The following is a 55,558-nucleotide window of genomic DNA, read 5'->3' as shown; positions in this document are numbered from 1 at the left end:
GCGCGAGGTGCGCTCCAGGCGGACGAAGTCCTGGGAGTGGATGCGCCGATGGGCCGGCACGAGCATGTGCACCTGGTGCCGCGGTGCGACGCGGATGCCGTGCGCGCGCAGCGAGTCGATACCGCTCACCAGCGCGCCCGCACCCGCGTAGAACGCGGCGGCGCGCAGTTGCTGGCGCCGCGACGGCTCCCCCTCGTCGAGCAGGACGACACCGGGCAGCAGCCGCCGCCAGGGACCGCCCGCGCGGCAACGCGAGGCGATGGCGTGCGGACTCACGCCCTGGGCGTGCAGGCGGGCGATCGTGGTGACGTCGTCCGTTTCCGCCGCGCCCAGAGCCGAGAGCTCCGCTGAAGTCATTCGGGCCATGCCACCAGCGTGACGGCACGGCGACTGTCAGGGAACCCGAATCCGGGAATTGTGGACAACTCCCCGGAGCGAATGGTCGCTTTCGTTCGAAAACGCGGCGCCTGTGGACAACTGGTTCAGTCCGCGAACCCCGGTTGCCACCGTTCCACAATCCCGCGGGCCGGTATTTCGGCGTCGAGTTGACAAAGGATGCCCGTCGAACCCGCGGTGACGCGGTGAATCATGAGGTATTCCGGCGGCAGGTTCAGCGAGCGGCCGACGCGGAAGTCCTGACCGCGGGAATCGCCGAGGCGCAGCGCCTGCCGCTGCATCCACCGGCGGGTGAAATGAAATCGTTCGTTCGCTAATGGCTCGGTGAACGGCGCCAAATAAGCGAGCACGTCCTCGGCCCGTAAATCCGTGCCCGGCCGCACGAAGCCCGCTTCCCGCAGCAGCTTCATCAACTCCTGGGAACGGCCTTCGAGCGCCAGTCGCGTCATTTCGCCGAGCTGGCGCGGAATTCCGTGTGGCAACCGCGCCACCGCGCCGAAATCGATCACCCCGAGCCGCCCGTCGTCGAGCAGGAGGAAATTGCCGGGGTGTGGATCGGAGTGCAGCAGCCCCGCCCGCGCGGGAGAGGAGTAGTGGAACTCGGCAAGCACGGTCCCCACCGAGTTCCGCGTCGCGGTGTCGCCGCCGGCGATGATCTTGGCCAGCGGGGTGCCTGTGAGCCACTCTGTGACCAGCGTCTTCGGCGCGCTCGCCACGACCCGCGGGATGCGGACCTCGTCGTCGCCCTCGAACGCCTTCGCGAACGCGCGCTGGTTGTCGGCCTCGCCGCGGTAGTCCAGTTCCTCGTCCATCCGCGCCGCGAGCTCCGCCAGCAGGGGCTTGACGTCGGTTCCGGGCACGAACGCCTGGAACAGCCTGCTGAACCGCTGCAGCTGCCGGAGATCGCTGCGCAGCGCCTCGTCGGCGCCGGGGTACTGCACCTTGACGGCGACCTCGCGGCCGTCGTGCCAGACCGCACGGTGCACCTGCCCGATGCTCGCCGAGGCCGTCGGCTCGTCGTCGAACTCCTGGAACCGGCCGCGCCACGAACGGCCCAGCTGCTCCGCCAGCACCCGGTGGGTCTGCCTGCTCGACATCGGGGGCGCGGCGGCCTGCAGCCTGGTCAGGGCGTCGCGGTAGGGCGCCGCCATCTCGTCGGGCACCGCGGCTTCGAACACGCTCAGCGCCTGGCCGAACTTCATCGCGCCGCCCTTGAGCGCGCCCAGCACCTCGAACAGCTGCTCGGCGGCCTTGGCGGACAGCGTCGCGTTGACCTCCTCGGCGCTCTGGCCGGTCAGCCTGCGTCCCCAGCCGCCCACGGCGCGCCCGGCGATGCCGAGCGGAAGGCTGGCCAGTTTCGCTGTTCTCGCGGCGGTCCGGCGGGGGATGCCGGTGCCGTCCTGGTCGGCGCTGTCGTCGAAGTCCGTCACCGCACGATTGTGCCCCGTGATCGAACCTCCTCGCAGCCGTCGGGCGGGCTACCCGCTCGGTCTCGCTCCGCAGGCGCAGTCCGGGTTCGGCGGCCACGGGCGGTGCTGGACCGTGCCCTCGTACGTGTCGATCTCGATCGTGGCGTTCCAGACGGGTGGCGGACCGTCCTCCTGCCCGAGGACGCGGAGGATCTGGCTCACGGCGACGCCCGCGGTGGCCTGCACGCTGCACAGGTCGGCGCTCTGGCTCCGGCCCGCGAGCTGCCCCGCGACCATCGGCCACCGGGAGTCCATCGACTTGCGGTGCAGGTCGGCGCAGCTCATGCACGTGCTGCGGCCCGGGTAGACGAGCGGGCCCACGATGCCGAGGCCCTCGCGGACGCGGACCGGCAGGTGCGGAACACCCTCGTGGACCAGCAGCTGGATGACCTCCGGGGCAGGCACGATCGAGTCGGCGAGGACGACCAGCTCCGGCTGGCGGTCGCGGCGCAGGCGCGCGTGCCTGCCCGCCGGGTTGGCTCGCCGGACGGCGTCCACCGCGGCCGCCCGGCGCTGCCTGCCGATGTCGGACTCCAGGTAGCCGCTCCCCGTGTCCTGCTCCGTCACCACGCCGTCGGCCTCGACCCCGACGTGCCCGACGCCGGAGGCGGCGAGGAGCGTGGCCATCGCGATGGTGAGCCGCCCGTTGCCGCGCAGGACGACCGCGCTGTGGGCGCGGCGGGTGAACGCGTCGTGGCCCGGCTGGCGGCCCCGCAGCGACCACAGGCCGACTTCACCCGCTGTCCGCTGCTGGCCCGCCGGGTTCCACGCCTCCTCGACGAGCCCGAGCTTGGTCAGCGAGGTGAGCAGCTGACGCAGGTCGTCGCCGTGTTCGCTGTCGGCGAGTGCGAACAGCTCGTCGGTGCGGTGCCGCCCGTCGAGGCGGTGCAGGATCCGCACCAGGTCGGGCGGCAGGCCGCTCGCCACCATCGCGTGGCGGGGGTCCAGCCCGATCTGCACCTCGCCGGGCCTGCGGTCGAATACCTCCAGGCCAGGCCGCAGGCGGGGACGGCGTGGCAGCCGTGTCGCTTGGTCGGTCATGGCACACACAGTGAGGGGTCGGCTACGCGATCGCCAGCTGAACACAGGAGTTATCCACAGGAAGAATTCATTGTGGACAACCCCGGTTGTCTGGGCCCGAACACTCCCGAGTTGTCGGTGGGTGCCTCTACCTTGGTTCTCGTGGCGAACGCACGGGTGCCCTCGCTGAGGGGACGGGACAACACCGAGCAGGTGAGAAACCCGCAGCAGAAGGTCGAAGTCAGGCGGAGTGCGCGGCGGCGGAGCACGGTCTCCGCGTACCGCGACGGGGACACGTTGGTGGTGCTCATCCCGGCCAGGATGAGCCGAGCGGAGGAGAGGCACTGGGTCGCGGAGATGGAGCGCAAGCTGCAGCGCGCGGAGTCGAGACGGGCGTCGCCGGCGCGCGAGGGCGACGCGGCGCTGCTGGCGCGGTGCGCACAGTTGTCGGCGCGGTACCTGGACCGGGACGCGCTGCCGAAGAGCGTGCGCTGGGTGCCGCCGATGCGCACGCGGTGGGCGTCGTGCACGCCGGCGGACGCGACCATCCGGGTGAGTGAACGCCTGCGGGACGTGCCGTCGTGGGTGCTGGACTACGTGCTCGTGCACGAGCTGGCCCACCTGCGCGTCCCGGGGCACGACGCGGAGTTCTGGGCGCTGGTCCGCCGGTACCCCAAGACGGAACGGGCGATGGGCTACCTGGAGGGGCTGTCGGCGGCCGCGGGCTGGGGGATCAGCGAGACAGACGGGGAGGAGTGATGGGTAGGGGGTGAGCGCTGGGATGGCTCTGGTTCGCGCCCGGTCAGGGGGGTGGGGGCTGGAGCTGGCGGTTGGGGCCGGGTGATCGGTGCGGTGATTGGAGGCTCGGGCCGGGACGAGGGGTGGGTGCCTGGCTGGCGCCGGGTGAGGGTGGTTCATGGCCGGAGGTTTGGGGCGGCTTTGGTTGTCCGGGTGAGGGTGGCGGGCAGCTGGTGCTGGTGGCTGGGAAGGCGCGGGGGAGGAGCGGGTCCTGGTGGCCGGGACGGGGTGTGGGAGGAGCGGGCGCGCGGTAGCGGCGGGCGCGCCGTAGCGGCGGACGCGTCGTGGGAGGAGCGGGGCCGGGTGGCCGGGGGCGCGGGGGAGGAGCAGGGCCCGGTGGCTGGGACGGGTAGGCGGGAGGAGCGGACGTGGCTGCGGCGTGACCTTGGCGCGACCGCCGCGGGTGGCTTTGGTTGGGGCGGGGCCGGAAGTCCCGCTGGCAGGAGATCAGGCGGTCGTATGCCGGATGCCTCGCGTGGGCTCGGGGTTCCGCGAGAAGCGTGATCAGGTGCCGGATCTCCGGGCGCGAGGAGTCGATCGAGCGCCAGTGGGGTCCGGGGCGGGTTGTGCGATGGAGTGATGCGTGCGGGCTGAGCAGCTGCGGCAGGGGGAGACGCTTGGTCGCGCTAGGCAGCCGTGAGCTGAGTACCCGTCTGGTGTCGGTCGCCGGTCTGGCGGCGGGTGCCGGCCGCCGGGGTGGTTGGCCGCTGGGGTGGTTGGCCGCTGGGACCTGGATGGCTCCCTCACGTGGCGGGTCGGCCACGTGAGGGAGGCTCAGGTCAGTGGGACTTGCCGTCCTCGTCCTGGTCGGAGTCCTGCTCCGAGTCGGGAGCCGAGCCGGTGTCGGAAGCCGTGTCCGACCCCGAAGCCGAGCCTGCGGCCTCAGCGGACTTCTCGTCCTGCTCCGTGCGCTCCAGCTCGGCGATCGGGTCCAAGTCGTCGATCTCGGAGCGGCCGCCCAGGCGCTCGCTGAACTCCAGCGGGTCGTCCAAGTCCTCGGCCGTCGGCATGAGGTCCGGGTGCGACCAGAGGCCGTCGCGCTTTTCGGTGCCGTGCTGGTCGCCCACGAGCTTCCACAGCGAGGACGCCGCGCGCATCCGGCGGGGCCTCAGCTCCAGCCCGACGAGCGTCGCGAAGGTCTGCTCCGCCGGGCCGCCCGTCGCGCGCCTGCGGCGCAGCGTCTCGCGCAGTGCGCCCGCGCCCGGCAGCCTGTCACCGACCGCCTCGGCGACCACCACGTCCACCCAGCCCTCGACCAGCGCGAGCAGCGTCTCCAACCTGCTCAGCGCCGCCTGCTGCTCGGGCGTCGTCTTCGGCTCCAGCAGACCCGAGGACATCGCCTCTTCGATGCTGGCCGGGTTGCTCGGGTCCACCTGGCCCGCCAGCTGCTCCAGCGCCGAGGTGTCCACCTTGATGCCGTGCGCGAACTCCTCGACCGTCGCCAGCAACCGCTGCCGCAGCCACGGCACGTGCGTGAACAGCCGCTGGTGCGCGGCCTCCCGCGCGGCGAGGAACACCAGCACTTCGCTGTTGGGCAGCTCCAGGCCCTCGGTGAACTTCTCGATGTTCGCGGGCAGCAACGCCGACGTCGCGTCCGGGCCGAGCGGCAGCCCCACCTCGGTGGACGTCAGCACCTCCGACGCCAGCTGCGCGAGCGCGTTGCCCAGCTGCGAGCCGAACGCCATGCCACCCATCTGCCCGACCATCGACAGCAGCGGCCCCGCCGCCTGCTTCGCCTCCGCGGGCAGCGCCTCCACCCATGCGCCGGACACCTGCTGCGCCACCGGGTCGCACAACCGCTGCCACGTGGGCAACGTCTTCTGCACCCAGTCCCGCGGCGCCCAGGCCACCGTGGTGTTCGCGCCCGCGGGCAGGATGGTCGCCGCGTCGAGCCACAGCTCCGCCAGGTGCGCGGCGTCGCGCACCGCGGTGTCGGCGTCCCCACCCGACGTGAAACCGATCTGGCCACCGCCGGACGAGCCCAGCTTCTGCAGCGCGATCTGCTTCGCCAGGTCGTAGTTCACCGGCCCGCTGGAGTTGCCGGCCTGGCTGAGCATCTGACCCAGCTGGCTGAGCATCTGTCCCAGCTGGTTGAAGGCGTCGGCCCCGGACTGGCCGCCACCCCCGGGCTCGTTTTCACCACGCTTGTCCGGATCGGGGAGTCCGAAGCCGAAGGGGAGGTTGCTCATAACACCACCGTACGCGGCCGACCCCCGGTGCACGCCACTACCGCACACGCCCGGCGAGGGCTGGTGATCCGCGGCCGGTGCCCGTCACCGTACGCTGTCCCGCGTGAGCGAGTCCCGCGAGGAAACCACAGGTCGAGGTGCGACCCCGGCGAGCGCGGCCGGCCCGGCCACAGCCGAGGACGACAGCGCGAAGCGGACGCGGCGGACACCCGCCACCACCGGGAACAAACGCCTCACCCGCCGCGGCTGGACAGTGCTGCTGAGCGCGCTCCTCGTCGTCGCCTTCGGGCTCACCGGCGCGTTCGTCCGCGTGCCCTACGTCGCGATCGGCCCCGGCCCCACCTACGACACCCTCGGTGACGTCAACGGCGCCCCCGTCATCCAGATCAGTGGCCAGCAGACCTACCCCACGGGCGGCGAGCTGCGCATGACCACGGTCTCGCTCAACGACCAGATCACCCTGTTCGGCGCGCTCGGCCTCTGGGCCAGCGGCCGCTACGCGCTCGCGCCCCGGGAGGAGTACTTCAAGCCGGGGGAGAGCGACGAGCAGGTCCAGCAGGAGAACGTCAAGGAGTTCCAGGACTCCCAGAGCAACGCCGAGGTCGCGGCCCTGCGCCACCTCGGCTACCCGATCAAGGTGCTCGCCCAGGACGTCGTCGCGGGCAGCCCCGCCGACAAGGTGCTCGCCGCGGGCGACCGGCTGCTGACGGTCAACGGCAAGCAGGTCACCCAGGAGGACGATGTGCGCGCCGCGCTCGTCGGCACCAAGCCCGGGCAGACGGTCTCGATCACCTTCCAGCACGGCACCGACGCGCCCCGCACGAGCACCCTCGCGCTCGCCCCGAACCCCGACCCGAACACGCCGCAGGGCTTCATGGGACTGCAGCCGGTCGACCGGGCGGACGTGCCGTTCGACGTGAAGGTGTCACTGCAGGACGTCGGCGGCCCGTCGGCAGGGCTGATGTTCGCGCTCGCCATCGTCGACCGGCTCACCCCCGGCGAACTGGTCCCCGGCGAGCACGTCGCGGGCACCGGGGAGATCGACGAGAAGGGCAACGTCGGCGCGATCGGCGGCATCTCCTTCAAGGTCGTCGGAGCCCGCGAGGCCGGGGCGACCGTGTTCCTCACGCCGGCGCAGAACTGCGCCGAGGCCGCCGCCGCCGTGCCCGACGGGCTCAAGCTCGTGAAGGTCACCACCCTCGACTCGGCCCTCACCGCGCTCGACGACCTCAAGGCCGGCCGCCCGGCGCCGTCCTGCTGACCGGCGCTACGGCACCAGCGTCGCCCGTAGGGCTTCCAGGAGGTTCGGCGCCAGGTCGGGGTGCTCGATGACCTCGTCGACCGCTTCGCCCGAGTCGTCCGGCGAGACCGCGTAACCGCGCAGGCGCATCACGCACGCCGCGGGCCCGTCGCGGAGCACCGCCGCCACCAGCCGCGCCTCGGTGCGGTCCGGGTGGTCGGCCGCGGCCTGGCGCAGCCGCTCGACGTCCGTCGTCTCGCCGCCCGGCAGCTCGGCCTCCGCGCTCGGCGGCAACACGATGATCTCCTGCGCGACGGCGCAGCCCACCACGGCCTCGGGCCACGCGATCCGGCCCAGCGCCTCGGCCAGGTCCCCGTCGGGCAGCTCGTCCTGCGCGACCGGCGTCAGCGGGCTCGCCGCGTCCAGCTGGCCAGCCAGGTCCGGCTCCTGCCGCAGCAGTTCCTCGGTGGGCACCAGCGCGAACAGCTGCGCCGGCTGGTCCCAGCCCGCGGCCGCCACGAACTCCTCGACCTCACGGGCCACCGCCGCCACCCCGGCGGTCCCGTTCTCAGGTGTCACCATCCGGTCATCGTGTCAAAGAACAGCCCGGACCGGTCGATCGGTGTCCGATTCGGGGCGCGTGGGGAACCGAGCACGCCCTCCGTAGAGTTAGGTGACCAGGGGCGCCGTGCGCTCCCGGACCGACCTCGCGACAACAGGAGCGTGTGCAGTGGCCAACCGGCCCCCTGTGAGCTTGCCGAAGCTGTCCCGCCGCAGCCGGATCCTGCTCATCCTCGCCGCCGTGATCATCCTGGCGCTGCTCCTCGGCGCGAGACTGCTGGACACGTACGTCAACTGGCTGTGGTTCGGCGAGGTCCACGCCCGCGAGGTCTTCAGCACGGTGGTGCTGACCCGCATCGTGCTGTTCTTCGCGATCGGCATCCTGGTCGGGGGCACGCTCGCGCTGACGCTGTGGGTCGCCTACCGCAGCCGCCCGGTGTTCGTGCCCGTGTCCGGCACCGACGACCCGCTCTCGCGCTACCGCTCGGCGATCGTCGGCCGCATCCGGCTGTTCGGCATCGGCCTCCCGGTGATCACCGGCCTCATCGCGGGTGCCTCGGGCGAGGGCGACTGGCAGCGCGTGCAGCTGTTCCTGCACGGCACCAGCTTCGGGCAGACCGACCCGGAGTTCGGCAAGGACATCGGCTTCTACGCGTTCAGCCTGCCCTTCTACCAGTGGCTGCTCGGCTGGCTGTTCGTCGCCACCACGATCTCGTTCATCGCCGCGCTGATCTCGCACTACCTGTTCGGCGGCATCCGGCTCGCCGGGCGCGGCGGTCAGCTCGCCGGGCCCGCCCGGGTGCAGCTGGCGGTCACGGCGGGCATCTTCGTGCTGCTCAAGGCCATCGAGTACTTCTTCGACCGCTACAACCTGCTGTTCTCCGACCGCAACCCGCTGTTCGACGGCGCCACGTACACGGACCTGAACGCGGTGCTGCCCGCCAAGCTGATCCTGCTGTGCATCTCGGCGATCTGCGCCGTCGCGTTCTTCGCGGGCGCGTTCCTGCGCAACATCCAGCTGCCGGCGATCGCGCTCGTGCTGCTGATCCTGTCCGGTGTGCTGGTCGGCGCGGCGTGGCCCGCGGTACTGGAGCAGTTCTCGGTCAAGCCCAACGCCAACCAGAAGGAAGCGCTTTCCATCAGCCGCAACATGGCGGCCACGAAGGACGCGTTCGGCCTCAACAACGTGCAGTACGAGGACTACAGCGGCACCGGGCAGGCCAGCGCGGCGCAGATCAGCGCCGACACCACGACGGTGCCCAACATCCGGCTGCTCGACCCGAACGTGCTGGCGCCGACGTTCACGCAGCGCGTGGGCCGGGAGAACTTCTACGGCTTCCCCCAGAAGCTGGACATCGACCGGTACGACGTGAACGGCAAGACGCAGGACTACATCGTCGCCGCCCGCGAGATCAACACCGCGAACCTGACCGGCAACCAGACCAACTGGATCAACAAGCACACCTTCTACACCCACGGCAACGGGTTCGTCGCCGCGCCGGCGAACACCATCGACCGCGCGGTCAGCAACGCGAACAGCGACGGCGGCTACCCGATCGCGGCGATCAGCGACACCCAGAACCCGACCGGCAAGGGTCTGGACCCGGCGAACCCGAACGCACCCGGCATCTTCGTGTCCCAGCCCCGCGTCTACTACGGCGAGCTCACCAACGACTACGCGATCGTCGGCGGCCAGGCCGCGGAGTACGACAGCGCCACCAGCAGCAACTACCACTACGACGGCGCCGGCGGTGTGCCCATCGACAACTGGTTCAACCGGCTGGCCTTCGCCGCCAAGTACGGCGAGCGGAACATCCTGTTCTCCGACGCCATCAGCAACGGCTCGAAGATCATGTACAACCGCGACCCGCGCGACCGCGTGCAGAAGGTCGCGCCGTGGCTCACCGTCGACGGCGACCCGTACCCGGCGGTCGTGGACGGCAAGATCGAGTGGATCGTCGACGGCTACACCACGCTGAACAACTACCCGTACGCGCAGCAGACGCAGCTCGGCGAGGCCACGGAGGACTCGCTCACCGGCGTCGCGCGGCAGGCCAACAGCAGCATCAACTACATCCGCAACTCCGTGAAGGCCACCGTCGACGCGTTCGACGGCACCGTCACGCTGTACTCGGTCGACGACAAGGACCCGGTGCTGAAGGCCTGGGAAAGCGTTTTCCCCGGCACCGTGCAGCCCAGCTCCCAGATCTCGCCCGACCTGCGCGCGCACTTCCGCTACCCGGAGGACCTGTTCAAGGTCCAGCGCGAGCTGCTCGCCCGCTACCACGTGAGCGACCCGCAGGAGTTCTACACCACCAACACCTTCTGGAACGTCCCCCAGGACCCGACCCAGGAGGGCGGCACCAACCTCGACGCGGCGGGCCTGGCCAACCAGCCCGGCTACTACGTGCTCGCGGAGGCGCCGGGGGAGGCCAACCCGACGTTCCAGCTGACCAGCTCGCTCACCGCGCTGCAGCGGCAGTACCTGGCCGCCTGGATGTCCGTCTCGTCCGACCCGAAGGACTACGGCACCATCCGGGTGCTGCGACTACCCACGACCGCGGCGGGCAACAGCCAGGTCGACGGTCCGGTACAGGTGCAGAACAAGTTCCAGAGCGACTCGCGATTCGCCCAGGAACGGACCCTGTTCAGCAACCAGAGCGTCACCGTCATCTTCGGCAACCTGATCACGCTGCCACTGGAGGGCGGGTTCCTCTACGTCGAACCCGTCTACATCCAGCAACGCAACCAGAACAGCTACCCGCAGCTGGCGCGGGTACTGGTGTCCTACGGCTCCAAGATCGGCTTCGCCTCCACCCTCGGCGACGCGCTGAAACAGGTGTTCGGGGACGGCGCCAACCAGGCGGCGACCTCACCGACCCAGCCGACGACCAGCCCGCCGAGCACGCCGTCGAGCACCGCGCCGACCACGCCGACCACCCCGTCGGCGCCGGCGGGCGGCACCGGCGACAACCCGGCGCTCGACAAGGCCGTGGCCGACATCCAGGCCGCCATCAGCCAGCTGCGCGCGGCGCAGCAGAGCGGCAACTTCGCTGCTCAGGGCGAGGCGCTGGCCGCGCTCGACGCCGCCGCGAAGGAGTACGACGCGGCACAGGCGAGCGCCCCGCCCACCACGTCGTCGGTGCCCGGCCGCTGACGTTCGGCACCCCGCGTGCACCCGGGCGCAACCGGGGCGTAAGCTGGTCACCACAACGCGGGGTGGAGCAGCTCGGTAGCTCGCTGGGCTCATAACCCAGAGGTCGCAGGTTCAAATCCTGTCCCCGCTACGGAGCTTGGGAGCCCTGTATCCGCAGAAAGCGCGGATGCAGGGCTCCTTCGCATTTCCTGGGGTCGAACCCCCAGACCCCCGGCAGGGGGCGAGCCCCCTGCACCCCCTGGGGGGCTCCGCCCCCTTGCCCCCCGGCGGCGTGCTGGTCGCGTTGAGTGGGACGGTCTGGTGTGGACGGAGGGGGTGTGTGTGAGGGGGTGAGTGGGGTGTGTATAGTTGTTCTTGCAGCGCGGGGTGGAGCAGCTCGGTAGCTCGCTGGGCTCATAACCCAGAGGTCGCAGGTTCAAATCCTGTCCCCGCTACCACCAGGGAGACCCGGTCCGGAAGGGCCGGGTCTTTCTCGTTTCGTGCGGGTGGACCATCCGCTGTTGGGCCGGATGGCGGATTTCGGTGGCCATTGTGGACGGACCGTGAGGCCACTGTGGACAGATCCGGCGAAAAGTGGGACTGTTGTCGTGTGTCTGAACTGAATGCGACAGCAGCGGCTTTGCTTGGTCTGCTCCAGGACGGTCCGGCGACCGGGGGACAGTTGGTCGCGAGCGCCGAGGAGCGCTTCGGTGCCTTCTTCAGCGTGACGCGCAGCCAGGTCTACCGGGAGCTGCCCGCGCTCGCCAAAGAAGGGCTCGTCCGGCTCGGCAAGCAGGGACCCCGCTCCAGCCAGCAGTACGCGATCACCGCCGCGGGCAAGAAGGCCTTCAAGGCGTGGCTCGGCTCCGAGGCCGCACCCGACCACCTGCGCAGTCCGCTCATCCTGCGGCTCGTGCACGCCGGTTCGCTGACGGCGAAGCAGCGCACGGCGCTGATCGACAAGGCCAGGGCGACCTACACCCAGGAGCTCGACGACGCCAAGGCCGCGGTCAAGTCCGCCGACGACCCGTACGTCAAGGCCGTCGCCGAGTTCGGCCAGGCGCACGCGCGGGCCGCGCTCAAGCTGGTCGACGCGATCCCGCAGGCCTGACCCCCGGGCACGGCCCGCCACGGCCGGTTCCGCGTAACCGGCCGTGGCGCTTGCCGTAACCTTGAGGGTTGTGAGTGCTGACTTCGAAACCGACCTGAAAGACCTCGCCGGCAAACTGGCGCAGGTCGAGGCCGTCATGGACCTGGACGCGCTGCGGGCCCAGGTCGCCGACCTGGAGCAGCAGGCCTCGGCGCCCAACCTGTGGGACGACCCGGAGGCCGCGCAGAAGGTCACCAGCCAGCTCTCCCACAAGCAGGCCGAGCTCCGCCGCGTCACCGAGCTGCGCCAGCGCCTCGACGACCTCGAAGTGCTCTGGGAGCTCGCCGAGGACGAGGGCGACGCGGGTAGCCGCAGCGAGGCCGAGGCCGACCTCGCGCAGCTCGCCAAGGACGTCGACGCGCTCGAGGTCCGCACCCTGCTGTCCGGCGAGTACGACGACCGCAACGCCGTCGTCACCATCCGGTCCGAGGCGGGTGGCGTCGACGCCGCCGACTGGGCCGAGATGCTCATGCGCATGTACCTGCGCTGGGCCGAGCGGCACGGCTACCCCACCGACGTCTACGACATCTCCTACGCCGAAGAGGCCGGCATCAAGTCGGCCACCTTTAAGGTGAGCGCGCCGTACGTCTACGGCACCCTCTCGGTGGAACAGGGCACCCACCGGCTCGTGCGCATCTCGCCGTTCGACAACCAGAGCCGCCGCCAGACGTCGTTCGCGCACGTCGAGGTACTGCCCGAAGTGGAAGAGGTCGACCACGTCGACATCCCCGAAAAGGACATCCGCGTCGACGTGTACCGCTCCTCCGGCCCCGGCGGCCAGAGCGTCAACACCACCGACTCCGCCGTGCGCATCACGCACCTGCCCACCAACATCGTCGTCTCGTGCCAGAACGAGAAGTCGCAGCTGCAGAACAAGGCCGCCGCGATGAAGGTGCTCCAGGCCAAGCTGCTGCAGCGCAAGAAGGAGGAGGAGCGCGCCGAGCTCGACGCCCTCAAGGACGGCGGCTCCAGCTGGGGCAACCAGATGCGCTCCTACGTGCTGCACCCGTACCAGATGGTCAAGGACCTGCGCACCGAGTACGAGGTCGGCAACCCGACGGCGGTCCTCGACGGCGAGATCGACGGGTTCCTCGAGGCCGGCATCCGCTGGCGCAAGCAGGCCGCCACCGCTTAAGGCCGGAGATCACTCCGCGTGATCTTCTCTGCTCCGAACCGGGGACAGATGCCTACCCGGGCTTAACGGTGCCTGCCAGTAGGATGGCCCACCGTGATCCGGCTCGACAGTGTCTCCAAGGTGTACAAGACATCGACACGTCCCGCACTCGAGAACGTGTCCGTCGACGTGGACAAGGGTGAGTTCGTCTTCCTCATCGGCCCCTCGGGGTCCGGGAAGTCGACCTTCCTGCGGCTGCTGCTGCGGGAGGAGGTGCCCACCAAGGGCCGGGTGTTCGTGTCCAACTTCGACGTCGCCAAGATGGCCCGCCGCCGGATCCCCCGGCTGCGGCAGACCATCGGCTGCGTGTTCCAGGACTTCCGGCTGCTCGGCAACAAGACCGTGGCGGGCAACGTCGCGTTCGCGCTCGAGGTCATCGGCAAGCCCAAGCACACCATCCGCAAGGTGGTGCCCGAGGTGCTAGAGCTGGTGGGCCTCGACGGCAAGGCCGACCGCATGCCCAACGAGCTCTCCGGTGGTGAACAGCAGCGCGTCGCCATCGCGCGGGCCTTCGTGAACCGGCCGCTGGTGCTGCTGGCCGACGAGCCCACCGGGAACCTCGACCCGGACACCAGCCAGGACATCATGCTGCTGCTCGAACGCATCAACCGCACCGGCACGACCGTGCTCATGGCCACCCACGACCACTCCATCGTGGACTCGATGCGCCGGCGCGTGGTCGAGCTGCAGTACGGCCGGGTGATCCGCGACGACGCCCGCGGCGTTTACGGCGTGGGCCGGTAGTTCCCCCGCTACCCGAGTCCCCGCCCCCGGTACTTCCCCCGACCCAAGGAACCCACCCCCGATGCGCGCAAGTTTCGTCTTCAGCGAGGTCTTCACCGGTCTGCGCCGGAACGTCACGATGACCATCGCCATGATCATCACCACGGCGGTCTCGCTCGGCATGCTCGGCGGCGGTCTGCTGATCGTGCGGACGATCGACAAGATGCAGGTCGACTACATGGCCGACGTCGAGGTGTCGATCTACCTGACGCAGGACGTCAGCGCGAACGACAAGGACTGCTCGCAGGACCCGTGCCGCAGCCTGCGCCAGCAGGTCCAGAACAACCCCGCGGTCGAGTCGGTGGTGTTCGAGAACCGCGACCAGGCCTACGAGCGGTTCAAGAAGATCTTCCAGGACAACCCGATCCTGGTGCAGTCCGCGCGCCCCGAGGCGCTGCCCGCGTCACTGCAGATCAAGCTGCACGACCCGAGCCGCAGCGACATCATCGTCCAGCAGTACGGCAAGCTCCCCGGCGTGGACCGCGTGGAGGACCAGAAGCAGTTCCTCGACCGGTTCTTCGGCCTGCTCGGCGCCGTCCGGGACGGCACGTTCGTGATCGCGTTGATCCAGGCGCTCGCCGCGCTGCTGCTGATCTCCAACACGGTGCAGATCTCGGCGTTCACGCGCCGCACGGAGGTCGGCATCATGCGGCTGGTCGGCGCCACCCGCTGGTACACGCAGCTGCCGTTCCTGCTGGAGGCGGTGATGACCGGCATCGTCGGCTGGGTGCTCGCCATCGCCGGGCTGATCGCGCTGAAGTTCGCGTTCCTCGACAAGATCCTCGGCGTCACCTCGGGCATCATCCCGAAGATCGAGGTGCTCGACATCATCGTCACCGCGCCGTGGCTGCTGCTGGCGTCGATCATCATCTCCGCCACCACGGGGTATGTGACGTTGCGGCTTTACGTTCGACACTGACATTAGACTGGTCGTCATGCCCAAAGAACGTGGTCAGAAGGTGATCGTGTCGAACCGCAAGGCTCGGCACGACTACGAGGTGCTGGACACCTACGAGGCCGGGATCGCGCTGATGGGCACCGAGGTGAAGAGCCTGCGGGCGGGCCGCGCGTCTCTGGTGGACTCGTTCGCCACGGTCGACGACGGCGAGGTCTGGCTGCGCAACCTGCACATCCCGGAGTACGAGCACGGCACGTGGACCAACCACGAGGCGCGCAGGCACCGGAAGCTGCTGCTGCACCGCGGCGAGATCGAGAAGCTCATCGGCAAGACCAAGGAGAGCGGGCTGAGCCTGGTCCCGCTGTCGATGTACTTCAAGGACGGCAAGGTCAAGGTCGAGCTCGCGCTCGCGAAGGGCAAGCGGGCCTACGACAAGCGCCAGGCGCTCGCGAAGCGGGACGCCCAGCGCGAGATCGGCCGGGCGATGGGACGGGCGCTCAAGGGCCGCCGTTGACCGGGCCGCAGCGCGACGAGGACATCGCGGAGTGGGTGCGGTCGCTGGGCCTCGACGGCCTGGTCGACCTGCACCTGCACTTCCTGCCCGAGCGGATGCTGACCAAGGTCTGGGCCTACTTCGACCAGGTCGAGGAGCGGATCGGGGTGTCCTGGCCGGTCTGGTACCGGCAGCAGGAGGACGACCGGATCGCGTTGCTGGAGTCGTTCGGCGTGCAGCGCTACGCGCCGCTGGCGTACCCGCACAAGCCGGGCATGGCGGAGTGGCTCAACGGCTGGCTCGGTGAGTTCGCGCAGCGGGTCCCGGCCGCCGTGCGCACGGGGACGTTCTACCCCGAGCCGTCGGCCGCATCCTATGTGGACGATCTGCTGCGGGCGGACGTCCGCTCCTTCAAGTCGCACGTCCAGGTCGGCGCGTACGACCCGAGGGACGAGCTGCTGGACCCGGTGTGGGGTGCGATCGCCGACGCGGGGGTGCCTGTCGTCGTGCACGCCGGGCACGGGCCGGAGCGGGGGCCGTTCACCGGGCTCGACGTCTTCGGTGAGGTGCTGGCGCGGCACCCGCGGCTGGTCGCCGTGCTCGCACACGCCGGGATGCCCGACTACGAGGTGGCGCTGGAGCTGGTCGAGCGCTATCCGCGGGTCCACATCGACACCACGATGGTCGGCGTGCCGTTCACCGAGAAGCTGATGGCCCTGCCCGCGAACTGGACCGACCGGCTCGCCGGCATCGCCGACCGCGTGGCACTGGGCACCGACTTCCCGAACATCCCGTACTCCTACGCCACACAGCTGCGGGCGATCGCCGGCTGGGCGGCCGACGATCGCCTCGGCGAGGACTTCCTGCGTGCCGTCCTGCACGACACCCCCGCCCGGCTGCTCAGGCTCTGACGGCCGCGCGGGTCCGCGTCGCCAGCAGGGCGCCCACGCCGACCAGGACGGCCCACGGGACCGCGCTCTGCAGCACGCCGCCACCCGGTGGAGTGGTGAACCCGTGGGCCGCGAGCCCCAGCAGACCCGTCGAGCCCAGCAGGGCGGCCACGACGAGCTGTGCCGTCGGCGCGGGCGGACCCGCGGGCCTGCTCTGCGTCTCGAACCGGCCGAACACCCGCAACAGCAGGACGAGCAGGGCCGCGGCGGCGGCGAACCACAGCGGCGCGGCGGCCAGCCAGCGCAGCGTGCCCGGTTCGGGCGTGGCGTAGCCGAAGCCGAGCACGCTCACCCCCGTGACGATCACCAGCGCCGGCATGTGCCACAGGTAGATGCTCATGAACCGCGGGCCGATCTCACGCAGGGCGACGGCGGCCGCCGGACGGGCGGCGAGCGCGCGCAGCTGCGGGCGCAGTGCGAGGGCGAGCCCGATCTGCCCCACGGCGAGGCTCAGCAGGACGGCCGACGGCGGGCTCATGTTGGACACCGGCGCGCCGGGCATCCCGATCATGCTCACCGGGTACGGGCCGAACGCGACCGCCAGCGCGGTGACCCCGAACCCGGCTCCCGCGAGGCCCAGGGCCCGCCGCCGGGACAACGCACCCAGCCGTCCGTCGGCGTAGGCGAACCCGAGCTGGTGCACGGCCAGCCACACGAAGACCGCGTTGACGTAACCGGCCAGCCCGAAGCCGGTGAACCGCACGACGTCGACCCCGACCGCGGCCAGCCCGAGCACCGCGGGCACCGCCAGGCCCCAGCGCCGGTGGGCAGCGGCCATGAGCGGGGTGGCGAGCACGGTCAGCAGGTACACGCCGAGGAACCACAGCAGCTGCCCGGCGATGGCACCCGCGACCTCGACCGGCTGTTCCGGCGCGCCGAAGTCCCGCAGCAGTGCCGGGGCGGCCAGCCAGATCGCGGCCAGCGGCAGCACCGGCAGCAGCAGGCGGCCGAGGCGCCCGGCGAGCCACGTCCGCGCGGAGGTCGTCCGGTCGAAGGAGAGCAGGTTCGCCGCGCCGCCGGTGAAGAACACGAGCGGCATCACGTTCGACAGCCAGGTGATCGGCGCCCAGCCGGGAGTGGCCAGTGCGTTGCCGGTCGCCAGGTGCCCGCCGGAGTAGCTGAGCACGGGCATGAGCCAGTGCTGGGAGATCACCGCGATGATCGCGCCGGCGCGCACGACGTCGAGGAAGGTGTCCCGCTGGGGGGTTGTTCGCATGCACTGGAGCCTGCTCGCGCGGACGCACGGGAACAGCCAGGTCAGCCGCCGTCTTCGGGTCGGGCGCGGGCCAGCGGCGGGGGTAGGGCCGCCCCTACGTCTCGTCGACCTCGGTGGCCAGGCCGCACAGCCGGTACTCCCAGCCGGACTCCGGCGTGTAGCCGAGGCGGTAGTGGGTCTCGATCTTGGGCCCGTCGTGCAGGTGCACGTGCCGCATCAGGGTGCCCGACACGGGCTCGGCGTCACCGAGCGTCTGGACCCGGCCGTCCAGGGGACCGCCGAAGAAGCGCACGCTCACCTCGGTCATCGTGCCCCTTCCTCTGGTCGTTTTCGGGCGACGTCCGCCCATGGTAGGGGAGCGGAAGGGGGTTCGCCGCCGTCGGATCGGGTGAGTTCGGCACACCCGGAGTAGCCGTTTCAGACGCGACCGAGGTAGGTGAGCACCGCGCGAACGCGCCGGTGTTCCTCGGCGCTGGCCTCCAGGCCGAGCTTCGCGAAGATGTTGCCGATGTGCTTCTCGACGGCGCCCTGCGAGACCACGAGCTTGCCGCCGATCGCGGTGTTCGACAGGCCCTGCGCCATCAGGCCCAGCACCTCCGACTCGCGCGGGGTCAGCGCGTCGAGCGGGTTCCGGCGGCCGCGAGCCATCAGCTGGGCGATGACCTCCGGGTCGATCGCGGTGCCGCCACGCGCCACGCGCCGCACCGCGTCGAGGAACTCGGCGACGTCCGCGACCCGCTCCTTGAGCAGGTAGCCGACCCCGCCGGCGCCACCGGAGAGCAGCTCGACGGCGTAGCTCTCCTCGACGTACTGCGACAGCACCAGCACGGGCAGCCCGGGCACGGCTTGCCGCGCGGCGAGCGCGGCCCGCAGGCCCTCGTCGGTGAACGTCGGCGGCATCCGCACGTCCACGATCGCCAGGTCGGGCTTGTGCTCGGTGACCGCCTTCACCAGGTCGTCGCCGTTGTCCACGGCCGCGGCCGTCTCGATGTCCTCGTCGGCGAGCAGGCGCTGCACCCCCGCGCGCAGGAGGACGGCGTCCTCGGCGAGCACCACCCGCATGCGAACCCCCAGCAGTCCGGAAACCTTCCGGGGGCTATTCACTCACAAGGGGTTCACCACGCACAGGGCAGGTCGGCCCTGACCACGGTCGGGCCGCCGGCGGGGCTCACCACGGTGAGCACGCCGTCGATCGTCGCGGCTCGGTCGGCGAGCCCGGCCAGTCCGCCGCCCGGCCGCAGCTCCGCGCCGCCGTGCCCGTTGTCGGTGATCTCGACGATCACCTTCTCGTCCGCCCGCCACACCTTGACCGCGGCCTCGGTGGCGCCGGAGTGCTTCGCGACGTTCGTCAGCGTCTCGCCGACGATGAAATACGCGGTGGACTCGACCGCGGCGGGCGGGCGCGGGTCGACGTCGACCCGCACGTCCACCTTGACCGGGGATTTCGCCGCCTGCGCGGACAACGCCGCGTCGAGACCGCGGTCGCCCAGCACCGCCGGGTAGATCCCGCGGGCCAGGTCGCGCAGCTCGGACACGGCGAGCTTGGCGTCGGTGTGGGCCTCGGCGATCAGCTCCCGCACCGCGTCCGGGTCCCGGTCGAACTTCGTGCGTGCCCGGCCCAGGCTCATCGCGACGGACACCAGCCGCTGCTGCGCGCCGTCGTGCAGGTCGCGCTCGATGCGCCGCCGCTCCGCTTCGGCCGCGTCGACGCCGCGCGCCCGCGACGCCTGCAGGTGCTGCGCCTTCACTTCGAGCCGCTTCGCGCGGTTCGGCCCCAGCAGGGCGAGCGCGAGCGAACCCCGCGCCCAGCCGACCCACGGCGCGACCCAGATCGCCATCGGCAGCAGGATCACCGACGCCAGGCCGATCGCGAACTCGACGACGCTCAGCGGGAGCGAGACCAGCAGGTAGCCGAGGTCGCGCCAGGTGGTCGGGTCGACCAGCCGGTACCGCCAGCGGCGCAGGACCCCGCCGTCGACGGGCGCGCGCTCGGCCGGGGGCAGCGGAGTGTCGAGCATCCGGCGCACGTACCGGCGCTCCAGGTTCCCCGCTCCCCGCACGAGGCTGGTGGTGGCCATGAGGATGGGGATACCCACCCAGATGACCACCGTGCCGAGCCCGACCAGCAGCGCCGTGACGATCAGCACGAACTCCGCGAGGTGCAGCGCGGCCGCCGTGACCTGGTAGACGATGGTGCGGACGGCCCGGGGTCGCGGCTGCTCCAGCGGCACCCGATCCATACCGGTCATCATGCCACCGCGCCGACGGGCTGTTCGTCGCTTTCCTCGGCCAGCCGCCGCGCCCTCGGCCCCGGGCCGAGCACCAGCCGGGCGAAGCGCGCGTGCCCCGCGCCCAGCGCCCTGGTGAGCACGACCGCCAGCGCGAGCACCACGAGCCCGGCCGCGGCCCACGGCAGGGCCTTCACCACGGAGTCGACCACGACCCACGGGTGGTCGTCGACCACGACGAACACGTGGCCGGGCAGCCAGCGGTAGTACACCGGCAGGCCGGCCAGGCCGAGCCCGACGGACCAGGACGTGACGACGATGACGAACTCGGCCAGCCCGATCGGCAGCAACAGCACGAAGTAACCCATGTCCCGCCAGGTCGCGCCGTCCAGCACGCGGGCCCGCCACCGCAGCCGCCAGTTCGCCGACGGCAGTGGGCGGTACGGGGTGACGACGTAGGCGCCGAGCAGCGCGTGCACCCGGGCGCGCTCGAACCTCCCCGCGGCGCGGGCGCCCAGGACCAGCAGGGCCAGCACCGGCAGGCCCGCCCACACGACGACGGTGCCCAGCCCGACCGCGGCGAGCGTGACCACGGCGGTGAAGCCCGCGATGCCCAGTGGCAGGTTCAGCAGCAGGTAGAGCAGGGCTCCCCCGACCGAGGGATGGGGCCGGCGCCCGTCGTGGACCGTCATGGTGTTCCTTCCCGCGTTCCGACGGGTACCAGCATGTGCCGCCGCAGGTGGTCCCGACCATGGGGAACCCGGCCGTTCCCGAGGTGGGGGCCGCCCTACCCCAGGGGAACAATCCGAGTTGCCGGAGGCGTTAGACTGGGTGGAACACCGACAAGGGGGTGAACGGTTTCGACTCTGGACGTTGATTCAAGGGAAGCGTGCCGGTGCAGGCGAGAGACCACCGTTAAGCGTCGCCGTAACCAAATAAGCGCCAAGACTAATAGTCAGCGCGACTACGCCCTCGCCGCCTGAGCGAGTGCGTGTCTGTCGGCCCGGGAGTGCCTCCGTCCCGGTTCGCCGGCATCAGCTAGGAGGCTCACCTTCCGGATCCGGCCGCGGGATCCGGAAGGGAAGCAAACAGCGGCTGGGCCCGTCACATCGGCTTGTTCGCGTGACCGATGGGGCCGAGTAGAGGCATAGCGGACTGCGCACGGAGAAGCCTTGGTGAGGCGCCAGAGGACCCGGGTTCAATTCCCGGCACCTCCACAAGTGGGCGGCGAGTGCTCGCGCAGAGCGCTCGCCGTTCTTGTTCTCGGGCGTCCTGTGGGGGCCCAGCCCCCACACCCCGGCCGGGGGGAACCCCCCGGACCCCCCTGCCGTGGTTGCGTTCGGTGGTGGGGTACCGGTTGTGTGGTGGTTGGTTTGTTCAGGCTGGGGTTAGGCCTGATTGTAGGATTTGCAGGTAGGTGCGGGTTTGTTTTGGGGTGTGTGGGGCTGTGTGCAGGGCGTGGGCGACGCCGCACAGGAGGAGGCGGACGTCGGCAGGGCGGACGTCCTTGCGGACCAGGTTTTCGCGTTTGGCGCCGCGTAGCAGGGTGGCCAGCGATTTGTCGAAATCGTTCCGCAGGTTTTCCACTGCCGGATCGTCGTTCGTTGAACTTTCGAGCACCGGGCCCAGCGACGGTTCCCTCAGTATTCGAGTGAGCGCATAGCGTAAGAGGTCGTGCAGCGCGGTCAGGAAATCACCGTGCGAGGCTGCGGCGTGCGCGCGTTCGACCAGGTCTTCCAGCGGTTCCGCGGCCAATGCCTCCAGCAGTGACTGACGGGTCGGAAAATGGCGGTACACCGTGCCGACCCCGACTCCGGCCAGTCGCGCGATGGTGTTGAGCTGCAGCGAGTCGTCCCCCGCCGCGAGTTGTGCCCTCGCTGTTCCGAGCACGTGTTCGCGGTTGCGTGCCGCATCGGCGCGGCGTGGCATTTCTCCCCGTGATGTCACGGCGGGCATCCTACGTTATGCGGAACCGCTATCCGATCGGATTCGCGATCCGTGTCCACAATGCGCGTGGCTCGCGTTTTTTCCGCCGTGTTGCCTTCTTGTGACAGAGCGAAGTGCAGCTGGACGCCTCCGCGAAGTCCTGCGATGCTGTGTGTGCGTGTGGTGAATTCGCCACCGCGTCGCGAAGTCGGAAGAAGGTGCCAGATGGCCCGGGTAAGCCATGCAAGAAGCTCCCAGGACACCATGGAACGGGGCTGGCTGGCAGGGGTCCGCGCCGAGGAGAAGGTCCACCGTGACGTCCAGGAGAGCAAGGCGGCCCGCACGGTGGCGGGGCACTCGACCGACGCGATCGAGTGCGCGGAACTGCTCGAGATGCTCGGCCTCCAGCCGGAGCAGGGCAAGAACCTCGTCTAGATCGGGTTACTGAGCGGCGGAGCCGCTTGCCGTGGGCCGTCAACCGGCTCCGCCACCCGAACCCGGCGACCGCCGATCCGGGTCGTCAGCTCGTCGGCCGCGAGACCCACCTGGGTGGCGATCTCCGGCCAGTCCTCCCCGCACACCACGCCCTCGTCGGGGCAGTGGTGCCGTAGTGTCACGCTGATCGCCGCCATCGGGCGGCCGCCGTGGTCGAACACCGGGTGCGCCACCGACGCGAACCCGGCGGTCACGAACCCGTCCTCCACCGCCCAGCCCCGCCGCCGCTCCGCCGCGAGCAGCTTGCGCAGCTCGGCCAGAGTCCGCGGGCCGCGCCCGGTCCGGTCGACGAACGCGCCCGGGAACAGCGCCCGCACGTGCGCGGGCGGCAGGTACGCCAGCATCGCCCGCCCGGACGCCGGCAGGTGCGCGGGCAGCCGCACCCCCACGTCGGTCACCAGCGTCTCCGGCTGCGCCGGACGCTCCTTCAGCAGGTACAGCAGCTCGTGCCCGTGCAGCACGCCGAGCTGCGCCGGATGCCCGAGGCGGTCGACGAGCCTGCGCAGCAGCGGGCCCGCGAGCCGCTCCAGCGGGTCGTGCCGCAGGTACGCCGAACCCAGCTCGAACGCCGCGATGCCGAGGCCGTAGCGGCGCTCCGCGGGCAGGTGCACGACGAACCCGGCGGCCTCCAGCTCACTGAGCAGGTGGTACGTCGTCGACCGCGGCAGGCCCAGCTCGCGCGCGATCGTCGCGGCGGACGCCGGGCCCGGCCGCCGCGCCAGCGCACCCAGCACCGCCAGCCCACGCCGCAGCGCGGGCACATCGCTGCTCACGCCCATCTGTCTGGCATACCAGACACAACCGGTCCGTCGCGAGGTGCTTCCCACCGCCGCGGCGGGTGCAATGGGCGGATGGAAAGCACGGTGCGGGTGGACTCGGGCACGTTGAGCCGGGAACAGGTGGTGGCGGTCGCGCGCGGGGGTGCGCGGGTCGAACTGGGCGAGACCGTGCTGAAGAACCTCGCCGCGACCCGGCAGCACATCGACTCGCTCGCGGAGGCGGCGGACCCGGTGTACGGCGTGTCGACGGGGTTCGGCGCGCTCGCCATCCGGCACATTCCGCCGGATCGCCGCACCGCGCTGCAACGCTCGTTGATCCGCTCGCACGCCGCGGGCGCCGGGCCCGCCGTGGAACCCGAGGTGGTGCGGGCCATGATGCTGTTGCGGCTGCGGACGCTCGCGACCGGCTACACGGGCGTGCGGCCCGAGACCGCGGCCGCGCTGGCGGGGCTGCTCGACGCGGGACTGGTCCCGGTGGTGCACGAGTACGGCTCACTCGGTTGCTCCGGAGACCTCGCACCACTGGCCGCCGTCGCGCTCGCGCTGATGGGCGAGGGCGAAGTGTCCGATCGCGACGGTCATCGTCTGCCTGCTGCGGAAGCATTGCGGGTCAACGGACTCGCACCGGTGACACTGGCCGAAAAGGAGGGTCTCGCCCTCACCAACGGCACCGACGGCATGCTCGGCATGCTGGTGCTCGCGATCGCCGACCTGCACCGGCTGCTCGACACCGCCGACCTCACCGGTGCGATGAGCGTGGAAGCCCTGCTGGGCACCGACCGCGCGTTCGCGCCGGACCTCCAGGCCCTGCGGCCGCACCCCGGGCAGGCACTGTCCGCGCGCCGGATGTTCGCCGCGCTCCAGGGTTCTGGCATCGTGGCGAGCCACCGCGGGCCGGACTGCACGCGGGTGCAGGACGCCTACTCCCTGCGCTGCGCCCCGCAGGTGCACGGCGCGGCGCGCGACACCGTGAGCCACGCCGAGCTGGTCGCGGACCGGGAGCTCGCGGCCGCGATCGACAACCCGGTGGTGCTCGCCGATGGCCGGGTCGAGTCGAACGGCAACTTCCACGGCGCCCCGCTCGCGTACGTGCTCGACTTCCTTGCGATCCCGGTCGCCGACGTCGCGAGCATCGCCGAGCGTCGCACCGACCGGATGCTCGACATCACGCGCTCGCAGGGGCTGCCCGCGTTCCTCGCGCACGATCCGGGCGTCGACTCCGGCTACATGATCGCCCAGTACACGCAGGCCGCCGTGGTCAGCGAGCTGAAACGGCTCGCGGTGCCGTCGTCGGTGGACTCGATTCCCAGCAGCGCCATGCAGGAGGACCACGTGTCGATGGGGTGGTCGGCCGCGCGGAAGCTGCGCCGCGCCGTCGACGGGCTGACCACGGTGCTGGCCGTCGAGCTGCTGACCGCGGCACGGGCACTGGATCTCCGCGCGCCGCTGCGGCCCGCGCCGGTGACCGCCGCGGTGCGCGACCTCGTGCGGGAAAGGGTCGGCGGGCCGGGGCCGGACCGCCATCTGGCGCCGGAAATCGCCGCGGTCGAAGAGCTCGTCAGGACAGGGGTCGTTCTCGAGGCACTGGAGGAAGCATGATCGTGCGAGCTGCCCGCGGGTCCACGCTGACCGCGAAGAACTGGCAGACCGAGGCCGCGCTGCGGATGTTCCACAACAACCTCGACCCCGACGTGGCCGAGCGGCCCGAGGACCTCGTCGTGTACGGCGGCACCGGCAAGGCCGCGCGGAACCAGGCGAGCTTCGAGGCGATCACCCGGTGTTTGACCACTTTGGACGAAGACGAGACGCTGCTCGTCCAGTCCGGCAAGCCGGTCGGGGTGCTGCGGACGCACGAGTGGGCGCCGCGGGTGCTGCTCGCGAACTCGAACCTCGTCGGCGACTGGGCCACGTGGCCGGAGTTCCGGCGGCTGGAGCGGCTCGGCCTGACGATGTACGGGCAGATGACCGCGGGTTCGTGGATCTACATCGGCACACAGGGCATTCTGCAGGGCACGTACGAAACTTTCGCGGCAGTGGCGGCGAAGCGGTTCGGCGGATCGCTGCGGGGGACGCTCACCGTGACAGCCGGGCTCGGCGGGATGGGCGGCGCGCAGCCGCTGGCGGTGACGATGAACGACGGGGTCGCGCTGGTCGTGGAGTGCGACCCGGATCGCGCGAAGCGGCGGCTGGAGACGCGGTACCTGGACGAGCTGGCGTCCGATGTGGACGATGCGGTGCGCCGGGTGGCGGAGGCGAAGAAGGAAGGGAAAGCCCTTTCTGTCGGCGTCATCGGCAACGCCGCCGAGGTCCTGCCCGAGCTGTTGCGCAGAGGCGTCGAGGTCGACATCGTGACGGACCAGACGTCGGCACACGACCCGCTCGCGTACCTGCCGGTCGGCGTGGACATCGCGGACTGGCACGACTACGCGGCGCGCAAACCCGACGAGTTCACCGACCGTTCGCGCGAGTCGATGGCCGAGCACGTGGACGCGATGCTGGGCTTCCTCGACGCGGGCGCGGAGGTGTTCGACTACGGCAACTCGTTGCGGGGCGAGGCGAAACTGGGCGGCTGCGAGCGGGCGTTCGACTTCCCGGGGTTCGTGCCCGCGTACATCCGGCCGTTGTTCTGCGAGGGCAAGGGGCCGTTCCGGTGGGCGGCGCTGTCCGGTGATCCGGCCGACATCGCTGCGACCGATCGCGCGATCCTGGAGCTGTTCCCGGAGAACGAGTCGCTCGCGCGGTGGATCCGGCTCGCCGGGGAGCGGGTGGCGTTCCAGGGTCTGCCGGCGCGGATCTGCTGGCTCGGCTACGGGGAACGGCACCTCGCGGGGTTGCGGTTCAACGAGATGGTGGCGAGCGGGGAGCTGTCGGCGCCGGTGGTCATCGGGCGGGACCACCTCGACGCGGGCAGCGTGGCGTCGCCGTACCGCGAGACGGAGGCGATGGCCGACGGGTCCGACGCGATCGCCGACTGGCCGCTGCTGAACGCGCTCGTGAACACGGCTTCCGGGGCGAGCTGGGTGTCGATCCACCACGGCGGCGGGGTCGGGATGGGGCGGTCGATCCACGCCGGGCAGGTGTGCGTCGCCGACGGCACGGCGCTCGCGGGCCGGAAGATCGAGCGAGTGCTGACGAACGACCCGGCGATGGGCGTGTTGCGGCACGTCGACGCGGGGTACGAGCGGGCCGGTGCGGTGGCGCGGGAGCGCGGGTTGCGGGTGCCGATGGGGGAGTGATGGCTCGCGGCGGTGTGCGGGCCTTGTGGGTGGTGGTCGTGTGCAGGAGTGTGGTCGTGGGGACCGAGGCCAGGGAGGTCGGATGAGCGCCGTCAGCTTGCTGGGTGAGATCGCGGACGTCGGGCGGGACCGGGTGCGTGGTGGCTACTCGCGGCACCTCTTCGACCCGGCCGAGCGGGAGTTGCGGGAGTGGTTCACCGAGCAGGCCCGGCGACGCGGCCTCGACGTCGAGACCGACCGCAACGGCAACCTCTGGGCCTGGCTCGGCGAACCGGGGCCGAACGCGTTCGTCACCGGTAGCCACCTCGACTCCGTGCCCGGCGGGGGCGCGTTCGACGGGCCGCTCGGGGTGGTCAGCGCGCTCGATGCCGTGACAGCGCTCGAAAAGCCGAACCGCCCGGTCGCGGTGATCGCGTTCGCCGAGGAGGAGGGCGGGCGGTTCGGCGTGCCCTGCCTCGGTTCGCAGCTGCTCACCGGCGCCATCGACCCGGCGAGAGCGCTCGCCCTGCGCGACCCCGACGGCGTGACCTTCGCCGAGGTCACCGCGCAGGCGGGCCTGGAACCCGGACGGGACGACGAGGCGCTCGGGCGGATCGGCACGTTCCTCGAACTGCACGTCGAGCAGGGGCGGGGGCTCGTCGACTTGGGCTCGCCCCTCGCCGTCGGCAGCACCGTGATCGCGCACGGCCGCTGGCGGTTCACGTTCACCGGGCAGGGAAACCACGCCGGAGCCACGCGGATCACCGACCGCCACGACCCGATGCTGCCCGCCGCGGCTGTCGTGGCGGCCGCGCGGCGGCTCGCGTCGAAGGTCGAGGGGGCCCGCGCAACCGTGGGCAGGCTGGTCCCGAAACCCGGCGGCACCAACGTCATCGCGTCCACTGTGGACCTCTGGCTCGACGCCCGGGTGCCCAGCGACGACCGGGTGCGCCCGCTCGTCGACGAGATCGCCGAGGCCGCGAGCCGGGCCGCGGCGGAGGAGGGGTGCGAGGTGAAGATCTCCGAGGAGTCCTACAGCCGCACGGCGACCTTCGACACCGGCCTCCGCGAGCAGTTGCGCGACCTGCTCGGCGGCGCGCCCGAGCTGCCGACCGGCGCGGGTCACGACGCGGCGATCCTCGCCGCGCACGTGCCCGCCGGGATGCTCTACGTCCGCAACCCGACCGGTGTGAGCCACGCGCCGGAGGAGTTCGCGGAGGACGACGACGTCGAACGCGGAGCGCGCGCCCTCGCCGACGTCCTCAGGCACCTGTCGACATGACGACGTACTGGGCCGAGCGGGCCTGGCTGCCGGACGGGGTCGTGGACGCCGTCCGGCTGGAGGTCGTCGACGGAACCTTCACGCAGGTGGTGCCGGGCCGGCCACGCACCGGAACAGTCCTCAGTGGACTCGTGCTGCCCGGTTTCGCCAACGGGCACTCGCACGCCTTCCACCGGGCGATGCGCGGGCGGACGCAGGGCGAGCGCGGAACGTTTTGGACCTGGCGCGAGCGGATGTACGACCTCGCCGACCGGCTCGACCCCGACTCCTACTACCGCCTCGCGCGTGGCGTCTACGCCGAGATGGCGCTTTCCGGCTACACGAGCGTCGGCGAGTTCCACTACCTGCACCACGGCCCCGCCGGCCGCCCGTACGACGATCCCAACGAGATGGGGCACGCGCTCGCCCGCGCCGCGGCGGACGCCGGGATCCGCCTGACGCTGCTCGACACCTGCTACCTCACCGGCGGTTTCGGCCGTCCCCTCGACGACCGGCAGAAACGCTTCGGCGACGTCGACGCCGAGGCGTGGGCGAACCGGGTCGACGGCTTCCGGCCGGAGGGGCTCGTGCACGTCGGCGCGGCGGTGCACTCGGTGCGTGCCGTGCCCGCCGACCAGCTGCCAACGGTGGCGGAAAGGTCCGGACCACTGCACGTCCACGTGTCCGAGCAGCGGGCGGAGAACCAGGACTGCGTGGCGCACTACGGCCGCGGCCCCGTGCAGGTGCTGGCCGACACCGGGGTGCTGGGCCCGCGGACGGTCGCCGTGCACGGGACACACCTGGACGACGCCGACATCCGCACGCTCGCCCGCACCGGCACCCGCGTGTGCTTCTGCCCGACGACGGAACGCGACCTCGGCGACGGCCTCGGCCCGGCGCGGCAGCTGGCCGACGCCGGGGTGGGCCTGTGCCTCGGCAGCGACAGCCAGGCGGTGGTCGACGCGTTCGAGGAGGCGCGAGCACTGGAGATGAACGACCGGCTGGCCGCGCGGTCGCGGGGCCGCTTCACCGGCGCGGAACTGCTGGCCGCCGCGACCGACCACGACGCGCTCGGCTGGGGCGAAGTGGGCCTGTTCCCCGGCGCGCCCGCGGATCTGGTGGCAGTCGACCTGAACTCGGTGCGCACGGCCGGTGCCGAACCCGAGGCCGTGTTGCTGTGTGCGAGCGCGGCGGACGTGACGGACGTGCTCGTCGCCGGGCGGGAGGTCGTCCGCGACCGGGTGCACCAGCTGGTGGAACGGCCGGAAGCCGTACTGGCGGGAGAAATCGAGGCGCTGTGGCGATCCTGATCGACGGCATCGGCGAGCTGACCACCAACGATCCCGAGTTGGGCACGCTGCGCGATGCGGCGCTGGTGCTCGACGGCACGCAGGTCGCGTGGGTGGGGTACTCGCGACGTGCTCCTGTCGCCGACGAACGGGTCGACGTCGGTGGGCGGGCGGCGTTGCCCGGCTGGGTGGACAGCCACACGCACCTCGTCTTCGCCGGAGACCGCACGGCCGAGTTCGCCGCCCGGATGGCCGGAAAGCCTTACACCGCCGGAGGAATCGCGGTCACGGTCGAGGCCACGCGGGCCGCGTCGGACGAGGAGCTGGCCGCCAACCTGCGACGGCACGTCGAGGAGGCCGCACGGCAGGGCACGACGTGCCTGGAGACCAAGACCGGCTACGGACTGTCCGTTGTGGACGAACAACGGTCGGCCCGGATCGCGGCGGAGGTCGTCGACGAGGTCACGTTCCTGGGCGCGCACCTGGTCCCGCCGGGTGCCGAACGGAAGTCCTATGTGGACCTCGTCTGCGGCGAGATGCTCGACGCGGTCAGGGACTCCGTGCGCTGGGTGGACGTCTTCTGCGAGGAAGGTGCCTTCGACGAGGCCCAGTCCGAGCGCGTCCTGCGCGCGGCACGCGACAAGGGCCTCGGGCTCCGCGTGCACGGCAACCAGCTCGGCCCGGGGCCGGGCGTGCAGCTCGCCGTCCGGAACGGCGCGGCGAGCGTCGATCACTGCACGTACCTCACCGACGCGGACGTGGACGCGCTCGCGAGCTCCGGCACCGTCGCGACCCTGCTCCCCGCCTGCGACCTGTCCACCCGCCAGCCCCTCGCCCCGGCTCGCCGGCTCCTCGACGCGGGAGCCGTCGTCGCGCTCGCGACCAACGCCAACCCGGGCAGCTCGTACACCACCTCCATGGCCTTCTGCGTGGCGACGGCAGTACTCCAAATGGGGATGAGCGTCGAGGAGGCCGTCTGGGCGGCGACGGCGGGTGGTGCCAGAGCGTTACGACGGGATGACGTCGGTCACCTCCGGCCGGGCGCCCGGGCAGACGTGCACGTACTGGACGCACCGTCGGTCACAAACCTCGCATATCGCCCAGGAGTCCCGCTGACGTGGGCGGTTTGGAGGTGTGGCGTTCATCCGATGTTCAGCTCCGAACGGGATTCGTGATTCACTCGGTCGGTAACCTCAAGGAACGTGGACCCCTCACTCATCGTCATCGTGGTGGTCGTCGCGGCACTCGCCTTCGACTTCACCAACGGCTTCCACGACACCGCCAACGCGATGGCGACGTCCATCGCCACCGGCGCCCTCAAACCCAAGGTCGCGGTCGGCATCTCCGCGGTGCTCAACCTCGTGGGCGCCTTCCTGTCCATCGAAGTGGCCAAGACCATCTCCGGCGGCATCGTCGACGACACGAAGGTGACCCCGACGGTCGTGTTCGCCGGACTCGTCGGCGCGATCATCTGGAACCTGCTGACCTGGCTGTTCGGTTTGCCGTCGAGCTCGTCCCACGCGCTGTTCGGCGGCCTGATCGGCGCGACGTGGATCGCGTCGGGAGCCGACGCGGTGCACTTCACCGCGGTGGTCGAGAAGATTCTGATCCCCGCCGTCGCGTCACCGCTGGTCGCCGGTGTCGTCGCGGTCGTCGGTACGTTCCTCGTCTACCGGATCACCGCGTCGGCGCGCCAGGACGTGGTGGGCAAGACGTTCAAGACCGCGCAGGCGCTGTCGGCGTCGCTGGTCTCGCTCGCGCACGGCACCAACGACGCGCAGAAGACGATGGGCGTGATCACGCTGACGCTCATCGCGTCCGGCTCGCTCTCGGCCGGGTCGTCCCCGCCGATCTGGGTCATCCTGTGCTCCGGCACCGCGATCGCGCTCGGCACCTACCTGGGTGGCTGGCGCATCATCCAGACGATGGGCAAGAAGATCACCGAAATCCAGACACCCCAGGGCTTCGCGGCCGAGACCAGTGCCGCGGTGACGATCCTCGCGTCCTCGCACCTCGGGTTCGCGCTGTCCACCACGCACGTGTGCTCGGGCGGGATCATCGGCTCGGGCGTCGGCCGGAAGCTCGCCGAGGTCCGGTGGGGCGTCGCGGGCCGGATGGCGCTGGCGTGGCTGTTCACGCTGCCCGCGGCCGCCATCGTTGGTGCGATCGCGGCCGAGGTCGCCGGCAGCGGCAGCATCGGCACCGTGCTGGTCGGCGTGGCCGGGGTCGTCGTGGCGGTCGTCATCTACCTGTGGTCGCGGCGCAACCCGGTGACCGCGAGCAACGTCAACGGCCCTGCCCCCGAGCCGGCTCCGGCCGCCGCCTGAGGAGCGTCATGAAGATCGACTGGGCTGCCCTCGGCAGCGTGTTCCTGATCGCGCTGGTCGCGGTCGCCGTGCTCACCAGCCTGTTCGCCGTCGGCGTGCGCGGCCTCGCGGCCCGCACGACGGCCCGGGAAGGTGGAACGAGTGGCGGCAGCGGGCTGACCACGGCGGTGGTGTGCTTCGCGATCTGCGTCGCCGTCGTCGGATACGGCATCTACCTCATCGTCGCCGCTTAGAGATGTTGTGGAAAGTGGCTTGCGTGGCGGTGCGGGTAGCGGAACCTGAGGCGGTCCCTGACTCCGGGATCTCCTCATCATGACCGCCAGGTCACCACTTCGGAGCTGTCCTCGCCAGGAACCGCCTCAGAACCCGCGGCGGTGCCGGTTGACGGCCCACAGCAAGCGGCTCCGCCGCTTCGGAAACACCCTTAGCGGGCCTTCAGGTCCTCGATGTAGTGCACGCGCGCCGGGTCGTCGAGCATTTCGGCGACCCGGGGCAGCGCGCCCTCGGGGATGACCTCCAGGCTCGCGACGATCGTCGCCTCCGGGAGGGTGTCCACGAAGCGCGCGATGGTGATCCAGTCCTGCCGCCGCGCCAGCTCACGCGCCACCCGCACCACCACCGGCGCCGGCATTCCCGCGATGATCCCCGCCGCCCGGCGCGGATCCAGCTCCGCGGCCACGTCCGCGAGGAACCCCGGCGACAGCCGCTTCGCGATGTCCACCCCGCGGCTCACGTCGACCAGCCCCGCGATCCGCGCGGACAGCAGCGGCCCGAACACCTTCTCCGCCAGCTTCGCCAGCAGCGGGCTCGGCAGCAGCTTGCTGGCGCCCGCCATCCGTTCCAGCGCGCCGAGGTGGGCGTCGAACAACGCGCTCGTCACCTGGTCCCGCAGCAGGCGCAGGTCGGCGACCGGCACGTCCCGCAGGTACGCGAACCGCTCCGGCGGCGCGCCGAGGACGCGCGCGAGCTTGCGGATCTCCACGTCGGACGACATCTACAGCCCCATGGCGCGGCGGACGGCGGGCCGCAGCAGCGCCGGGATGAACCGCAGCGCGTCGTTGCCCGCCTGCGCCAGCGCCCGCCCCTGACGCCGTCTGGCCTCCCGCAGCGCGTCCGCTAGGTCCTGCTGGTGCGCCTGCGGGAGCGCGGCGACGCCCTCCGGCAGGCTGCCGAGCTGCCCGGCGAGCGTGCGGTCGTCCATCTCCCGATCATCTCATCTGACTACCGTTGTCTGCATGGCAAAAGAGATCGAGACCTCCACCACCACCGTCGACGGGCTCGGCGCCTACCTCGCCCGGCCCGCGGGCGGCTCCGCGCAGGGCATGCTCCTGCTGCCGATGATCACGGGAATCGGGGCGCAGATCCGGGAGTGGGCCGACGAGGTCGCCCGCCGCGGCATCACGGCGCTCACCTGGGACCCGTGGCACGGCGTGAGCAGCGACGACACCTCGTTCGAGGAGCTGCACGAGCGCATGACGAAGCTCGACGACGAGACCTGCCTCGACGAGCAGCGCCGGCTGCTCGACCACCTGCTCGGCGAGCTGGGCTGCGCCAGGGCCGGCGTCGTCGGCTGGTGCCTCGGCGGCCGGTTCGCGCTGATCCTGGGCGGCCGGGACGAGCGGCTCGCGAACGTCATCGCCTTCCACCCCACCGTGCCCGGCACGCCCGCGCCGAACCACACCGCCGACGCCGTCGAGCACACCGCGCGCATCAAGGCGCCGGTGATGATGTGCTACCCCGGCAAGGACGACCTGGTGCCGGCCGAAAGCTTCCAACGCCTGCAGAGCGCGTTGCAGACGCGCGCGGAGGCCGCCAGCATCGTGCACGTCTACCCACAGGCCGAGCACGGGTACACCGACCGGCGGCGGCACGGGAACCCGGTCAACGCCGAGGCGTTCGCGGTGTCGTGGCCCCAGGCGCTGGAGTTCGCGGCGGCCACGACGCGCTGACGGCTGCGAGGAGGACCCGGTCAGCGCCGGGTCGGCGCCGCGGTGAGCGGGTTCTCCGGCCAGGAGTGCTTGGGGTAACGGCCGCGCAGCTCGGCCCGCACCGACGGATATCCGTTGCGCCAGAACGACTCCAGGTCGCTCGTGACCGCCGCCGGGCGGCCGGCGGGGGAGAGCAGGTGCAGCACCACCGGCACGCCGGACACGCGTGGGGTGGCGAGCCAGCCGAAGGTTTCCTGCAGCTTCACGGCGAGCACGGGCTCGCCGCCCGCGTAGTCGACGCGGATCCGGGAGCCGGTCGGGACTTCGAGCCGGTCGGGCGCGAGCTGGTCGAGCCGGGCCGCTTCCGGCCAGGGCAGGAGGGTTCGTAGCGCCTGCACGGTGTCGATGCGGGCGAGGTCCGCGCGACGGCGGGCGGTGCCGAGCCAGTTCTCCGCCGTGGCGAGCAGGTCCTCGTCCGCCATGCTGGGCCACGGCTCGCCGTGGACGTGGTGCAGGAACGCGAGGCGTGCACGCAGTCGCACCGCTTCGGGCGGCCACGGCAGGAGGTTCAGCCCTTCCTTGCGCAGTCCGTCGGCGAGCGCTTGACGGACCAGTTCGGGGTCCGGGTTCCGCAGCGGGCGTTCGCTGAGCACGATCGCGCCGAGCCTGCGGACCCTGCGTGCGACCACATCGCCGGCCCAGAGTACTTCGTCCACTTCGGACACGAGGTTCGGTGCGGCCGTGACGGCGAGCTCGGCGTCGGCCCGGGCGGCGAGGCGGATGAGACCCTGCGCGCGGCCGGGATCGCGGGTGGCCTCGGCGACGGCAAGCCATTCCACGTCGCCGAGACCGCTGCCATGAGGCAGTTCCGCTGCCGTGCCGCCGGCCATCAGGTACACCGGAGAGCCCGGTTCGCGGCGGCGCGCCAGCCGTTCGGGATGCGCCAGGGCAACGACCAGCGCGGGGTCGGGCGCCTCGGGTGCGCCGGGGACGAGCCGGGAGAGGCGCCGGACCTCCGTGCGCCAGCGTTCGTCGCGCGTGTCGCGCAACCGGCGCAGCTCCGCGTCGACGTCCGTGAGCGTGCCGCCGTTGTCCAGCAGCGCCACGACTTCCGCCGCGGACTGCGGGCCGACCCGCTCCGCGCCGTCGAGCAGGGCCCGCGCGAGGCGGGGGTGCAGGCCGAGCGCGGCCATCCGCCGGCCTCGCTCGGTCACCTTGCCGTCTTCCAGCGCGCCGAGCGTGTGCAGGAGTTGTTGCCCGGCTTCGAGCGGACCCACGGGCGGCGGGTCCCACCACGACAGTCCGGCACCGTCCGATGTGGACCAGCAGGCGAGTTCGAGGGTGAGCCGCGCGAGGTCCGCGGTGCGGATCTCCGGTTCGGGATAGGCGGGCAGGCTCGCCTGCTCGTACTGCGCCCAGCAGCGGTACACCCGGCCCGGCGCCTCGCGGCCCGCGCGTCCGGCACGTTGTTCGGCGACGGCGGCCGACACGCGGACGGTGGCCAGGCCCGGCAGCCCGCGGCGGTGGTCCACGCGCGGCACGCGGGCCAGCCCGGAGTCGACTACCGCGCGCACACCGGGCACGGTGAGGCTCGATTCGGCGACCGCTGTGGCGAGCACGACGCGCCGCTCCGGCCCGGCACTGAGCGCGGCGTCCTGGCGCGCGGGGGAGAGGCGCCCGTGCAGCGGCAGGACGTTCAGGTCACCGAGCAACGCTGCGGTCCGCGCGATTTCGCCCGCACCAGGAAGGAACGCGAGTACGTCACCGTCTACTTCGGACAACGCCGTGCGGACAGCTCTCGCGACGGTCGCCTCGACGCGCTCGTTGCGCGCCGGTGGCTGGTAACTGACCTCGACGGGAAACGTCCGCGCGTGGGCGGTGACCACGGGCGCGTCGCCGAGCAGTTCCGCGAGCCGGCCCGAAGCGACGGTGGCGGACGTGGCGAGCAGGCGCAGGTCGTCCCGCAGCCCGCCGCGCACGTCGAGCAGCAGCGCCAGCAGCAGGTCGGCGTCGAGGTGCCGTTCGTGGCACTCGTCGAGCAGCACCGTGCTCGTCCCCGGCAGCTCCGGATCACCTTGCAGACGCCGCACGAGCAGGCCCGACGTGACCACTTCGATGCGCGTCCGCTGGGAAACCTTGCGGTCGCCGCGCACGCTGTAGCCGACGGTTTCGCCCACCCGCTCGCCGAGCAGTGCGGCCATCCTCGACGCCGCCGCCCGCGCGGCGAGTCGGCGGGGTTCGGCGACGACGATCCGGCCTTCGGTGCGTTCGGCGAGCGAGAGCGGCACCACGGTGGTCTTGCCCGTGCCGGGCGGGGCGACGAGCACGGCGGTGCCGTGCGCGGTCAGCGCGTCGTGCAGCTCGTCCAGCACCTCGCGGACGGGCAGGTCGGGCAGCTTCATCGTTCGGTCACGGCGGGCGGGGCGGGCAGCGGATAACCGGACGGGCCGATGTTCACGCGCAGCGACTCCGCCCAGCGGCCGGTGTCGATCATCTTGCGGATCGCGTCGTCGAGCGCGGCCTGGCCCTGGGGGTCGCCCTGGCGCAGGCCGATGCCGTAGCGCTCGGTGGAGAACGGCCTGCCGACGACCTTGAGCAGCTCGGGGTTCTGCGTCACGTAACCGGCGAGGATCACCCCATCGGTGGTCACGGCGTCCACCTGTCCGGCGAGTAGCGCGGTCACGCAGTCCGGGTAACGCGGGTACTCGACCAGCTGCACGGCCTGCGCGAACCGCTTCTTGACCTCCTGCGCGGGCGTGGAGCCGGTGACCGAGCACAGGCGGCGGCCGTTGAGCGTCTCCGGCCCGGTGATCGCGGTGTCGGACCGGCGGACGAGCAGGTCCTGGCCCGTCTCGAAGTACGGCCCGGCGAACGCGATGACCTGCTTGCGCTGGTCGGTGATGGAGTAGGTGGCGACGACCAGGTCGACCGTGCCGGACGTGAGGTCGGTCTCCCGGGTCGCGGACGTGGTCTCGCGCCAGGTGATGCCCGAGGGGTGCACGCCGAGCTGCTCGGCGACGAACTCGGCGACGTCCACGTCGAAGCCGGTGAACCGGCCGTCGAGGGTGTGCTCGGCGAGTCCTGGCTGGTCGAAGCGGATGCCGATGGTGAGGTGCCCGTCGTCGGCCTTGCCGAGGAGGGTGTTCGGATCGGCGGAGGAACAGGCCGTGAGGCCGGTGAGCAGGAGGAGCGCGAGTATCACCCGAACGAGCGGCACCTGCTGCTCCTTCCCGCGCGTGCGGCGTGACCTCACAAGTTTCTCAGGACTCGCCGATAGCCTAAGCGCGTGTTCCGGCCTTCCCAACCCGTACTCGACGCCGTCGGGACGGTGGTCCGGCTGGGCCTGTCCGCGGTGTGGCTCACGTCGGGGTCGATCAAGCTCGCCGACCCCGGTCAGACGTACCTCGCGGTCAAGGCGTACCAGCTGCTGCCCGACGCCGTCGTGCACCCCGTGGCCACCGCGCTGCCGCTGTTCGAGCTGGCGCTCGGCGTGCTGCTGCTCGCCGGCCTGCTCACCAGGGCGGCGGCGGTCGGTTCCGCCGTGCTGCTGGTGCTGTTCATCGCCGGGGTGTCGCAGTCGTGGGCCCGCGGGCTCACCATCGACTGCGGCTGTTTCGGTGGCGGTGGCCAGGTGGCGGCGGGGCAGACGCAGTACCCCCAGGAAATAGCGCGTGACGTGGGCTTCCTCGTGCTCGCCGGCTGGCTGATCGCGCGTTCCCGGACGAAGTTCGCGGTCGACGGCTGGCTGCGGTCCGGGCAGCAGCCGGTCCCGGCGCAAGAAGCAGAAAGGATTTGAAAGAAGTGGGTGGAGCGGAGCGGGCCGCACGCAAACGCCGCCAGTCGCAGACGGCGGGCGCACGGGCGGTGGCGCAGGCGCGCGGATCGTCGGGCGGCAACCGGAGGACGATCGTCGTGGTCGTCGCCGTGGTGGTTCTGGCCGCCCTCGTCATCGGCGGCGTGATCTGGACGAACTCGTCGAAGAACCAGACGGCGGGCCAGGCGATCCCGCCGGTGACGACGAACGCCGCACTGGACTCGGCGAACGAGCGCCACGACGCCACGGTGGTCTCGGGCCGCGACGACGCCAAAGCGAAGATCGACATCTACGCCGACTTCCTGTGCCCGTACTGCGGGCAGTTGCAGAAGGCCTACGGACAGCAGATCGAGCAGCAGATCGAGGCGGGGAACCTGCAGGTCACGTACCACATGATCCCGCTGCTCAACAGCCGCTCGGACCCGCCGGGCTACTCGCTGGCGTCGGAGAACGCCTCGCTGTGCGCCGCGGACCAGGGCAAGTTCACCGCCTACCACGACAGCCTGTTCGCCAAGCAGCCGGAAGAGGGCCAGCGCGGGTACGACAACACGCAGCTCATCCAGCTGGGCAAGGACCTGGGGATCACCGCCCCCGAGTTCGCCACCTGCGTGAACAACGGAACGTACAACCAGCAGCTGAACGACGCGCTGACGAAGATCTCGGCGGACCCGAGCTTCCAGGGCACGCCGACCATCCTGCACGGCACGACACAACTGAACTGGAGCGACGCGAACTGGCTGACCAACCTGGTGGGCCAGTCCTGACCTCGCCGCACGGGGGGTCCCGTGGTTGTGGACCCCCCGTGCAAGGTTCGTGCAGGGTTCTTGTAGAGTACTTCTCAGCAACAACACGGGGCTATGGCGCAGCTGGTAGCGCACCTCACTGGCAGTGAGGGGGTCAGGGGTTCGAGTCCCCTTAGCTCCACCTTAGGGGTCTTACCAGAACACGGCACCGAAACAACGCTGCCTAGTAGGACCTGGACACCGTCGGTAGCAACAGGGCTGCCTCCCTTTCGGGAGGTGGCCCTGTTGGCATGTCGGGGCCGAGTGTCGGTTCGTGGCTCCGGCAGGGTCACGTCGGTGCTCTGCCAGTCGCTCTGGACGGCGTGCAGTTGGGCGAAGGGCTCCCGGAGACCGTGGTCGGCGATCTGGTCGTCATCGACGTAGAGACTATGGAAGATCGCCTGGTTGAGCATCCGACGTTGCTGCTCGTCGCAGCGGCGGTAGAGCTCTTGGGGGTTCTCCAGCAGGGTGAGCGCGGCCTCGATGAGCCGGGCGCTGTCGGAAAGGTTCTCGGTCGTGGTGGTGAGCCGTTCGGTCAGGCGTCGTCGTTGGCGGGCGATCTCGCGGAGCTTGGTCCTGATCTTCTCCTGTCCGATGGTGGAATCGGCCGCCAGTTCGATGAGGTTCTCTTCGCGGGTGTCCAGCGACTTCAACTCGGTGGTGGGTTGTTTGTGGAGCAGTCGCTCGGAGGCTTCTTGCTCGTCGATGGCGCGGGCGACCTCGGCGCGGACGGTGGCGACGAACTGGGCACTGAAGCGGATCGTCGCGTAGTGGTTCTCCACCGCGTCTTCGATGAGGGCGACGTTGATGTGCGGGGCTTCGCAGCTGCCGTTCTGCTTGTTGCGGCAGAAGAAGTAGGTGTATTCGCTGCCTCGGGAGTTGACGGTGTGCTGGACGATGAGCCGCTGGGTGATGCCCGCTCGCTTGCAGCGCCCACAGAACAGCGAGCAGTCCTCGCCAGCAACGCAGCGTAAGAACAACTACGTGCCGACCTCGACCGCGCATCCGGCGAAGATGCTGCCGGAGGTCGTCCGCCAGCCGTTGTCCGCTACACGCCTCCCGGCGAGCTGGTGCTCGATCCGATGTGCGGTGTCGGCACGATCCTGGTGGAAGCCGTCCGGCTCGGGCGGCGCGCGGTCGGGGTGGAGTACCGTCTGCGCCACGTTGCCGCCGCGCGTCGAGTACGAACTGACGGAGTTCGGTCGCACGTTGCTCGTTCCATTGGAGGTACTCGCCGCCTGGGCAGCCACGCATCGAGGGAATCTTCAGGCGGCCCGCGCGAGGTACGACCGGCAGTCGGCTCACGGCAGCGCTTCGACCCGTCTCGCTGCTATGCAAGAAATCGCCGGAGAAGCTCATTGAACTTTTCCGGTTGTTCCAGCGGTGCCATGTGACCGCACTGCGCGAGAACTACTCGCTCGGCGCCCGCAATCGACTCTACGAGAACGTTGCCAATGTCCAGGTAGCCTGGCACGTCCCATTCGCCATTGATGATCAGGACCGGCAGGGCAGTGTCGGCGAGTCTGCTCATCACAGATGGCAGAGGGGCCGTAACGTGTCTGCCCCGCCAATGCTCGCCGCTGTAGTCAGTAATCATCTGACGAACCCGGTCACTGGCGTCCGGATGCTGATTCAACGATGCGAAGATCGGATGTCGGAGCCAATATTCCTTGGTCTCTTCGACGCTGTGCACGCGCGCATACGCAAGTGCGGCGTCCGGGGGACGAGTTTCACTCCATCTGTGGCCGGTGAGCCCGGGTGAGGCCAGCACAAGCCGGCGTACGCGTTCCGGACTCATGACCGCGACTGCCAGCGCGACATTCGCTCCCAGCGATAGCCCCACCAGATCGACTGGTCTATCGAACTGTTGGTACTCCAGCAGTTCGATAAGGTCGTCTGCATGATGTCGGACCGGCTCCGGCGGCGAGGACTCGCCGAATCCTCGCAGGTCGTATGTCACGACTCGCCTGGACTCCGACAATGCGCTGGTCTGGTGAACCCACATGCGCCGGTCAAGTGAGAAGCCGTGCAGGAAAACGAGGGGGTCTCCTTCGCCGACATCGTCTCCTCGAAGGAGCCCGGTGCCGGCCCGAGCGACGAAGGCCGTCATGACGATTCCGGCCGCAGCGTAGCGAGAGCTACCGCGAGCATGCTGTAGTAGCCGACCAACCAGATCAGTTCGGCGAGCCGTTTCTCGCCGAGTATGCGTAGGGCTGATTCGTAGTCAGCGTCCCCGAGTGAGCCTTGCGTCAACAGTTCGTTCGCGGTGCTGACGACGCAGCGGTCCTCCTCGCTCAGGTCGTCCGGAATCACACCGTCCAGAATCTGTTGTAATTGCGCCACCTCTAGCCCTGCCTCGAGGGCCGCGCCTTGATGGGCTTCCCACTCGAACCTCGACCGACGGTGCGCCGCCACGGTGAGTATCGCAAGTTCCCGTGAACGGGGTGAGAGCTCAGTCCTGGTGCGGAGGACGGCACCGACTTGCTGGACAGCTGCTCCGACGGCGGGAGCGAGCAGCATCAAAGCGAATGGGCCAAGCAGCCTACCTTCGCAGTCGATCAGGGGGACCGATGTCTGTTCGGCTCTGGGACCGTGAGCGATTGTGGCGTGCAGTTCGGCCTGCTCCGCGGTCAGTTCCTCGGGCCCCAGGAGTGCAGTGCGCGCCGGACCCGGCGCCTTGGGCACGTCGCGCAGGCGAGCCAAGGAGTCCTCAGCTTGGTCAGGGAACGAATTCATGTTGGAGCCAACCGCTCATCTTTGAATACAGGGTGAATTGTCCGCTCGGCAATGCGCCAACCAACGTCGGCGATGGAGACGTAGATGTCGACGAAATCAGCCACCAGATAGACGCCGGTTCCCGATATTGGCGCGTCCTGGTTCGCGGCGAAGGTATACCAGCTGCTGAGGCCGTAGATCTTGTCGCCCGTGGCCTGCAGCGTCAGGCTACTCCAGCCGTGCCGGGTCGTGCGAGGTCCTGTCCGTGCCGTGAATCTGGAGACAATGGCGTCGACACCCGCATAGATCCTTTCCCCGCTGACGTATCGCGCCTCGGAAGTGAACACCTGTCGCAAGTTGTCGAACTCGCCTAGGTCGAGAGCCCAGGCGAAGCGAGCATTGAGTTCCTCGATCGCTGCGCGTTCCGCGGGCGGTACACACCTGGCTGTCACCGGTGCTCCACATGGTTGCGCAGCACTCCGAGGCCCTCGATCTCGACTTCGACGGTTCCGCCGCGCGCGACGAGGTCGAGATTCTGCACGGCCCCACCGCCCGAGTTCGCGCGGCGCAACGCGGTGCCCATAGCGATGACGTCGCCAGTCTCGAGGGTCATGTACGACGAAACGAATGCGATCACCTCAGCGACGCTGAATCGCAGATTAGCGGTGTTGTCATCGGTGATGATCTGACCGTTGTGCCGACAGACAATACGCAGGGCGTGTGGGTCCGCGACTTCGTCCGCCGTGACGATCCACGGGCCGGTTGGGCCGAATGTGTCCGAGCCCTTGTAACGCGCCGGGTAGGTTACCCAGCTTTCAACGTATCGGACACCGTCCGGTTCGCTATCCGACGGATGGATGGCGCGGTAGTGAAAGGTGTCCTCGGCGCGGAGGGTCGGTGAGGTGAGGTCGTTGAACACCGTGTAGCCGTACACATGCCGCAGGGCGCGGTCGTGTGGGATATCGGACCCGCCGATGCCGATGACCACCGCCAACTCCGGCTCGGGGTGCACGCGCCCGTAGGAAGCGCGTAGTCGCAGCGGAGTGTCATGCCCGGTGAGGCTCGTGGTGGGCTTCGTGAACAGCGCCGGTGTCGGGGGGCCAGAGATGATCCGGTCCGGGTTGGCGCTGTTGTTCAGCGCGACGCAGAGAACCTTTCCAGGGCGAGGGACGGGAGGGAGCCAGGTGAGCTCAGCGACCGCGAATCGCGGGGCGGAGGCGGTCGCCTCTTCGACGATGGCGTTTGCCGTCTCGCGGGGCGCGGCCAGGAGTGTCTCCATCGAGTCGAAGGCATGCACGGCCGCGGCCATGTCGTCGCTGGCGGCGGCGACCACGGCGGGTTGTCCGTTCAGCAAGGCGGTACCGATTCTCATCGGATCGCCTCTTCGGGCTCAGTCATCACCAGCACCCCACAACCGGTGATCTTTGGGAAGCTGGAGAAGGAATACTCGACTCCCGCCTGCGGTCCCAGTGCCGCACGCATGGCATACCAGAGGGCGAGCTCAGAGGCTTCTGTCCCTCCGAGCCGCTGAAGTTCCCGCACCTCGATCTTGAGCAGATCGTCGAGATGCGCGGGCAGCTGCTGAAGGAACCACTTGTCCAAGTCAGCGTTGGCGATGCCGAATCTTGCTCCGCTGATCTGATGGGACATACCGCCCGTAGCGACAATGAGTACGCGCTCTTCGGACGGATGAGCCTCGACCGCCGCACGCAGAGCCAGGCCGAGGTCGGCCAGCCGCTGAGGGCGTGGCAGTGGTTCTCGGATCATGTTGACCGCGATCGGAGTGATCGGCACCGTCCACGGTGGCTCAAGCAGGTAGGGCAGCCACGAAAAGATGCCGTGGTCGACTCCCAGCCCTTGACAGACCGTGAGGTCGAAGTCACGCTCGATGAGTTGCTCCGTGAGGTGGATGCCCCACCTGTGGTCACCGGGGAGTTCGGGGAGGGGACGCAGTCCCCAGCCTTCGTCCATCTGAGGGAAACCGTTACCGACGCCGATGGCGAACGTCGGGTACGCGTCGAGGGTGAAGTGGTTGAGATGATCGTTGTAAACGATCACGAGGTGATCCGGCCGCAGTCGTTCAAGGAGCGCCCGTGCTGGCCGGGTGCCCTCGAACCAGGGTTGCCACTCGGTCGCGACAGCGCCGTTGTCGGCTGCTCGATCGAACTCGACCCCCATGGACGGGGTATGCGAAATGCCGAGTCCGCCGATGATACGAGCCATCTCAAGCCTTTCCCGGAACGGCGGAGACAATCCGCGGGCATGCGGCAAGAAGTTCGGTCACGCTCACGCCGGCGTTGTGTGCTCCAATGTCGAACAGGTTTCCGCCGTGAGTAGCGCAGAGCTTCAGCACTGCCTGCAGATGGGCGCCACGGCGCAGCAGGGCAGTCCAGTCTCGGGCGCGTACGAGGTCGCGGTCCGCGGCGGTGAGCGCGTAGCGCTGCATGTAGGCATCCGGGTCGGTCAGGTACGCCGCTCGGTTCGATTCGTCGCGCAACGAAAGACAGAAGGCTGTGAGGTGCCTGCCATCGAAGGCACGCTCAGCCGTGAATTGCACAGTGCCGGGCTCCTTGAGGTCGAACGAGGGCAGCGGCATCATTTGAACGTTCCTGACGGAAGGGACTGTGCGTCCACGATCACAAATGCCATCTGGCACGGCACGTCGCCTCGGTTCTCCCAGGCATGGTTGGTTCCGCGCTGAATCACGACGTCACCAGCGGATAAGGTAACGTCCTCCGTGTCGAGGAGCAGGGTGATCGAACCGCTGATGACGATGCCGAAATCAACGGTCTCTGTCCGATGCATGGCCGGGTGCCGAGCGTTCTCGACGTGGGCGTCTGCGAACGCCGCCTCGCCGTCGATGGCCGTGCCCTCCGGGATCGGATCGAATTGCAAGATCGCGAAGTTCAGGCCGCCGGTTATAACGATAGTCGTGGGCGCGCTGGGATCTCGCCTTTCCCACGCATCTACGGAAGTCGGCACGCTCGACATCCGCCACATGTCTGCGATCGCGATTCGCGCGTCCTCGATGACCTCAATGTCCGGTGACTGACCGTCATCGACGACTACTGCCTTCCCCGTGGCGTCGTGACCGGTCACAACCCGACGAACAGCTTTCGGCTGCATCCGCTTCGGTGCATTGGTGGGCGTTGACACGTCCTCTCCTTCTTTCGCGACGGGCCAGGACGTCAGGCTGTCGTGCTGGTCGAGGCTTGAGATGGCAGCGGCTTGCGCCCCCAGAAGACGTGCACACCTCGCCATTCGAGCGTCCCGGGCCGCTCCACTCCGTCACCGAACGCGTCCTTGATCTCTTCCGCGGTGTAGGCCCCGAGCTCGGAGAGCTTGAGTTGCAAGGGACTGATGATCCGGTCGAACCATGTTTGGACCTGGATGTCCGTATCGATGGAGGCAGTGAGTCCGCCGCCGCCCGGGATAAGTGACTCGGCAGAGACGATGCGCCTGCCTGGTTTGAGGACCCGCAGGAATTCCTGGCCGGCCTCTACCCAGTCGTCGGTGTGTTGAGCGGCTTGTGCGACCAGGATAGCGTCGTAGGTGTTGTCAGGAGTGTCGTGTGTGTACGTCCATTCCCAGGCCGCGAGCAGGCCGTTGCGTCCATGTCGGCCCGCGTACATGGCCGCGTTGCCTTCTTCGATGATTTCGAAGAGGTCTATTGAGCCGGTCGAGCCGATGTGGGCCTCGACTCCCCTTTTCCAGCCGCACGATTCGACTTCCTCGCCAACGATGAGGACTCGGTCACCTTCGTCTAGTTCCAGCAGTGCGTAGCAGATGTCCTGGATGTTCGACGCGAGTTCGTTCCACATGTACGGCAAACCTCCGGCGACCAGGAATGCCAAAGCCCAGCGTGCTTGTTCGTCCGGGTCGTGCAGAATGTCACCCATCTTTTCGACGTCTCTCGCGCGAATGTAGTCCCAGGGTGTCGCCTTGCCGCGGGTTTCGCCAATGTTGTAGTTCATCTGAAACTCCTGTCTTGACATCGCGCTCGAAGCGCTCAGGATTTGCTTTCCGCATTGCCGCGAACTGATCTGCGGGCGGTTCGCCTTCGGAGATCACGGTAACGGCGTCACGGTCGACCGGTGAAGAAGGCACTTTCATGTGACCGGCAGGCTCCGCTGCCGGACGGGCAACTCGCGCGGCGCATCCTGGCCGGCGCCACAGCGGTCCTGTCGGAGGCCGGCTACGACGGCACGATCGAAGCGGCCGCGCTGCGCCTAGGCCCCCTCACCGGAACGACACGGGCAGCCTGCGGTGACATCCTGGCCCCGCGCCGACCACGGTGCGGGCACTCTCGCACCAGGCCACGACGACTTCGAGATCTCGCCCTGGTGCGACCTACCTGGGATCTGACCAGAGTCGATCGCGCCCCAGGGCTCACACTCCCCGCGAAGTCCTCGAAGCTTTCAGGCACGCGACCAGCGCGGGTGTCCTTCCCGTGTCGAAACCCGGCTGACGGCGAACCCTGCTGACCGGCACAGTTGACCTCGTGACCCCCTTCGAGGAGGTGGTCGACGGCGGCCGAGCCGGTCCAGCCGGTCGCTCTGGTGATGAAGATGTGCATGGTCAAGACCCCTTCTTCGTTTGCCACTCCGATCACCCGCAGCCTCCACAGACGGTGCGACGTGTAATCGCTCAGGTGGGGTTGCCGAGGTTGACGTGGGTGCGGTGGTGTTGGTTCTTCTCGATGAGGTCGACGAATCCGAGGGCGTAGTCGGCGACCGCGATCACGCCGCCGGTTTTCGGGTCGATGGCGACGTCGTCACCGAGCTGGTAGCGGCCCAGTGGTTCGCTCGGTGCGTGGGCGCCGAAACGGAAGGCCGGGCTGACGAATACCCAGTCCAGGCTGTCCGGGGTCGCCGGCAGGTCTTCGATGATGAGCGCGGCACCGGCCAGGACTTCGTCGTGCACCGCGGCCGGGACGTCGCTCAGATCGGTCACGAAGCGGTCCGCCCCGGGCGCCGGTCGCAGTGAGGAGTAGCCGCCGACGACGAACAGCCGCGCGCCGGCCTGGTCGGCCAGTTCGGCGATGGTGCGGTTGACCGCGCGGAACACGCCCGTCATCGGCCCGCGCGGCGCCAACGCGGCGACGACCACGTCGGCTCCGGCAATGACCGGCGCCAGGGCGGCGGCGTCGGTGGCATCGCCCATGACGTAATTGACGGAAGGGACGGGCACCTCGGGCGCACTGTTGCTCAGCGCGGTGACCTGGTGGCCCCGACCCGCGGCCTGTTCGACGATGGCCGACCCGGCATAGCCGGTACCGCCGATAACCGTGATACGAGACAAGGCAGGGATTCCTTTCATTGCTGGGGGTTGACTGGTGCCGCCCCACGCGGATTACCGTAAGAGCGTTGGTCCCCGACGGGAAGTAGGCACTTTGTGGTAACCACATCGACGGATTCCGTACCCACGATCCTGGGCAGCCCGTACCGCGCCGACTGTCCCACCCGCCGCATCCTGGACCGCATCGGCGATCGCTGGACCGTGCTGATCGTGGGCGTGCTCGCCGAGGGAGATGCCCGGTTCTCCGAACTGCGCCGCCGGATCGAAGGCATATCACAGAAAATGCTGACCCAGACCCTGCGTGGCCTGGAACGTGACGGCCTGGTCCGCCGCACCGTCCACCCCGAAGTCCCCGTCCGGGTCGAATACGCGCTCACCGACGCGGGACGGAGCCTGCAGGCACCACTACGTGCGCTGCAGGAATGGTCGATCGAACATCTCACCGACGTCATGACATCGCAACAGAAATACGACCACGCAGACGACGGCTGACTGGACCGAAGATCTATGCGAAATAGTTCCCTGCCCCCATCTCGGAGGCTGCTTCTTCGTACCCGTCTCAGCAGTTGCTTGCACAGTCTGGTATCAGATCAGTCAGGCCCTCGAAACCGGAACGATTGCCCTGCCTCAGGACGGTCCGGTGTCGTGGACAACCGACAGGGATCTCGCCGAGGGGCCGCAATTGCTCTCCTCGACGAAGGCCATCTGTACCGGATCACACCACCGCTCATCGGCCCCGAAGCGACGCATATGGGCGATATAGACAAAATCCCCTCCGAAATCGCACAGAAGCCATCGACTGCACCACGGTCACCGACTCGGAATAGATCGAAACGCTCAGCACAGCGGGCACACCTGACTGGCAAGTCGAATTCGGCCTCAGCGCCGTCCGGGCTAGCCGCAACGAGGTCAACGCCATCGATCCCGCGCCCTCGGTAACCCCTGGGGTGCACACCGCGCACAACCGGAAAATATCGGCGCCGACAGCGCTGATGATGCCCGCGAAGTAGGTGTCCAGCGTGTACGGGAACGTCAGGGGAAGAATTCACGCATGGCGCCTGAGGTCATCTTCAGGTTGAGAGGGTTCAGCGTCGCTGCCTCGATGTCCACGACCGCCGGGGATAAGCCGGGGCTGACGTCGTCCACATCCCGCAGGACTGGGTCGGTTCGGTAAGCTTGCCATCCGAACCAGCGGCCAATACCGGAACCGGCACCAGTGACGACCACGACTGGGGCGGCTGTTTCTGCTTGGCCTCTGATATCGGGCCACGCACCTTTCTTATTGCGGTAGTTGTGTTGCCAGCAGCCAGTCTGCGAGCCCTGAGTCACGACTACCAGGTGGCGCCTGTCCTGGCGTCGCTATCACGCGTAGAGCTTCTCGGCCAGGAGGCGGCGGCGCAGCTGTCTGCAGAAATCGAGGAACTGCGGCCAACGTTTGCGAGTCGGCCGCAACCGAGCCGGGCAGCCCGGCGGGGAAACCAGCCCCGCCCAGGGCGTGGCTGCAGTGCGAGCACGAGGATTTCACCCGCTGCCCCCACTTCCGGTCCACGGTGGCCGACCGCATCAGCCCGAATCCGGCTCCGCACATCCGCGTCTGACTACCTGGACTCGGGCACCAGCCACACCGGGCCGGGGGTCCGCGAGAAGGTGTCAGTCACCGCCAACGCAGGTAAGCCGCGGGCGGGATGAGCCGAGCCAGCCCGTCGCGGACGGCGACGGCCAGCGGATGTTGCCGTTGCCTAATCCGTCTGGTCAGAGCCGACATCCGCACCAGACGCTGGGTCCGTGCCCGCCGCGCCCAGTCGGGGGCGTCCACAACGGACTGAACGTCGGGCTCCGCGACGACGAGTCCGGCCAGAGGTGGCCGCGTCCTCCAGTGCCTGTCTCGCGTGCGCGGCGTCACCGAGCAGCACCGCCCGGCCAGACACGTAACGGGGCAGCGGCCCTTCGAGCGAATAGTTGTCGTGGCGCAGCAACGCATCCGGCCGGATGGTGCCGACAGGGTGGCGAACCAGTACACCTGCCCCCGAGCAACGGCGCGATCCCGAACCGTTGATCCCGCCCCCGAGAAACTCGATCCCGGTACACGACGGACTCGGATACTGCGGGAGCGCAATCCGTTAGCGGCGACCACGAGATCCACTGTGGCCGTACCGATACCACCGGTCGTCGACGACCTGATGACCAGTGCGCACCTCGGTGTGCCGCAGCGCCTTGGTGAGCAGAGCGTGCACGTCTGCGCGGTGCAGCATGGACCCGCATACCCCGAACCGCCGGCGGATCTCCCCGAAGGTCCGGTCCCGTGGCATGGCGCAGGGCGCCGCCGAGAACCGGAGCGCAGCAGGGCGGTGGCTGTGGCGGATAGACATCCGGAGAGGTGGGCCAGTCCTGCCTCGACGTCCTGTTGTGCCGGTCACAGTGACGGCGGGGAGCATGAGAGTTACCTCTGCTCAGGATAAATACTCATGGGGGGTATGAAGGGGTGGTGTCCATGACGGCGCTCGGGCATGCGCTGGCGTTGGCAGGATCGATGACCTGGGAGATCCTGTGGGCGCTGATCCTCGGGTTCCTGCTGTCCGCCGTGGTGCAGGCGGTGGTCCGCAAGTCCACGATCGTGCGGCTGATGGGCGATGGCCGGCCGCGCACGCTCGCGGTGGCCTCACTGCTGGGCGCGGCCTCGTCGTCGTGCTCCTACGCGGCGGTCGCGCTGGCGCGGTCTCTGTTCCGCAAGGGCGCGAACTTCACCGCCGCGATGGCTTTCGAGATCGGCTCCACCAACCTGGTGGTCGAGCTCGGGATCATCATGGCGCTGCTGATGGGCTGGCAGTTCACCGCCGCCGAATTCGTCGGCGGCCCGATCATGATCGTGCTGCTCGCCGTGCTGTTCCGGGTCTTCGTCCGCAAGCGGCTGATCGAGAAGGCGCGCGAGCAGGCCGAGAAGGGACTGGCCGGGTCGATGGAAGGCCACGCCGCGATGGACATGTCCGTCGCGGGCGAGGGTTTGTTCTGGCGGCGGTTGTTCTCCCCGAAGGGGTTCACCTCGGTCTCGCACGTGTTCGTCATGGAGTGGGCCGCGATCCTGCGGGACCTGGTGATCGGGCTGCTGATCGCCGGGGCCGTCGGCGCGTGGGTGCCCGAATCCTGGTGGCGCGCCTTGTTCTTCACCGACCACCCGCTGGCCTCGGCGCTGTGGGGCCGATCATCGGCCCGATCGTGGCGATCCTGTCCTTCGTCTGCTCGATCGGCAACGTCCCGCTGGCCGCGGTGCTGTGGAACGGCGGCATCAGCTTCGGCGGCGTGGTCGCGTTCATCTTCGCCGACCTGCTGATCCTGCCGATTCTCAACATCTACCGGAAGTACTACGGCACCCGCATGACGCTGGTGCTGCTCGGCACCTTCTACGCCGCCATGGTCGGCGCCGGATACCTCGTCGAGTTGCTCTTCGGCGCGGCCGGTCTCATCCCGAAGGAACGCAACGCGATGGTGATGGAGGAAGGGATCTCGTGGAACTACACGACCTGGCTCAACATCGCCTTCCTGATCCTCGCCGCCGTCCTGCTCGTGTGGTTCTTCCGGACCGGCGGCCGGGATATGCTCGCCATGATGGGCGGCTCACCGGACTCGGCGACCGATCACGACCACCACAGCGGTCACGCGCCGGCACACGAAAGAGCACGGCGGGCATGACCGGCACGAGCCGCAGCCCGACAGCCACCACCCCCACTACGGCCATCACCAGCCATAACGACATCCAGTGCAGTGGATCGCAAAGGCAGTCAGACCCCATGTCGCGCAAGGCAGTCGTGAACCGTGCGGCTGGCCGCGCCGTACCTCGTGATGTGCCGGTCTTCACCGATCACCCGCCCGAAGCGGCCAGGCGAGGCTGACCTTACGGTGGAGACATGGTGTCCGCGGCGAGTTCAGCAACCCTGCGGTGGGCGCTGCTGTCCGCGCTCGCGTTCGCCCTGATCGGCATGCACAGCCTGGTTGCCCCCGGCTCGGCACCCGCCCAGGCGATGACCATGGTGAGCGCCTCCCCGGAGGTCTCCGGTCCGGCCATGGCGATTCCGGTAGCCGAACCGGCGTGCTGCCTGGACCACCTTGTCGACAGCGGCTCGGGCCACTCACCCGGCCACAGCCACGACCCGCTGCACCTGTGCCTGGCCGTGCTCGTCGCACTCGCGGGCCTGGCCATCGCGTGGCTGCTGTGGCAGCACAGCCAGAACACCACCAGACACCACACCCCGAGTGCCGCAGTGACCAGCGCGGGCCGCGGACCTCCTCGTGCTCGCCCGACCAGCTGTCTTCTCTTGTCCCTCTGCGTTCTGCGGCTGTGACAGGGCCAGTACCGCCCACCACCGGTGTGCGCGGCACGCCGAACCCTGTGCCACAGCCATCAACAGAACGTGAGGACCCTAGTAATGACCAGGAAAACCCTGGTCGGGACGGCGCTGGCCGTCCTGACCCTCGGTACCGTGCTCGCCGGTTGCAGCGGCAACACCAGCAGCGACCACGACATGGCCTCCATGACCAGCTCGACCAGCGCGCCCGCCGGCCAGCAGGGCAATCACAACCAGGCCGACGTCGCCTTCGCCCAGGAGATGATCCCGCACCACCAGCAGGCCGTGACCATGGCCAAATTGGTGCCCAGCCGCACCATCAACGCCAAGGTGATTGACCTGGCCGATCGCATCCAGAAGGCCCAGGACCCCGAGATCCAGCAGATGACCGGCTGGCTGTCCACCTGGGGTGCCGCGCCGGCAACGAGCAGCATGAACATGCCCGGCATGACCGACGGCCAGTCCATGCCGGGCATGAGCGGCAGCAACCCGATGCCCGGCATGATGAGCGACGCCGACATGACCAAACTGCAAGGCATGCAGGGCGCTGAGTTCGACCGAATGTGGCTGCAAATGATGGTCCAGCACCACCAGGGCGCCATCGACATGGCCAACACCGAACTCACCCAGGGCAGCAGCCCCGAAGCCAAAGCGCTGGCGCAAAAGATCATCACCGCCCAGCAGGCCGAGATCACCGAAATGAACGGCATCCTCGGTCAGAGCTGACCAACCCGCAGGACGACGGCTGGGGACCCCCGCCGACGCGGGATCCCCGGCCCCAGCTCGACCGTGAGCCCGCCTGACCCCATGCGCCACCCGTGTCGAGAGGCTCTGGAACGAGGCGGACCGATGGATTCACTATCGCGGTCGTCCGGGCGTCGCGGGTGGGAACGTCACGCTCCCACCCGCCTCAGCAGCGTGGTGGTCGATGGTCAGGTGTCTGCCGACCCGGCTAAGCAGCGGAGCTCTCTTCGGCCGTGAGCTTCTTGGCGCAGACGCTGGGTGTAGAAACCTACAGAAGGTACTTCGGCAGCTCAGGTACTCCTGGAGGAAACCAAAGGCCGGCAGCGAGATCAGCCTGGTCGACTCCACGGTCCAGCTTCCAGGTCGTTATCGCATCCCTGAACGATCGGTCATAATTCGCGTTCATCAGCCACCGGATAGCGTCGTCATCGAGCTGATTCGGAGCGTGCAGGGCAAGGGTGAGATCCTCGGCGCGAGCTGGCGGATTCTGCTCGGCCCAGGCCGTGATCGCTACCTCCCACCAAGGGTTGCCGAACCAATGTGAGGCATAGTTACCGCCACAAACCGCGTAGTACCTCATGGCTGCGGCTTCGTCGCCGTCGAACATCCGGTCTGCCAGATGAACCGGCAACCACGCGCCCTCGTTGAGATGCCATACCAGCTTCGTCCAGGTACCCGCGAATAGGTCACCGCATGTGAACGTATTCGCGCTCATCGTTATGGTCCGCTTCTTGTCACGCAGAAGGTCCCGAACCGCCATGACATCGATCCCCGTTGGATGGACGTGCGGTCGGATTTGGAGCCAGGTTGCCACGTTGAGCCGGGCCATGTCCCGGTCTGGGATCCCGTCACGGGCATACGATCCACGTCGCGCCGTGGAGACAAACCCGCCGGCATGGATGTCCTCGAGAACGGTATTCCGCCAGCACGACACCACGTAACCGGTCGTGGCCAGGGCGCATACCTCGTCGTGGTCACGGTCAGGGTGGACGCCGAACGAGCGGACCAGGACGCCATCGATCGTCTCGATCAAAGCTTTGGGATTGCCCTCGAGCGCCACAAACGGCTCCTTCCCGACCTCGACATACTGCCGTCCTCGCCTCCCCGACCAGCGGCGACAAGCCCAGCTTCGCACAGGCGACCCGCGACATGAACAGTGCCGACGACCGCGCCGTTCATGATCGTGGTCGTCCGTGGGTGTCGCGAGTGGGGATGCCACGTTCGCGGAGTTTGGCCAGCACGGTCGTGTGGTCGACGCCCAGGTGTGCGCCGACCCGCGCGAGCGACCAGCCAAGGCTGTAAAGGTGGATGGCGTCGTCGACCTTCTCGGGGACCAGTCCGCGGCGGCGCATCGGCACGTCGTGTCGTTTGAGGATGTTGCTGACCGTCCGCCGGTCGATGCCGAACCGGTCGCCCAGTTCGTACACGGTTGCTCCGGCTTGGTACCCGGCGATGAGTTCCTGGACCTGGTCGGCGTCGAGTTGCCGTGCACGAGCTGGTTTCGGCCGGTTTGCGGGCGGCGGAGCGGGAGCGGATGGGGCCGGGAGCTTCTGGAGCAGGGTCTCCAGGGCTTCTACCTGGGGTTTTGTGTTGTAGTAAGTTCCCCCAAGGTCCACAGACTATTTTTGGACACGCGATGCCGGATTGAGTCGCTTTCGTTGTGTAGTGCGATCCATTCGATGCCCGATCAGGGTTGTTGTCAGCGACCAGGGCCTGTCTGAGCCCGCGGCTGCCGCATCGAGACTTGTGGGCGGGTAGGGGTCCGGAACACCTGTGTCGCACCGGGAAATCGATGCCCTCGGCGGGTGCGACCCCAGTTGGCCCGACGCACGATCCGGCCGCGCCCGCGGCCGCGGTCTTCGGTTACGTGGTGCTCGCTGCCCGGCGCGGCCGGCGACAACACGGCGGTGACCTGGGCGAGCAGGCCGGGCTGGTTGCCCTTCACCGTGAGCGCGTAGTGACCACCGCGCTCGATCGCGATGTGCGCGGCGGTGGCGTGGCAGGCGTGCGCGGCGTCCCCGGCCACTGCCGCACCGGGCGGATCAACACCGATGCGTTACGGCTGACGCCAGTCGAAGAGTCCGTTTGTGGACGGTCGAGGTCGTCACTCCGAACCGCTCAGCGATGCGGGCCGACGACCAGCCTGGGACATACAGCTGCTCGGCTTCGTCGATCCGCTGTGATGTCTGGCCATCCAGTCGTGGTGACCGCGCATGTTGATGCGGTCAGCGCCTCGGTGGCTCGCGACCTCGTCATGCAGCGCTGTGTGGAGGAATCCGGAGGCCCTGTCGGATCGCAGCCTTTGCCGCGTACGTGTCGTGTAGAGCGTTGAGCATCACGAAGTCGTGGATGGTCCCGGCGTAACGAGTCAGACCACGCGATGCGGCGACACGACCACGGTCCAGCCTTGACGGCTGACTGAGGAACTCGCGTTGCCATCGTGAGGTCGAGCCTTGGCGGGCCGGTCAGTCGACGCGGTGGCCGTCGGTGACGGCGAGCCCGGATTGCTCGGCGACTTCGCGGATGACGGGACGTGTGGCGTTTTGCCGATCTCGACGCGGCACGCCGGGGAGTTCCCAGTTGCCGTCGTCGGCCCAGCGCCTTCGCCGCCGCTACCGGCGACTGCCTCAGGGACGGGGTTTGGGTCAGTCCCGTGCAGGTGGTGTGGAATCGCCGAGGTAGGACTCCACTGCGGCTCGCAGTTTGTCGGCAGCGCGGGCGACGGTGTCCAGTTGCGCTGCCGTGAACTCGCCGAGCACTTTCTCGAGCCGCTGCTGCAAAGGATCGAAGAACGCGTCGGCGGCAGCGTTGATCGCAGCGGTCGAGTGCAAGGTCACGATGCGCCGGTCGGTGTCTTCCCTGGTGCGCTCCACGTACCCGGCTTCCTCCAAGCGTCCGAGCAGGATCGAAGTGGCCCCGGGGGAGAGGCCCACGCGTTCCGCGAGGCGTGCGGGTGTCAGTGGACGGCCGAGCTCCTCCGCTTCGATGATCTGTACGACCGCGGTGGCGTCGGTCGTGTGCATGCTCATGCTCCGGGCGAAGAACCGCGACAGTTCATTCTGCGCAGCGCTGAACGCGGTGAAGCTCTGCACCACGCGCGTGCACGCGTCGCTGGCCCCGGCCGGCACGGCCTCGGTCATCTCCAGCTCCCTCCGTTGTGGGGCACAGACTACTACTTGACACAAAATAGTTTTGCCGCATAATAACTTTGCGACAGCAGGTTGTTTCGGCGTCGGTCGTACGCGCCGCGACGGTCACCACAAGGTGGGAGCAGCACATGAACCGCTCGATCACGATCATCGGAGCCGGCCTGGCCGGGTTGACCCTCGCCCGGGTCTTGCACGTCCACGGCATCCCCTCGACCATCTACGAGGCGGAAGCCTCTCCGATGTCCCGTACGCAGGGAGGCCAGCTCGACATCCACGACTTCAACGGCCAGGTCGCCCTCGACGAATGCCGGCTCCTCGACGAGTTCCGCTCGGTCATCAACTTCGGCGCGGAAGCCATGAGGTTCCTGAGCCCGGACGGAGAACTGGTGGGCGAGATCCCCGACGACGGAAAGCTGAGCAACCCCGAAGTTCTGCGCGGGGAACTGCGTCGCATCCTCATCGAGTCACTGCCGGACGGCACGATCCACTGGGGCCACAAGGTCGACTCGATCGACGCCGTCGGCGCCGGCGGGGCGTACCGGGTCACGTTCGGCGACGGTTCGACGGTCGACACCGACGTCCTGGTCGGCGCGGACGGCGCCTGGTCGCGCGTACGGGCATTCCTCTCCGGGGCCTCGCCGGAATACCTGGGCACCGTCTGGGTGGAGACCTTCCTCCACGACGTCGACACGCGCCACCAGCGAAGCGCCGCGTTGGTCGGCCGAGGTGCGATGCTGGCGATGGAACCCGGACGAGGGATCTTCGGCCACCGCGAAGCCAACGACGTGATTCACACGTATGTCGTCATGAAGAAGCCGCTCGAGTGGACGAGCTCGACCGACTTCTCCGACCGTGAGCAGGCGCTGACCAACCTCGCTGCAGAACTGGGCGACGGGTGGGCTCCCGAACTCCTGGAACTGATCACCAGCGGCGAGACCATGCCGGTCGCCCGACCGATCTGGGGACTGCCACTCGGACACACGTGGGACCGGGTGCCGGGAGCCATGCTCATCGGTGACGCCGCGCACCTGACACCTCCGGACGGAGACGGAGCGAACTGGGCCCTCTACGACGGCGCCCAACTCGGAAAGGCAATCGCTGCGTCGCCCGACGACATCGAGTCGGCTTTCTCGGGTTTCGCTGCCGAGATGCTGCCACGCAGCGCTGCATCCTCAAGGGAGGGATACCAGTCGTTCGAGCAAACCTTCGGCTACAACGCACCCGAAAACCTGCGGAAAATGATGGACCGCGCGACGACATACGGTCACCGCCACCACCGCTGACTCACCACCCGGCGCAACCACGGAACGGATCGGCAGTCGCCACCGCAAGCCCGATTAGCTACCCAACGTTGCCTGATGCAGCACTGAGCCTTTGCCAACCTGATCACGCGTTGGCGAGGAGCCTGTCGTCTGCTACGAGCATGCTCGTGGCAGACGACAAAGAGCCAGCATTGATCGCGACCGCTGCTGGCCTGGTACATCAGGCGGTAACAGGCTCGCTCCGCCCACCGTCTTGCGGAACGCCGCTCAGCTGCTGACCGCCTTCGATTCGAGCCTGGAACTCGGAGCGCACGGCCTTGACCAGCCGTCGCGCCTGAGTCGCACCTACGCCCAATTGAACACGAAGCGTGTCCGCCGAAATCGGCTTCTGATGTGCGGTTCGATGCGCAGCGTCCGCTTCCCGCGCCAATCCCAACTGCGCGTGGCCGTCGAAGAACTGAAGTCACCGAGCGCCTGCAGGAAGCTGGGGCCCACTTCAGCCCAGCCGATCAAAAGGAGCGGGCCGACGGCGT

Annotated in this window: 57 protein-coding genes, 3 tRNA genes, 1 other RNA gene and 2 pseudogenes (2 of these 63 cut by a window edge); 32 read left to right on the top strand and 31 right to left on the bottom strand. The window is 69.2% G+C overall.

The annotated features are described in order from the left end of the window. From FHX82_RS28965 to FHX82_RS28955, 3 genes are all read right to left on the bottom strand, one after another. Positions 1-357, bottom strand: the beginning of a protein-coding gene (locus tag FHX82_RS28965; protein ID WP_229881390.1) for a hypothetical protein. The gene continues 585 nt to the left of window position 1, outside the view; only the first 357 of its 942 coding nucleotides appear in the window; its start codon is at positions 355-357; its stop codon lies beyond the left edge, outside the window. Positions 358-482: 125 nt separating this feature from the next. Beyond that, entirely contained in the window at positions 483-1,826 is a 1,344-nt protein-coding gene (locus tag FHX82_RS28960) for an ABC1 kinase family protein (RefSeq protein WP_145939327.1), read from the bottom strand. 48 nt (positions 1,827-1,874) lie between these two features. Next, positions 1,875-2,906, bottom strand: a complete 1,032-nt coding sequence (locus tag FHX82_RS28955; protein ID WP_145939328.1) for a TOMM precursor leader peptide-binding protein — start codon at positions 2,904-2,906, stop codon at positions 1,875-1,877. A gap of 165 nt (positions 2,907-3,071) precedes the next feature. Here FHX82_RS28955 and FHX82_RS28950 point away from each other — a divergent pair, with 165 nt between their 5' ends. Continuing rightward, entirely contained in the window at positions 3,072-3,644 is a 573-nt protein-coding gene (locus FHX82_RS28950; RefSeq protein WP_145939331.1) for a M48 metallopeptidase family protein, read from the top strand. Between the two features lie 818 nt (positions 3,645-4,462). Here FHX82_RS28950 and FHX82_RS28945 read toward each other — a convergent pair. Next, on the bottom strand, positions 4,463-5,872 hold the full coding sequence (locus FHX82_RS28945; RefSeq protein ID WP_145939273.1) for a zinc-dependent metalloprotease: 1,410 nt from the start codon (positions 5,870-5,872) through the stop codon (positions 4,463-4,465). A gap of 253 nt (positions 5,873-6,125) precedes the next feature. On the opposite strand from FHX82_RS28945, the gene FHX82_RS28940 reads away from it, so the two are divergent. After that, entirely contained in the window at positions 6,126-7,133 is a 1,008-nt protein-coding gene (locus FHX82_RS28940; protein ID WP_183176903.1) for a YlbL family protein, read from the top strand. A 6-nt stretch (positions 7,134-7,139) separates the two neighbouring features. Here the strand turns inward: FHX82_RS28940 and FHX82_RS28935 are convergent, their stop codons facing one another. Beyond that, complete coding sequence (locus FHX82_RS28935; protein ID WP_145939271.1) at positions 7,140-7,694, bottom strand: PPA1309 family protein; 555 nt, start codon at positions 7,692-7,694, stop codon at positions 7,140-7,142. A gap of 166 nt (positions 7,695-7,860) precedes the next feature. Here FHX82_RS28935 and FHX82_RS28930 point away from each other — a divergent pair, with 166 nt between their 5' ends. From FHX82_RS28930 to FHX82_RS28890, 9 genes are all read left to right on the top strand, one after another. Then, on the top strand, positions 7,861-10,830 hold the full coding sequence (locus FHX82_RS28930; protein ID WP_183176897.1) for a UPF0182 family protein: 2,970 nt from the start codon (positions 7,861-7,863) through the stop codon (positions 10,828-10,830). A gap of 56 nt (positions 10,831-10,886) precedes the next feature. Further along, positions 10,887-10,960, top strand: a tRNA-Met gene (locus tag FHX82_RS28925). Between the two features lie 230 nt (positions 10,961-11,190). Next, positions 11,191-11,267, top strand: a tRNA-Met gene (locus tag FHX82_RS28920). A 152-nt stretch (positions 11,268-11,419) separates the two neighbouring features. Next, positions 11,420-11,920 carry a PadR family transcriptional regulator gene (locus tag FHX82_RS28915; protein WP_186382264.1) on the top strand — a complete coding sequence of 167 codons (501 nt, stop codon included), beginning with the start codon at positions 11,420-11,422 and terminating at the stop codon, positions 11,918-11,920. Between the two features lie 70 nt (positions 11,921-11,990). After that, positions 11,991-13,094, top strand: coding sequence for a peptide chain release factor 2 (gene prfB / locus FHX82_RS28910; RefSeq protein WP_145939268.1), 1,104 nt, complete (start codon positions 11,991-11,993; stop codon positions 13,092-13,094). 93 nt (positions 13,095-13,187) lie between these two features. Further along, on the top strand, positions 13,188-13,877 hold the full coding sequence (gene ftsE, locus FHX82_RS28905) for a cell division ATP-binding protein FtsE (protein ID WP_091508834.1): 690 nt from the start codon (positions 13,188-13,190) through the stop codon (positions 13,875-13,877). Positions 13,878-13,938: 61 nt separating this feature from the next. After that, positions 13,939-14,835 carry a permease-like cell division protein FtsX gene (gene ftsX / locus FHX82_RS28900; protein ID WP_145932537.1) on the top strand — a complete coding sequence of 299 codons (897 nt, stop codon included), beginning with the start codon at positions 13,939-13,941 and terminating at the stop codon, positions 14,833-14,835. Between the two features lie 16 nt (positions 14,836-14,851). Then, positions 14,852-15,328: an SsrA-binding protein SmpB gene (gene smpB / locus FHX82_RS28895; protein WP_145932538.1), complete on the top strand. Its 477-nt coding sequence runs from the start codon at positions 14,852-14,854 to the stop codon at positions 15,326-15,328. Next, positions 15,325-16,218 carry an amidohydrolase family protein gene (locus FHX82_RS28890; RefSeq protein ID WP_145932539.1) on the top strand — a complete coding sequence of 298 codons (894 nt, stop codon included), beginning with the start codon at positions 15,325-15,327 and terminating at the stop codon, positions 16,216-16,218. The genes smpB and FHX82_RS28890 overlap by 4 nt, the downstream gene beginning before the upstream one ends. Here FHX82_RS28890 and FHX82_RS28885 read toward each other — a convergent pair. The 5 genes from FHX82_RS28885 to FHX82_RS28865 form a co-directional block, all read right to left on the bottom strand. Next, on the bottom strand, positions 16,208-17,473 hold the full coding sequence (locus tag FHX82_RS28885; protein ID WP_145932540.1) for an acyltransferase family protein: 1,266 nt from the start codon (positions 17,471-17,473) through the stop codon (positions 16,208-16,210). The genes FHX82_RS28890 and FHX82_RS28885 overlap by 11 nt on opposite strands. Before the next feature lie 94 nt (positions 17,474-17,567). Next, positions 17,568-17,780, bottom strand: coding sequence for a DUF8847 domain-containing protein (locus FHX82_RS28880; protein WP_145932541.1), 213 nt, complete (start codon positions 17,778-17,780; stop codon positions 17,568-17,570). 110 nt (positions 17,781-17,890) lie between these two features. After that, on the bottom strand, positions 17,891-18,535 hold the full coding sequence (locus FHX82_RS28875) for a response regulator transcription factor (protein WP_145932542.1): 645 nt from the start codon (positions 18,533-18,535) through the stop codon (positions 17,891-17,893). Positions 18,536-18,588: 53 nt separating this feature from the next. Next, complete coding sequence (locus FHX82_RS28870) at positions 18,589-19,713, bottom strand: sensor histidine kinase (protein ID WP_373308674.1); 1,125 nt, start codon at positions 19,711-19,713, stop codon at positions 18,589-18,591. A gap of 8 nt (positions 19,714-19,721) precedes the next feature. After that, on the bottom strand, positions 19,722-20,393 hold the full coding sequence (locus tag FHX82_RS28865) for a sensor domain-containing protein (RefSeq protein ID WP_145932544.1): 672 nt from the start codon (positions 20,391-20,393) through the stop codon (positions 19,722-19,724). Between the two features lie 154 nt (positions 20,394-20,547). Between FHX82_RS28865 and ssrA the strand changes: the two genes are divergently transcribed. Further along, positions 20,548-20,921: a transfer-messenger RNA gene (ssrA, locus tag FHX82_RS28860) on the top strand. A gap of 157 nt (positions 20,922-21,078) precedes the next feature. On the opposite strand, the gene FHX82_RS28855 is transcribed toward ssrA, so the two are convergent. Beyond that, positions 21,079-21,648, bottom strand: a complete 570-nt coding sequence (locus FHX82_RS28855; RefSeq protein WP_183176895.1) for a TetR/AcrR family transcriptional regulator — start codon at positions 21,646-21,648, stop codon at positions 21,079-21,081. A 243-nt stretch (positions 21,649-21,891) separates the two neighbouring features. Between FHX82_RS28855 and FHX82_RS28850 the strand changes: the two genes are divergently transcribed. Then, positions 21,892-22,062 carry a hypothetical protein gene (locus FHX82_RS28850; RefSeq protein ID WP_183176906.1) on the top strand — a complete coding sequence of 57 codons (171 nt, stop codon included), beginning with the start codon at positions 21,892-21,894 and terminating at the stop codon, positions 22,060-22,062. Here the strand turns inward: FHX82_RS28850 and FHX82_RS28845 are convergent. Beyond that, on the bottom strand, positions 22,059-22,901 hold the full coding sequence (locus FHX82_RS28845) for an IclR family transcriptional regulator (RefSeq protein WP_145932546.1): 843 nt from the start codon (positions 22,899-22,901) through the stop codon (positions 22,059-22,061). The genes FHX82_RS28850 and FHX82_RS28845 overlap by 4 nt on opposite strands. 72 nt (positions 22,902-22,973) lie before the next feature. Here FHX82_RS28845 and hutH point away from each other — a divergent pair, with 72 nt between their 5' ends. From hutH to FHX82_RS28810, 7 genes are all read left to right on the top strand, one after another. Next, on the top strand, positions 22,974-24,500 hold the full coding sequence (gene hutH / locus FHX82_RS28840; protein WP_145932547.1) for a histidine ammonia-lyase: 1,527 nt from the start codon (positions 22,974-22,976) through the stop codon (positions 24,498-24,500). Beyond that, positions 24,497-26,137: a urocanate hydratase gene (hutU, locus tag FHX82_RS28835; RefSeq protein ID WP_145932548.1), complete on the top strand. Its 1,641-nt coding sequence runs from the start codon at positions 24,497-24,499 to the stop codon at positions 26,135-26,137. Before hutH ends, hutU begins: the two co-directional genes overlap by 4 nt. 82 nt (positions 26,138-26,219) lie before the next feature. Beyond that, complete coding sequence (locus FHX82_RS28830) at positions 26,220-27,398, top strand: allantoate amidohydrolase (RefSeq protein WP_145932549.1); 1,179 nt, start codon at positions 26,220-26,222, stop codon at positions 27,396-27,398. After that, positions 27,395-28,687: a formimidoylglutamate deiminase gene (locus FHX82_RS28825; protein WP_145932550.1), complete on the top strand. Its 1,293-nt coding sequence runs from the start codon at positions 27,395-27,397 to the stop codon at positions 28,685-28,687. Before FHX82_RS28830 ends, FHX82_RS28825 begins: the two co-directional genes overlap by 4 nt. After that, the gene (gene hutI / locus FHX82_RS28820; protein ID WP_145932551.1) at positions 28,675-29,841 is read left to right on the top strand and encodes an imidazolonepropionase; all 1,167 of its coding nucleotides are present in this window, start codon (positions 28,675-28,677) and stop codon (positions 29,839-29,841) included. Before FHX82_RS28825 ends, hutI begins: the two co-directional genes overlap by 13 nt. A gap of 27 nt (positions 29,842-29,868) precedes the next feature. Then, positions 29,869-30,993 carry an inorganic phosphate transporter gene (locus FHX82_RS28815; RefSeq protein ID WP_145932552.1) on the top strand — a complete coding sequence of 375 codons (1,125 nt, stop codon included), beginning with the start codon at positions 29,869-29,871 and terminating at the stop codon, positions 30,991-30,993. An 8-nt stretch (positions 30,994-31,001) separates the two neighbouring features. Next, a complete protein-coding gene (locus tag FHX82_RS28810; RefSeq protein ID WP_145932553.1) occupies positions 31,002-31,226 on the top strand; it encodes a hypothetical protein in 225 nt (74 codons plus the stop codon). 191 nt (positions 31,227-31,417) lie between these two features. On the opposite strand, the gene FHX82_RS28805 is transcribed toward FHX82_RS28810, so the two are convergent. Together FHX82_RS28805 and FHX82_RS28800 are read right to left on the bottom strand one after the other, a co-directional pair. Continuing rightward, positions 31,418-31,987 carry a hypothetical protein gene (locus tag FHX82_RS28805; protein ID WP_145932554.1) on the bottom strand — a complete coding sequence of 190 codons (570 nt, stop codon included), beginning with the start codon at positions 31,985-31,987 and terminating at the stop codon, positions 31,418-31,420. Continuing rightward, positions 31,988-32,194 (bottom strand): hypothetical protein, encoded by a 207-nt coding sequence (locus tag FHX82_RS28800; protein ID WP_145932555.1) that lies wholly within the window; start codon positions 32,192-32,194, stop codon positions 31,988-31,990. Between the two features lie 34 nt (positions 32,195-32,228). Here FHX82_RS28800 and FHX82_RS28795 point away from each other — a divergent pair, with 34 nt between their 5' ends. Then, the gene (locus FHX82_RS28795; protein WP_145932556.1) at positions 32,229-32,942 is read left to right on the top strand and encodes a dienelactone hydrolase family protein; all 714 of its coding nucleotides are present in this window, start codon (positions 32,229-32,231) and stop codon (positions 32,940-32,942) included. A 20-nt stretch (positions 32,943-32,962) separates the two neighbouring features. Here FHX82_RS28795 and hrpB read toward each other — a convergent pair whose 3' ends face one another. Both hrpB and FHX82_RS28785 read right to left on the bottom strand, forming a co-directional pair. After that, positions 32,963-35,323 carry an ATP-dependent helicase HrpB gene (gene hrpB, locus FHX82_RS28790; RefSeq protein WP_145932557.1) on the bottom strand — a complete coding sequence of 787 codons (2,361 nt, stop codon included), beginning with the start codon at positions 35,321-35,323 and terminating at the stop codon, positions 32,963-32,965. Then, complete coding sequence (locus tag FHX82_RS28785) at positions 35,320-36,138, bottom strand: glutamate ABC transporter substrate-binding protein (protein WP_145932558.1); 819 nt, start codon at positions 36,136-36,138, stop codon at positions 35,320-35,322. The genes hrpB and FHX82_RS28785 overlap by 4 nt, the downstream gene beginning before the upstream one ends. 69 nt (positions 36,139-36,207) lie before the next feature. Here FHX82_RS28785 and FHX82_RS28780 point away from each other — a divergent pair, with 69 nt between their 5' ends. The 3 genes from FHX82_RS28780 (at position 36,208) to FHX82_RS28770 (ending at position 37,659) form a co-directional block, all read left to right on the top strand. Further along, positions 36,208-36,717 (top strand): MauE/DoxX family redox-associated membrane protein, encoded by a 510-nt coding sequence (locus tag FHX82_RS28780; RefSeq protein WP_145932559.1) that lies wholly within the window; start codon positions 36,208-36,210, stop codon positions 36,715-36,717. Between the two features lie 5 nt (positions 36,718-36,722). Beyond that, positions 36,723-37,499 carry a DsbA family protein gene (locus FHX82_RS28775; protein WP_145932560.1) on the top strand — a complete coding sequence of 259 codons (777 nt, stop codon included), beginning with the start codon at positions 36,723-36,725 and terminating at the stop codon, positions 37,497-37,499. Positions 37,500-37,586: 87 nt separating this feature from the next. Then, a tRNA-Ala gene (locus FHX82_RS28770) sits at positions 37,587-37,659 on the top strand. A gap of 685 nt (positions 37,660-38,344) precedes the next feature. On the opposite strand, the pseudogene FHX82_RS38115 reads toward FHX82_RS28770, so the two are convergent. Continuing rightward, positions 38,345-38,497: pseudogene (locus FHX82_RS38115) on the bottom strand (hypothetical protein); the annotation flags it as partial. Here FHX82_RS38115 and FHX82_RS37380 point away from each other — a divergent pair. Continuing rightward, positions 38,430-38,695, top strand: a pseudogene (locus FHX82_RS37380) (TRM11 family SAM-dependent methyltransferase); the annotation flags it as partial. The pseudogenes FHX82_RS38115 and FHX82_RS37380 overlap by 68 nt on opposite strands. Continuing rightward, positions 38,682-38,879, top strand: a complete 198-nt coding sequence (locus tag FHX82_RS38110) for a winged helix-turn-helix transcriptional regulator (RefSeq protein WP_506265862.1) — start codon at positions 38,682-38,684, stop codon at positions 38,877-38,879. The pseudogene FHX82_RS37380 and the gene FHX82_RS38110, both read left to right, overlap by 14 nt. On the opposite strand, the gene FHX82_RS28755 is transcribed toward FHX82_RS38110, so the two are convergent. The 9 genes from FHX82_RS28755 to FHX82_RS28715 all read right to left on the bottom strand — a co-directional run bounded on the left by FHX82_RS28755 (position 38,848) and on the right by FHX82_RS28715 (position 45,533). Next, entirely contained in the window at positions 38,848-39,627 is a 780-nt protein-coding gene (locus FHX82_RS28755) for an alpha/beta fold hydrolase (RefSeq protein WP_145932561.1), read from the bottom strand. The genes FHX82_RS38110 and FHX82_RS28755 overlap by 32 nt on opposite strands. Then, positions 39,624-40,037: a carboxymuconolactone decarboxylase family protein gene (locus FHX82_RS28750; protein WP_229881397.1), complete on the bottom strand. Its 414-nt coding sequence runs from the start codon at positions 40,035-40,037 to the stop codon at positions 39,624-39,626. Before FHX82_RS28750 ends, FHX82_RS28755 begins: the two co-directional genes overlap by 4 nt. A 212-nt stretch (positions 40,038-40,249) precedes the next feature. Further along, entirely contained in the window at positions 40,250-40,684 is a 435-nt protein-coding gene (locus FHX82_RS28745) for a nuclear transport factor 2 family protein (RefSeq protein WP_145932563.1), read from the bottom strand. Next, the gene (locus FHX82_RS28740; RefSeq protein WP_145932564.1) at positions 40,681-41,604 is read right to left on the bottom strand and encodes a fumarylacetoacetate hydrolase family protein; all 924 of its coding nucleotides are present in this window, start codon (positions 41,602-41,604) and stop codon (positions 40,681-40,683) included. Before FHX82_RS28740 ends, FHX82_RS28745 begins: the two co-directional genes overlap by 4 nt. Next, positions 41,601-42,455 carry a DODA-type extradiol aromatic ring-opening family dioxygenase gene (locus tag FHX82_RS28735; RefSeq protein WP_145932565.1) on the bottom strand — a complete coding sequence of 285 codons (855 nt, stop codon included), beginning with the start codon at positions 42,453-42,455 and terminating at the stop codon, positions 41,601-41,603. Before FHX82_RS28735 ends, FHX82_RS28740 begins: the two co-directional genes overlap by 4 nt. A 1-nt stretch (position 42,456) precedes the next feature. Further along, a complete protein-coding gene (locus FHX82_RS28730) occupies positions 42,457-42,831 on the bottom strand; it encodes a protocatechuate 3,4-dioxygenase (RefSeq protein WP_145932566.1) in 375 nt (124 codons plus the stop codon). Beyond that, the gene (locus FHX82_RS37880; RefSeq protein WP_183176892.1) at positions 42,828-43,388 is read right to left on the bottom strand and encodes a cupin domain-containing protein; all 561 of its coding nucleotides are present in this window, start codon (positions 43,386-43,388) and stop codon (positions 42,828-42,830) included. Before FHX82_RS37880 ends, FHX82_RS28730 begins: the two co-directional genes overlap by 4 nt. Before the next feature lie 32 nt (positions 43,389-43,420). Continuing rightward, on the bottom strand, positions 43,421-44,206 hold the full coding sequence (locus tag FHX82_RS28720) for a methyltransferase domain-containing protein (protein ID WP_183176891.1): 786 nt from the start codon (positions 44,204-44,206) through the stop codon (positions 43,421-43,423). A 673-nt stretch (positions 44,207-44,879) separates the two neighbouring features. Then, positions 44,880-45,533 carry an NAD(P)-dependent oxidoreductase gene (locus FHX82_RS28715; protein ID WP_145932569.1) on the bottom strand — a complete coding sequence of 218 codons (654 nt, stop codon included), beginning with the start codon at positions 45,531-45,533 and terminating at the stop codon, positions 44,880-44,882. Between the two features lie 93 nt (positions 45,534-45,626). On the opposite strand from FHX82_RS28715, the gene FHX82_RS28710 reads away from it, so the two are divergent. From FHX82_RS28710 to FHX82_RS28695, 5 genes are all read left to right on the top strand, one after another. Continuing rightward, positions 45,627-46,022 carry a winged helix-turn-helix transcriptional regulator gene (locus tag FHX82_RS28710; RefSeq protein WP_145932570.1) on the top strand — a complete coding sequence of 132 codons (396 nt, stop codon included), beginning with the start codon at positions 45,627-45,629 and terminating at the stop codon, positions 46,020-46,022. A gap of 1,999 nt (positions 46,023-48,021) precedes the next feature. Beyond that, positions 48,022-48,858, top strand: a complete 837-nt coding sequence (locus FHX82_RS28705; RefSeq protein WP_260172477.1) for a permease — start codon at positions 48,022-48,024, stop codon at positions 48,856-48,858. Next, entirely contained in the window at positions 48,744-49,217 is a 474-nt protein-coding gene (locus tag FHX82_RS37370; protein ID WP_261377068.1) for a permease, read from the top strand. Before FHX82_RS28705 ends, FHX82_RS37370 begins: the two co-directional genes overlap by 115 nt. Positions 49,218-49,432: 215 nt before the next feature. After that, a complete protein-coding gene (locus FHX82_RS28700; protein ID WP_145932571.1) occupies positions 49,433-49,867 on the top strand; it encodes a hypothetical protein in 435 nt (144 codons plus the stop codon). 84 nt (positions 49,868-49,951) lie between these two features. Continuing rightward, a complete protein-coding gene (locus FHX82_RS28695) occupies positions 49,952-50,596 on the top strand; it encodes a DUF305 domain-containing protein (RefSeq protein WP_145932572.1) in 645 nt (214 codons plus the stop codon). 286 nt (positions 50,597-50,882) lie between these two features. Here the strand turns inward: FHX82_RS28695 and FHX82_RS28690 are convergent, their stop codons facing one another. The 4 genes from FHX82_RS28690 to FHX82_RS28675 form a co-directional block, all read right to left on the bottom strand. After that, the gene (locus FHX82_RS28690; protein WP_145932573.1) at positions 50,883-51,674 is read right to left on the bottom strand and encodes a hypothetical protein; all 792 of its coding nucleotides are present in this window, start codon (positions 51,672-51,674) and stop codon (positions 50,883-50,885) included. 115 nt (positions 51,675-51,789) lie between these two features. Next, positions 51,790-52,041 carry a hypothetical protein gene (locus FHX82_RS37365; protein ID WP_229881386.1) on the bottom strand — a complete coding sequence of 84 codons (252 nt, stop codon included), beginning with the start codon at positions 52,039-52,041 and terminating at the stop codon, positions 51,790-51,792. 615 nt (positions 52,042-52,656) lie between these two features. Further along, positions 52,657-52,770 carry a hypothetical protein gene (locus FHX82_RS38105; protein WP_373308676.1) on the bottom strand — a complete coding sequence of 38 codons (114 nt, stop codon included), beginning with the start codon at positions 52,768-52,770 and terminating at the stop codon, positions 52,657-52,659. Positions 52,771-53,259: 489 nt separating this feature from the next. Next, positions 53,260-53,754 (bottom strand): MarR family winged helix-turn-helix transcriptional regulator, encoded by a 495-nt coding sequence (locus FHX82_RS28675; protein WP_145932575.1) that lies wholly within the window; start codon positions 53,752-53,754, stop codon positions 53,260-53,262. Between the two features lie 137 nt (positions 53,755-53,891). On the opposite strand from FHX82_RS28675, the gene FHX82_RS28670 reads away from it, so the two are divergent. Then, positions 53,892-55,046: an FAD-dependent oxidoreductase gene (locus FHX82_RS28670; RefSeq protein ID WP_145932576.1), complete on the top strand. Its 1,155-nt coding sequence runs from the start codon at positions 53,892-53,894 to the stop codon at positions 55,044-55,046. Positions 55,047-55,370: 324 nt separating this feature from the next. Here FHX82_RS28670 and FHX82_RS28665 read toward each other — a convergent pair whose 3' ends face one another. After that, a protein-coding gene (locus FHX82_RS28665) for a hypothetical protein (protein WP_373308672.1) crosses the window boundary here: on the bottom strand, positions 55,371-55,558 show its 3' end. It continues 283 nt past the right edge of the window; 188 of the gene's 471 nt are visible here — the last part of the coding sequence; the start codon falls outside the window, past its right edge — the gene reads right to left on this strand; its stop codon occupies positions 55,371-55,373.

The sequence above is a fragment of the Amycolatopsis bartoniae genome (assembly GCF_014191255.1).
Classification (GTDB): Bacteria; Actinomycetota; Actinomycetes; order Mycobacteriales; family Pseudonocardiaceae; genus Amycolatopsis_E; species Amycolatopsis_E bartoniae.
Note: the sequence above shows the minus strand (reverse complement) of the source record. Positions and strands in the feature narration are given on the sequence as shown.

Excerpts from the sequence above, each read along its gene's own strand:
- FHX82_RS28875 (WP_145932542.1), bottom strand. The coding sequence starts at position 18,535 with ATGCGGGTGGTGCTCGCCGAGGACGCCGTCCTCCTGCGCGCGGGGGTG.
- FHX82_RS28730 (WP_145932566.1), bottom strand. The coding sequence starts at position 42,831 with ATGATGCCGCTGCCCTCGTTCGACCTCAAGGAGCCCGGCACTGTGCAA.
- FHX82_RS28825 (WP_145932550.1), top strand. The coding sequence starts at position 27,395 with ATGACGACGTACTGGGCCGAGCGGGCCTGGCTGCCGGACGGGGTCGTG.
- FHX82_RS28880 (WP_145932541.1), bottom strand. The coding sequence starts at position 17,780 with ATGACCGAGGTGAGCGTGCGCTTCTTCGGCGGTCCCCTGGACGGCCGG.
- FHX82_RS28870 (WP_373308674.1), bottom strand. The coding sequence starts at position 19,713 with ATGGATCGGGTGCCGCTGGAGCAGCCGCGACCCCGGGCCGTCCGCACC.
- FHX82_RS28675 (WP_145932575.1), bottom strand. The coding sequence starts at position 53,754 with ATGACCGAGGCCGTGCCGGCCGGGGCCAGCGACGCGTGCACGCGCGTG.
- FHX82_RS28955 (WP_145939328.1), bottom strand. The coding sequence starts at position 2,906 with ATGACCGACCAAGCGACACGGCTGCCACGCCGTCCCCGCCTGCGGCCT.
- FHX82_RS28735 (WP_145932565.1), bottom strand. The coding sequence starts at position 42,455 with ATGGCTCGTATCATCGGCGGACTCGGCATTTCGCATACCCCGTCCATG.
- hrpB (WP_145932557.1), bottom strand. The coding sequence starts at position 35,323 with ATGAAGCTGCCCGACCTGCCCGTCCGCGAGGTGCTGGACGAGCTGCAC.
- FHX82_RS28945 (WP_145939273.1), bottom strand. The coding sequence starts at position 5,872 with ATGAGCAACCTCCCCTTCGGCTTCGGACTCCCCGATCCGGACAAGCGT.
- FHX82_RS28750 (WP_229881397.1), bottom strand. The coding sequence starts at position 40,037 with ATGCTGCTCGCTCCCGCCGTCGGAGCAGCTGTCCAGCAAGTCGGTGCC.
- FHX82_RS28795 (WP_145932556.1), top strand. The coding sequence starts at position 32,229 with ATGGCAAAAGAGATCGAGACCTCCACCACCACCGTCGACGGGCTCGGC.
- FHX82_RS28845 (WP_145932546.1), bottom strand. The coding sequence starts at position 22,901 with ATGGGCGTGAGCAGCGATGTGCCCGCGCTGCGGCGTGGGCTGGCGGTG.
- FHX82_RS28695 (WP_145932572.1), top strand. The coding sequence starts at position 49,952 with ATGACCAGGAAAACCCTGGTCGGGACGGCGCTGGCCGTCCTGACCCTC.
- hutH (WP_145932547.1), top strand. The coding sequence starts at position 22,974 with ATGGAAAGCACGGTGCGGGTGGACTCGGGCACGTTGAGCCGGGAACAG.
- FHX82_RS28740 (WP_145932564.1), bottom strand. The coding sequence starts at position 41,604 with ATGAGAATCGGTACCGCCTTGCTGAACGGACAACCCGCCGTGGTCGCC.
- FHX82_RS28670 (WP_145932576.1), top strand. The coding sequence starts at position 53,892 with ATGAACCGCTCGATCACGATCATCGGAGCCGGCCTGGCCGGGTTGACC.
- FHX82_RS28800 (WP_145932555.1), bottom strand. The coding sequence starts at position 32,194 with ATGGACGACCGCACGCTCGCCGGGCAGCTCGGCAGCCTGCCGGAGGGC.
- FHX82_RS28865 (WP_145932544.1), bottom strand. The coding sequence starts at position 20,393 with ATGACGGTCCACGACGGGCGCCGGCCCCATCCCTCGGTCGGGGGAGCC.
- FHX82_RS28700 (WP_145932571.1), top strand. The coding sequence starts at position 49,433 with ATGGTGTCCGCGGCGAGTTCAGCAACCCTGCGGTGGGCGCTGCTGTCC.
- ftsX (WP_145932537.1), top strand. The coding sequence starts at position 13,939 with ATGCGCGCAAGTTTCGTCTTCAGCGAGGTCTTCACCGGTCTGCGCCGG.
- smpB (WP_145932538.1), top strand. The coding sequence starts at position 14,852 with ATGCCCAAAGAACGTGGTCAGAAGGTGATCGTGTCGAACCGCAAGGCT.
- FHX82_RS28850 (WP_183176906.1), top strand. The coding sequence starts at position 21,892 with ATGGAACGGGGCTGGCTGGCAGGGGTCCGCGCCGAGGAGAAGGTCCAC.
- FHX82_RS28935 (WP_145939271.1), bottom strand. The coding sequence starts at position 7,694 with ATGGTGACACCTGAGAACGGGACCGCCGGGGTGGCGGCGGTGGCCCGT.
- FHX82_RS28805 (WP_145932554.1), bottom strand. The coding sequence starts at position 31,987 with ATGTCGTCCGACGTGGAGATCCGCAAGCTCGCGCGCGTCCTCGGCGCG.
- FHX82_RS28755 (WP_145932561.1), bottom strand. The coding sequence starts at position 39,627 with ATGACGGCCTTCGTCGCTCGGGCCGGCACCGGGCTCCTTCGAGGAGAC.
- FHX82_RS28720 (WP_183176891.1), bottom strand. The coding sequence starts at position 44,206 with ATGAACTACAACATTGGCGAAACCCGCGGCAAGGCGACACCCTGGGAC.
- hutU (WP_145932548.1), top strand. The coding sequence starts at position 24,497 with ATGATCGTGCGAGCTGCCCGCGGGTCCACGCTGACCGCGAAGAACTGG.
- FHX82_RS28705 (WP_260172477.1), top strand. The coding sequence starts at position 48,022 with ATGACGGCGCTCGGGCATGCGCTGGCGTTGGCAGGATCGATGACCTGG.
- FHX82_RS28810 (WP_145932553.1), top strand. The coding sequence starts at position 31,002 with ATGAAGATCGACTGGGCTGCCCTCGGCAGCGTGTTCCTGATCGCGCTG.
- FHX82_RS28885 (WP_145932540.1), bottom strand. The coding sequence starts at position 17,473 with ATGCGAACAACCCCCCAGCGGGACACCTTCCTCGACGTCGTGCGCGCC.
- FHX82_RS28830 (WP_145932549.1), top strand. The coding sequence starts at position 26,220 with ATGAGCGCCGTCAGCTTGCTGGGTGAGATCGCGGACGTCGGGCGGGAC.